Annotated in this window: 46 protein-coding genes, 1 tRNA gene and 1 riboswitch (2 of these 48 cut by a window edge); of the genes, 10 read left to right on the top strand and 37 right to left on the bottom strand. The window is 58.5% G+C overall.

All coding sequences use genetic code 11. From position 1 onward, the window contains the following. Both O9H32_RS21855 and O9H32_RS21850 read right to left on the bottom strand, forming a co-directional pair. Window positions 1–176: the 5' portion of a winged helix-turn-helix transcriptional regulator gene (locus tag O9H32_RS21855; RefSeq protein WP_269868249.1), read on the bottom strand. The gene continues 622 nt to the left of window position 1, outside the view; 176 of the gene's 798 nt are visible here — the first part of the coding sequence; it begins with the start codon at window positions 174–176; its stop codon lies beyond the left edge, outside the window. After that, the gene (locus tag O9H32_RS21850; protein ID WP_269868248.1) at window positions 155–547 is read right to left on the bottom strand and encodes a Fur family transcriptional regulator; all 393 of its coding nucleotides are present in this window, start codon (window positions 545–547) and stop codon (window positions 155–157) included. The genes O9H32_RS21855 and O9H32_RS21850 overlap by 22 nt, the downstream gene beginning before the upstream one ends. Window positions 548–807: 260 nt before the next feature. Here O9H32_RS21850 and O9H32_RS21845 point away from each other — a divergent pair, with 260 nt between their 5' ends. After that, window positions 808–1,404, top strand: a complete 597-nt coding sequence (locus O9H32_RS21845; protein ID WP_269868247.1) for a YdeI/OmpD-associated family protein — start codon at window positions 808–810, stop codon at window positions 1,402–1,404. Window positions 1,405–1,636: 232 nt separating this feature from the next. Here the strand turns inward: O9H32_RS21845 and O9H32_RS21840 are convergent, their stop codons facing one another. From O9H32_RS21840 to O9H32_RS21805, 8 genes are all read right to left on the bottom strand, one after another. Continuing rightward, complete coding sequence (locus O9H32_RS21840) at window positions 1,637–2,659, bottom strand: dienelactone hydrolase family protein (RefSeq protein WP_269868246.1); 1,023 nt, start codon at window positions 2,657–2,659, stop codon at window positions 1,637–1,639. A 68-nt stretch (window positions 2,660–2,727) separates the two neighbouring features. After that, a complete protein-coding gene (locus O9H32_RS21835; RefSeq protein ID WP_269868300.1) occupies window positions 2,728–4,212 on the bottom strand; it encodes a glycoside hydrolase family 28 protein in 1,485 nt (494 codons plus the stop codon). Beyond that, window positions 4,107–4,661, bottom strand: a complete 555-nt coding sequence (locus O9H32_RS21830) for a glycoside hydrolase family 88 protein (RefSeq protein ID WP_269868245.1) — start codon at window positions 4,659–4,661, stop codon at window positions 4,107–4,109. The genes O9H32_RS21835 and O9H32_RS21830 overlap by 106 nt, the downstream gene beginning before the upstream one ends. 100 nt (window positions 4,662–4,761) lie before the next feature. Further along, window positions 4,762–5,880 (bottom strand): hypothetical protein, encoded by a 1,119-nt coding sequence (locus tag O9H32_RS21825; protein ID WP_269868244.1) that lies wholly within the window; start codon window positions 5,878–5,880, stop codon window positions 4,762–4,764. 97 nt (window positions 5,881–5,977) lie between these two features. Next, the gene (locus tag O9H32_RS21820; protein ID WP_269868243.1) at window positions 5,978–7,423 is read right to left on the bottom strand and encodes a family 43 glycosylhydrolase; all 1,446 of its coding nucleotides are present in this window, start codon (window positions 7,421–7,423) and stop codon (window positions 5,978–5,980) included. A 22-nt stretch (window positions 7,424–7,445) separates the two neighbouring features. Beyond that, the gene (locus tag O9H32_RS21815; protein WP_269868242.1) at window positions 7,446–8,327 is read right to left on the bottom strand and encodes a carbohydrate ABC transporter permease; all 882 of its coding nucleotides are present in this window, start codon (window positions 8,325–8,327) and stop codon (window positions 7,446–7,448) included. Window positions 8,328–8,357: 30 nt separating this feature from the next. Then, window positions 8,358–9,314, bottom strand: coding sequence for an ABC transporter permease (locus O9H32_RS21810; protein ID WP_406627364.1), 957 nt, complete (start codon window positions 9,312–9,314; stop codon window positions 8,358–8,360). Window positions 9,315–9,405: 91 nt separating this feature from the next. Next, window positions 9,406–10,932 carry an extracellular solute-binding protein gene (locus O9H32_RS21805; RefSeq protein WP_269868241.1) on the bottom strand — a complete coding sequence of 509 codons (1,527 nt, stop codon included), beginning with the start codon at window positions 10,930–10,932 and terminating at the stop codon, window positions 9,406–9,408. A gap of 321 nt (window positions 10,933–11,253) precedes the next feature. Between O9H32_RS21805 and O9H32_RS21800 the strand changes: the two genes are divergently transcribed. Next, window positions 11,254–13,566 (top strand): helix-turn-helix domain-containing protein, encoded by a 2,313-nt coding sequence (locus O9H32_RS21800; protein WP_269868240.1) that lies wholly within the window; start codon window positions 11,254–11,256, stop codon window positions 13,564–13,566. Window positions 13,567–13,751: 185 nt separating this feature from the next. Here O9H32_RS21800 and O9H32_RS21795 read toward each other — a convergent pair whose 3' ends face one another. From O9H32_RS21795 to O9H32_RS21785, 3 genes are all read right to left on the bottom strand, one after another. Beyond that, window positions 13,752–14,585, bottom strand: coding sequence for a hypothetical protein (locus O9H32_RS21795; RefSeq protein ID WP_269868239.1), 834 nt, complete (start codon window positions 14,583–14,585; stop codon window positions 13,752–13,754). A gap of 289 nt (window positions 14,586–14,874) precedes the next feature. Continuing rightward, window positions 14,875–16,485 carry a sensor histidine kinase gene (locus tag O9H32_RS21790; protein ID WP_269868238.1) on the bottom strand — a complete coding sequence of 537 codons (1,611 nt, stop codon included), beginning with the start codon at window positions 16,483–16,485 and terminating at the stop codon, window positions 14,875–14,877. Next, the gene (locus tag O9H32_RS21785) at window positions 16,482–17,165 is read right to left on the bottom strand and encodes a response regulator transcription factor (protein WP_269868237.1); all 684 of its coding nucleotides are present in this window, start codon (window positions 17,163–17,165) and stop codon (window positions 16,482–16,484) included. Before O9H32_RS21785 ends, O9H32_RS21790 begins: the two co-directional genes overlap by 4 nt. A gap of 343 nt (window positions 17,166–17,508) precedes the next feature. Between O9H32_RS21785 and O9H32_RS21780 the strand changes: the two genes are divergently transcribed. Together O9H32_RS21780 and O9H32_RS21775 are read left to right on the top strand one after the other, a co-directional pair. Next, complete coding sequence (locus O9H32_RS21780; RefSeq protein WP_269868236.1) at window positions 17,509–18,231, top strand: helix-turn-helix domain-containing protein; 723 nt, start codon at window positions 17,509–17,511, stop codon at window positions 18,229–18,231. A gap of 259 nt (window positions 18,232–18,490) precedes the next feature. Further along, entirely contained in the window at window positions 18,491–19,342 is an 852-nt protein-coding gene (locus O9H32_RS21775) for an ABC transporter ATP-binding protein (protein ID WP_269868235.1), read from the top strand. Window positions 19,343–19,478: 136 nt separating this feature from the next. Here O9H32_RS21775 and O9H32_RS21770 read toward each other — a convergent pair whose 3' ends face one another. From O9H32_RS21770 to O9H32_RS21760, 3 genes are all read right to left on the bottom strand, one after another. After that, window positions 19,479–21,878 carry an EAL domain-containing protein gene (locus O9H32_RS21770; protein WP_269868234.1) on the bottom strand — a complete coding sequence of 800 codons (2,400 nt, stop codon included), beginning with the start codon at window positions 21,876–21,878 and terminating at the stop codon, window positions 19,479–19,481. Between the two features lie 125 nt (window positions 21,879–22,003). Beyond that, the gene (locus O9H32_RS21765) at window positions 22,004–24,055 is read right to left on the bottom strand and encodes a methyl-accepting chemotaxis protein (RefSeq protein ID WP_269868233.1); all 2,052 of its coding nucleotides are present in this window, start codon (window positions 24,053–24,055) and stop codon (window positions 22,004–22,006) included. Between the two features lie 183 nt (window positions 24,056–24,238). Then, window positions 24,239–29,548, bottom strand: a complete 5,310-nt coding sequence (locus O9H32_RS21760) for an OmpL47-type beta-barrel domain-containing protein (RefSeq protein ID WP_269868232.1) — start codon at window positions 29,546–29,548, stop codon at window positions 24,239–24,241. 94 nt (window positions 29,549–29,642) lie between these two features. Next, window positions 29,643–29,739, bottom strand: a riboswitch (cyclic di-GMP riboswitch). A gap of 283 nt (window positions 29,740–30,022) precedes the next feature. Between O9H32_RS21760 and O9H32_RS21755 the strand changes: the two genes are divergently transcribed. After that, entirely contained in the window at window positions 30,023–31,030 is a 1,008-nt protein-coding gene (locus O9H32_RS21755; protein ID WP_269868231.1) for an NADP-dependent oxidoreductase, read from the top strand. Window positions 31,031–31,190: 160 nt separating this feature from the next. Beyond that, window positions 31,191–31,448, top strand: a complete 258-nt coding sequence (locus O9H32_RS21750) for a GlsB/YeaQ/YmgE family stress response membrane protein (RefSeq protein ID WP_269868230.1) — start codon at window positions 31,191–31,193, stop codon at window positions 31,446–31,448. Window positions 31,449–31,853: 405 nt separating this feature from the next. On the opposite strand, the gene O9H32_RS21745 is transcribed toward O9H32_RS21750, so the two are convergent. The 10 genes from O9H32_RS21745 to O9H32_RS21700 all read right to left on the bottom strand — a co-directional run bounded on the left by O9H32_RS21745 (window position 31,854) and on the right by O9H32_RS21700 (window position 43,073). Continuing rightward, a complete protein-coding gene (locus O9H32_RS21745) occupies window positions 31,854–32,081 on the bottom strand; it encodes a cold-shock protein (protein WP_269868229.1) in 228 nt (75 codons plus the stop codon). 145 nt (window positions 32,082–32,226) lie between these two features. Further along, window positions 32,227–32,427 carry a cold-shock protein gene (locus O9H32_RS21740; RefSeq protein WP_014372710.1) on the bottom strand — a complete coding sequence of 67 codons (201 nt, stop codon included), beginning with the start codon at window positions 32,425–32,427 and terminating at the stop codon, window positions 32,227–32,229. A gap of 264 nt (window positions 32,428–32,691) precedes the next feature. After that, complete coding sequence (locus tag O9H32_RS21735) at window positions 32,692–34,404, bottom strand: methyl-accepting chemotaxis protein (RefSeq protein ID WP_269868228.1); 1,713 nt, start codon at window positions 34,402–34,404, stop codon at window positions 32,692–32,694. Window positions 34,405–34,524: 120 nt separating this feature from the next. Continuing rightward, window positions 34,525–36,165 (bottom strand): glycerol-3-phosphate dehydrogenase/oxidase, encoded by a 1,641-nt coding sequence (locus tag O9H32_RS21730; RefSeq protein WP_269868298.1) that lies wholly within the window; start codon window positions 36,163–36,165, stop codon window positions 34,525–34,527. Between the two features lie 205 nt (window positions 36,166–36,370). After that, window positions 36,371–37,864, bottom strand: coding sequence for a glycerol kinase GlpK (gene glpK / locus O9H32_RS21725; protein ID WP_269868227.1), 1,494 nt, complete (start codon window positions 37,862–37,864; stop codon window positions 36,371–36,373). A 69-nt stretch (window positions 37,865–37,933) separates the two neighbouring features. Further along, the gene (locus O9H32_RS21720; protein WP_269868226.1) at window positions 37,934–38,755 is read right to left on the bottom strand and encodes an MIP/aquaporin family protein; all 822 of its coding nucleotides are present in this window, start codon (window positions 38,753–38,755) and stop codon (window positions 37,934–37,936) included. Between the two features lie 195 nt (window positions 38,756–38,950). Then, window positions 38,951–39,517: a glycerol-3-phosphate responsive antiterminator gene (locus O9H32_RS21715; RefSeq protein WP_269868225.1), complete on the bottom strand. Its 567-nt coding sequence runs from the start codon at window positions 39,515–39,517 to the stop codon at window positions 38,951–38,953. Window positions 39,518–39,583: 66 nt separating this feature from the next. Then, window positions 39,584–41,050 carry an HD-GYP domain-containing protein gene (locus O9H32_RS21710; protein WP_269868224.1) on the bottom strand — a complete coding sequence of 489 codons (1,467 nt, stop codon included), beginning with the start codon at window positions 41,048–41,050 and terminating at the stop codon, window positions 39,584–39,586. A 366-nt stretch (window positions 41,051–41,416) separates the two neighbouring features. Further along, on the bottom strand, window positions 41,417–42,595 hold the full coding sequence (locus tag O9H32_RS21705; RefSeq protein WP_269868223.1) for an NAD(P)/FAD-dependent oxidoreductase: 1,179 nt from the start codon (window positions 42,593–42,595) through the stop codon (window positions 41,417–41,419). A 31-nt stretch (window positions 42,596–42,626) separates the two neighbouring features. Beyond that, on the bottom strand, window positions 42,627–43,073 hold the full coding sequence (locus tag O9H32_RS21700; protein WP_269868222.1) for a DUF1641 domain-containing protein: 447 nt from the start codon (window positions 43,071–43,073) through the stop codon (window positions 42,627–42,629). Window positions 43,074–43,497: 424 nt separating this feature from the next. Here O9H32_RS21700 and O9H32_RS21695 point away from each other — a divergent pair. Then, a tRNA-Asp gene (locus tag O9H32_RS21695) sits at window positions 43,498–43,574 on the top strand. 143 nt (window positions 43,575–43,717) lie between these two features. Next, window positions 43,718–44,683 carry a tRNA glutamyl-Q(34) synthetase GluQRS gene (gene gluQRS, locus O9H32_RS21690; protein ID WP_269868221.1) on the top strand — a complete coding sequence of 322 codons (966 nt, stop codon included), beginning with the start codon at window positions 43,718–43,720 and terminating at the stop codon, window positions 44,681–44,683. A gap of 200 nt (window positions 44,684–44,883) precedes the next feature. Here gluQRS and O9H32_RS21685 read toward each other — a convergent pair whose 3' ends face one another. From O9H32_RS21685 to O9H32_RS21670, 4 genes are all read right to left on the bottom strand, one after another. Then, window positions 44,884–46,404: an extracellular solute-binding protein gene (locus tag O9H32_RS21685; RefSeq protein ID WP_269868220.1), complete on the bottom strand. Its 1,521-nt coding sequence runs from the start codon at window positions 46,402–46,404 to the stop codon at window positions 44,884–44,886. A gap of 336 nt (window positions 46,405–46,740) precedes the next feature. Then, on the bottom strand, window positions 46,741–47,421 hold the full coding sequence (locus tag O9H32_RS21680; RefSeq protein ID WP_269868219.1) for a YceI family protein: 681 nt from the start codon (window positions 47,419–47,421) through the stop codon (window positions 46,741–46,743). Window positions 47,422–47,510: 89 nt separating this feature from the next. Then, complete coding sequence (locus O9H32_RS21675; protein ID WP_269868218.1) at window positions 47,511–48,365, bottom strand: M56 family metallopeptidase; 855 nt, start codon at window positions 48,363–48,365, stop codon at window positions 47,511–47,513. A 3-nt stretch (window positions 48,366–48,368) separates the two neighbouring features. After that, window positions 48,369–48,782, bottom strand: a complete 414-nt coding sequence (locus O9H32_RS21670; protein WP_269868217.1) for a BlaI/MecI/CopY family transcriptional regulator — start codon at window positions 48,780–48,782, stop codon at window positions 48,369–48,371. Window positions 48,783–49,007: 225 nt separating this feature from the next. Between O9H32_RS21670 and O9H32_RS21665 the strand changes: the two genes are divergently transcribed. After that, window positions 49,008–49,913, top strand: a complete 906-nt coding sequence (locus O9H32_RS21665; protein WP_269868216.1) for an SDR family oxidoreductase — start codon at window positions 49,008–49,010, stop codon at window positions 49,911–49,913. Window positions 49,914–50,052: 139 nt separating this feature from the next. On the opposite strand, the gene O9H32_RS21660 is transcribed toward O9H32_RS21665, so the two are convergent. Further along, window positions 50,053–51,408, bottom strand: coding sequence for a dicarboxylate/amino acid:cation symporter (locus tag O9H32_RS21660; protein ID WP_269868215.1), 1,356 nt, complete (start codon window positions 51,406–51,408; stop codon window positions 50,053–50,055). 336 nt (window positions 51,409–51,744) lie between these two features. Continuing rightward, window positions 51,745–52,521 carry an AAC(3) family N-acetyltransferase gene (locus tag O9H32_RS21655; RefSeq protein ID WP_269868214.1) on the bottom strand — a complete coding sequence of 259 codons (777 nt, stop codon included), beginning with the start codon at window positions 52,519–52,521 and terminating at the stop codon, window positions 51,745–51,747. A gap of 204 nt (window positions 52,522–52,725) precedes the next feature. Here O9H32_RS21655 and O9H32_RS21650 point away from each other — a divergent pair, with 204 nt between their 5' ends. Continuing rightward, window positions 52,726–53,016, top strand: coding sequence for a hypothetical protein (locus O9H32_RS21650; protein WP_269868213.1), 291 nt, complete (start codon window positions 52,726–52,728; stop codon window positions 53,014–53,016). A 19-nt stretch (window positions 53,017–53,035) separates the two neighbouring features. Here the strand turns inward: O9H32_RS21650 and O9H32_RS21645 are convergent, their stop codons facing one another. From O9H32_RS21645 to O9H32_RS21625, 5 genes are all read right to left on the bottom strand, one after another. Further along, on the bottom strand, window positions 53,036–53,788 hold the full coding sequence (locus tag O9H32_RS21645) for a hypothetical protein (RefSeq protein WP_269868212.1): 753 nt from the start codon (window positions 53,786–53,788) through the stop codon (window positions 53,036–53,038). A 14-nt stretch (window positions 53,789–53,802) separates the two neighbouring features. Continuing rightward, window positions 53,803–54,783, bottom strand: coding sequence for an ABC transporter permease (locus O9H32_RS21640; protein WP_269868211.1), 981 nt, complete (start codon window positions 54,781–54,783; stop codon window positions 53,803–53,805). Continuing rightward, entirely contained in the window at window positions 54,776–55,687 is a 912-nt protein-coding gene (locus tag O9H32_RS21635) for an ABC transporter ATP-binding protein (protein ID WP_269868210.1), read from the bottom strand. Before O9H32_RS21635 ends, O9H32_RS21640 begins: the two co-directional genes overlap by 8 nt. A 13-nt stretch (window positions 55,688–55,700) precedes the next feature. Then, the gene (locus O9H32_RS21630; RefSeq protein WP_269868209.1) at window positions 55,701–56,495 is read right to left on the bottom strand and encodes an SGNH/GDSL hydrolase family protein; all 795 of its coding nucleotides are present in this window, start codon (window positions 56,493–56,495) and stop codon (window positions 55,701–55,703) included. Between the two features lie 565 nt (window positions 56,496–57,060). Next, window positions 57,061–57,671: the 3' portion of a helix-turn-helix domain-containing protein gene (locus O9H32_RS21625; RefSeq protein ID WP_269868208.1), read on the bottom strand. 199 nt of this gene lie beyond the right edge of the window; only the last 611 of its 810 coding nucleotides appear in the window; the start codon falls outside the window, past its right edge; its stop codon occupies window positions 57,061–57,063.

Genomic DNA, 57,671 nt, shown 5'->3' with positions numbered 1-57,671 from the left:
ATCATCAGCGGATACAGCCGGTCCGGCGACGGACTCAACAGTCCTACCCGCCGGGGAGCCGTGCAGCGGTCTCCGGCGGCCGGTTGGCCGCCCTGGGACCCTGGCACACCGCTGCCCGTCCAGCTTTCGTAAGCGCCGATTCCGGCAGGCGCCGTCATGACTTCGCTGTCAAACATGCTGCACACACTCCTTCCAATACCGCATGGGCGTGGCTCACGGCATAGCCGGTGACCTGCTCCACTTCCTTCACCCATACCGCGGGAATTTCATTCATCACTTCGTCCACCCGCCCGCAGCGCTGGCATATAATATGGTGGTGGTCCTCAGTCCGTGCATCGTAGCGGGAAGCCGTCTCGCCGAGCTTCAGCTCGCGGATCAGCCCCATCTCCGTCAAATAACGGAGTGAATTGTATACCGTACCGTAGGCGAATTGATCCCCATTGGCCCGCAGCCGCTCAATCACTTCGGAAGCCGTCGGATGATCCTCCGATGCCTGCAGCACTTCATACACGGCCTTGCGTTGTGTCGTCCAGTTGAGTTTGACCATGGCTTGCCATCCTTCGTCTATTTCATATTTAGACTTAGTATAATTTTAATGAGCGCAAAAGTCAATCTCTTCATGCCGCGGCAAGGTAAAGATTAAGAGTTATGGATGGGGTCGAAGAGTGGACCGGAAATTGAATGGGGTCGGAGCCCGGATTGGGGCCCGCCCACTTACATGCTATACTGGGAAAATCTAGACACCCCATCCGCGCTGTTCAAGTAAGAGAACGTTCATCCTACCCTCAAAAGGAGGAGCCGCACCCTATGAACCCGACTTTCTTCGCGACGCCGGCCGAATTCCGGACTTGGCTCCAGGACCATCATGAGAGTTCGTCTGAACTGTATGTAGGTTATTACAAAAAAGGGACCGGCCAGCCCAGCATGACCTGGCCCGAATCCGTAGACGAGGCGCTGTGCTTCGGATGGATCGACGGTGTCCGCAAACGTATCGACGACCTCAGCTATATGATCCGGTTCACGCCGCGCAAGCCCCGGAGCATCTGGAGCTCCGTCAACATCGCCCGTGTCGCGGAATTGACAGCGCTCGGCCGGATGCAGCCCGCCGGACTCCGGGCCTTCGGGAACCGCTCGGAAGCGAAGTCCTCGGTCTACTCCTACGAGCAGAAGGGGGAAGCGGCGCTGGCCCCGGAGGACGAGGCGGCTTTCCGCGCCCGGCCTGACGCGTGGGCTTTCTTCACCGCCCTGCCGGCCGGCTACCGGAAGACGGCCATCTGGTGGATCCTCTCCGCCAAGAAGGAAGAGACCCGGCGCAAACGTCTCGCCGAACTCATCGAAGATTCTGCAGCCGGGCGGAAGATCGGCAAGCTCTCCTGGGACAGTCCCAAAAAGAAGGAGTCCTGACAGGCGGCTGCTTGACAGATAGAACATTGCCTACCAGCCGCCCGGACACAAACAAAAGAAGCGCCAGAGCACCCGCATAGGGCGTCCTGCCGCTTCTTTGCCTCGCTTCCACTTCCTAATCCAAGGGTACCGCTCTGTCCTTTTGAACGCACCTCACCGGCCTGGTCCAGGCCAGCCGGGTTACAGCTCGCCGCCGCCCGGCCCTTTAGAGAACCTTACCCCGGCTTCCTCCCTATGCCTTCAGCCGGGAAGCCAGCCAGTCGAAGGAACGGCGGCCGCAGATTTCGTGCTTGCCTTCGAAGATATCCAGACCGATCCGGTCGCCGGCTCCCATCGAATTGTAGACGTCCGACAGCATCGCATGCACCTCTCTAACCTGCTCTGCAGGGAACAAGGGATCCTCCGTCCCCGCCTCCAGATACAGATCCCGCGGAGAGATCAGGGCGAGCAGATCGGGCATCTCCGCCTCCTTCAGGATGCCTGGGATGTAGTTGTCGAGGCAGTGGCGGCGGTCTAGAATGCTGGCCCGATAGGTACTGCTGTATCCCGTGATCACGGTCGCCCTCATCCGCTCATCGAGTGCCGCGGAGAGCGAAGCGACCATCCCGCCGCCCGAGAAGCCGAAGCATCCGATCCGCTGCGGGTCCACATCGTCCCGGGTGAGCAGATAATCCGCCGCCCGGCCCGCTTCCCATGCCCGCAGGCCGGCGATGCTGCGGCCGGCCATCAGGAGCATGGCGCCGATCGGGAAGCAGGAGTTCGACCCCGGCTCGCCGTCCGCCTCGCTGCGGATGCGGCGGTCGCCGAAGCCGACGATCTCCGGCACGAGCACGATGAGCCCGCGGCGGGCCAGCTCCACCGCAAAGTTGCGGTGAATGCCCGGCGCTCCCGGGTTCGGCGTGCCGTCCGGCAGCAGGCCGACCGCTTCGCGGCTGCCGTATCCGTGTCCATGCCAGGCCAAGACGGCCGGACGGCGCCCTGTGCGTGATTCCTTCGGCAGCAGCAAATAAGCGGGCACACGCAATCCTTCCGCAGTGGAGTATTCGATGCGCTGCCTCGTGATCCCGTCCGCATCCTTGGTGCTTTCGAGCACTCTCGGCTGCAGAGGAACCTCGTCCTCGTCGAAGCGGCCTAGTGCCTCCTGCAGGCGGCCCCGCAGCCGAAGCCGGTCACCCGCGGAATCGCCGCCCGCAGCTGCCCTCTTCTCTTCGAGCCTGGTGTAGAGTTTCTCCATATACTCATCCGGATACCACATCAGCCTTATTCCTCCCCTGTATGCGAAAGAGGCCCGCTGCCCAGTAAGCGAGCCGGCCTCCCCCTCCTTTATTCCACCGCAACCGGTACGCTCCGTACCAGATAAGGAAGCCCTTTTTCTTCCCGGAAGCCCGATACTTCCACGTCATCCGTGTTCTGCATCGTAATGACGGCCGTCTGAGGGTGACGCTTCTTCATCCGCAGACCGTCGATCTCGATCTCCCGGCTGTCTTCGAGCATCAGAGCCGGCCCCTGCCGGGTCTCTACGCGCACATGATGCAGCTCGAGGCCTCTCACATGCCGGCACAGGATCCCGTCCCCGGCCATGATCCGCTCTTCGCGCACCATATCGGGCTCGCCGCCCTGCTCGGCAGGGTCCAGCGTCATCTCGAAGGTCACATGTCGCAGCGCCACGTCTTCGATCGGCATCTCGGGCAGGCCGTAGATGAAGCCGGCCGCTGCCCGCGCCCTCTTGGCCGTCACATCGCTGATGTGGATATGCCGGATCACTGGAGTTCCCTCCGTAACCGGAACGGCCTCAGGGCTGGTCAACAGCGGATTGCTCTCATCGATGCCGTGCTTGTAGAAGGCGTTGATGGCGAGCGGACACAGCACATCCTCCATATAGATGTTGCTGATGCGCACATTCTCCACGCCGCCGCCCCGCGCGCGGTTCGTCTTGATCCGGATACCGCGGTCCGTGCCGATGAAGATGCAGTTCGAGATCGTTACGTTGCGGATCCCGCCTGCCGTCTCGCTGCCGAGCACGACGCCGCCATGTCCGTGAAGCATCGTACAGTTCGTCACCGTTACGTTCTCCGTCGGCCGGCCGACCCGGCGTCCGTCCTCGTCGATGCCGGACTTCAGGCAGAGGCAGTCATCCCCTACGTCGAAGTGGCAGTCGGAGATCCGCACATTAGAGCACGAGTCGACGTCGAGCCCGTCCCCGTTCGGCGTGGTCGACGGGTTCTTGAATTTGACACCGCGCAGGGACACATCGTCGCAGTAGACGAGATGCGTGTTCCAGAACGGCGAGTTCTGCAGGGTCACCCCTTCGAGGACGACTTCCTCGCAGTGCATGAGCTGCAGAAGCGGCGGCCGCAGGAACTGCGTCTGCCACTCAACGATATTGCTTTTCACGGTATCCGTCAACACCCGGTTGAGCTCCACCAGCCTCGGCAGATGCTCCGACTCCGGTGCTGCCCCGCCGCCGCGGATCACGCGGTAGGCGTCCCACCAAGCCTCGCCCTGCCCTTCGATCACGCCTTCTCCCTTGATCGCCACCTGCTTCAGCCCGCTGCCGAAGATCAGCGGCGAATAGCCCCACATCTCATATCCCGACCAGCGGGTCTGCACCGGAGGGTAGGCATCGAAGTGCGGGGTGAACCGCAGCACCGAGCCGGCTTCCAGCTGCAGCGTGATATGGCTCCTCAGCACAATCGGCCCCGTCACATAGTCGCCGGCCGGCACATAGACCGTGCCGCCGCCCCCCGCTGCACAGGCCCGGATGGCCGCCGCGATGGCGGCGGTGTTATCCTGCCGCCCGTCGCCCAGGGCGCCATAGTTTGTAATATCGTGAATGGCCATCGTGTTCTCCCGCTCCTCTCTATTCCTTGCGGTCCAGCAGCGTCTGCATCTCGGCGCAGGCCAGGATGAAAGCGCCGACCGTGCAGATCCTTCTCGCTGACCGGCCGCGTCACAAAATTGGTGTATTCGCCGGCTGAAGTCCCAATGCAGATCTCCGGTACGACGAGCCCGAAGGCATCGGAGCGTGTCCGGCGGACCAAGCCTTCATACCCGTGCAGGGCTGCCCTCCGGCATTCTTCGCCTACGGCTCCGCAGCGGATCGCCTTGGCGATGGTGTAGACGAACAGCGACGTGCAGGACGTCTCGAGCCAGTTATCCGCCTCGCTGCCCTTGTCCACGACCTGGTACCAGAGGCCGCTCTCTTCATCCTGATAACGGATGAGCGCCTCCACGAAGGGCTTCAGCGCCCCCTTCACTACTTCTCGCCCTGGATGTCCCTGCGGTTCCCTAGGAGATTTTGCGAGGCATCCAGTCCATCCTCTATACCATCTATGTCCAGCTTCCGTTATATTGCCCTTACCGGACCGCGCCGTACTTAGCGAAGAGTCCCTCCGGCAGCGCCAGCGGCGGTACCGCGAGCCCGGCCAGCTCGTAGCAGAGCCAGCGGATGAGGATCGCCTGCGTTCCCGCATTCATGTCCCCTTCCGCCAGGCCGAGGCCCAGACGAACGGCCACCGGCATCTCGGGGTAGAATTCGTTCGCCTTGACCTGGGCCACATTCGGCGCGGTCGGCGAATGGCCGAGCTCGCGGGAGAAGCCTCCGTCCGCCTGCTTCAGCCGCAGCATATTGGCGAGCGTAATCTCGGTAATCTCCCGCAGTTCCTCCTTCGGAATCGCCAGCTTCATGGAATGCAGCAGGTTAACCGGGTTGCGGATGTAGCACATATCGAAGGCCTCTTCGGTCCGAAGGCAGTGCAGAATGCTATCGTACATCTCTCTCACTCTCGGCATCGGGACGCCGAAGCGGTTGTAGAAGGTGTGCAGCTTGAACGTACCGGAGATCCGCACGTAGAGCGACCCTTCGCCCCACAGTCCCGTCGAGCGGTCCTGGATCCGCTCGAAGAACCCGAACGCCTCCTGCAGATACGGCGCGCGTTCGGCCTCGCCCATCTGGAATACATAGGGCGCCGAGTTGCAGAGCCGGTCACAGCCGCGCCAGGAGTTGACGAGCTCGATGCTCTCGAGCCAGCGGGCATACGACTGCGGCGTCGCCATGTAGCCGGGTGCGGCATTCGAGCGGCCCGGCAGCGGATACAGCGGTGCAGCGCCCAGCTTCGCGAGCGCGTACGAACTGTACCCTATCGCCCGGCCGACCATCACTTCGTCTTCCTTCATGTGCGGGTCCGCATCATAGAAGTAGCCTGTCGGCTCCTGCTTGCTCTGATAGAAGCGGATGGCTGCCGCTTTCAGCGCCGGATCCCAGTTCTCCAGCAGACCGACGCGCTCCATGATATTGATAGCCTGGGAGGTCGACTCGATATCCGGCGTGAAGGCTCCGCTTTCCTTGGAGCTTCGGGCATAGAAGAAGCCTCCGGTCGCCGGATCGTACTGCTCTTGCAGCCATTCGAAGAATCCCCCGAAGATGCCGTCCATGTCTTGCAAAAGCGCTGCCGTTGCCTCATGTGCCGATCTCATGTCTCGTTTGTTCCCCTTCCCGTAGCGGTTCCATGATGTAAAGGCTTGTATATTCTATACACGAAAAAATGTTACAACCTGCGAAGCAGCCAGGGCATCACATCGGCCGGTATTCGTAGTCCGTGAAGGTAACCGTACCTGCGCCCGCCGCATCCAACCCGATCCGCAGGCTGAGGAAGCCGCCGAGCGTATTGTGGTGCAGCCCCGAGGCCTCGACCACTTTGTCGTATTTGCTCCACGAGATGCCGTCCGTGCCGTAGAAGAAGGATACCGTGTTCTCGCGGTTACGGATCTTGAGATACACGGAAGGCCCGCCGCTGGGCACTGCCCCGTAGTTCTTGAAGGAACGAAAATGCCTTACCCCGCGGGAGGAGACCCCGATCCCAAGATAGTGGGCGTCGTTGTAATAGAGCGTGAGCCGTCCCTCGGCCTCTCCCTCAGCCGTGACTCTCACCTGGACCTCGTAGCTCTCGTGGCCGGCCATGTAGAGCAGCGGCGAGCCTTCGGTCGCACCGTCCGCCACCAGGCCTTCGCTGCCCAGCCGGAACCGCTCCCCGGGCAGATGCCCGCTGCACTGCCAGTGCAGGCCGAGCGTCCCGCCGCGCAGCGCATCCTTAATCGGCCAGCCATGCGGTCCTGCCGGACCGGACGGCTTCTCGATGGAGAGGTGGGAAGCGGTCCCCGGCTGGATCGTGAACCAGCCGTCCGGCGTCCACTCTACCGGCTCGAGCATCGTCACCCGGCCCAAGGTGTGCAGCCCCTTCTCGTAGGCATGGTACACCATCCACCAATCCCCTTCTGGTGTGTCCACCAGGGTGCCATGGCCCTTCGACCACCAGCGCTCCTTCTTGGAGAGCGCCCGCACGACCGGGTTATGGGGCGAATGCTCCCACGGCCCGAAGGGCGATCTCGCCCGGGACGAGACGACCATATGGCCCGTGGCCGGGCCGGCTGTGCCTCCTACGGCGACCGTCAGGTAGTAATAACCGTTCCGGTGCGTAATCTTGGGTCCTTCGAGCGAGTAGGCTTCGACCTCCCAGTCTTCCGGGTACTTCCATCCGTCGTACACGTGCTGCGGCTCCACGGCGACGGAGAGCCCGTCATCCGCCAGGCGGACCAGTTCGCCGCCCGACATGACAAGATACCGTTCTCCTTCGGGAGTCGCCAGATGCCCGGGGTCGATCCCCTTGACCTTCAAGTCGATGGGGCGGCTCCACGGCCCTTCCGGAGAAGAGGCCGTCATGACCCAGTTCGTACGGTTCGCCGGAAAATAGATATAGAAGATGCCCTTGTAATGAATGAATTCCGGCGCCCACACATCGCCTACATTCTCATGAAGCGCCGCACCGATCGGATTCCAGTGGATCAGGTCCTTCGAATGCCAGATCACAAGGCCCGGCAGGGCGTGATACGACGTATGCGTCATATAATAATCGGTGCCGACCCGTACGATCGACGGGTCGGCATAGTTGCCGCGGAGCACGGGGTTGAGATAGGTCCCATTCCCGAGATCCGCGGAGAGTGATTTGGTTGTTACGAGCATGCTTCTAGCAGCCTCCCAGCCATTATCCTTTGATCGAGCCGAGCAGGGCTCCTTTGGCGAAGTGCTTCTGGAGGAACGGGTAGACGAGCAGGATCGGCAGCGTCGCTACGACGATAACCGCCATCTTAACCGTCTGCTCCGGAGGAGCGGTGAAGCCGTCGCCCAGGTCCGACGTATCGGCGCTGATGCCGCTGGCCAGGATGACGATCTGGCGCAGAATAACCTGTACCGGCCATTTGGCGGAATCATTGAGATACAGAATCGCCTGCTGGTACGTGTTCCAGTACGTTACCGCGTAGAACAGGGAGATCGTGGCGATGGCCGCCATGGAGAGCGGAATCACGATCCGGAACAGAATGCCCCAGTCGCTGCAGCCGTCAATCTTCGCGGACTCTTCCAGGCCGTCAGGCAGGTTCTGGAAGAAGTTGCGCATAATGATCAGGTTGAAGGCGTTGATGGCGCCCGGGATGATCAGCGAGCCATAAGAATCGATAAGTCCCATTTCCTTCACCACGAGGAACGTCGGGATCATCCCGCCGCTGAAGAGCATCGTGAAGACGACGAGGAACATGATCGGTCCGCGGCCGTCGAGATCGCGGCGGGCCAGTCCGTAAGCCATCAGGGAAGTGAGGAACATACTGACGAAGGTTCCGATTGCGGTGACCATGATCGAGACGCCCATCGCCTTGAACAGCGTATTGGTCGATAGAATGTAGCGGTAAGCATCGAGCGAGAAGACCGTCGGGATGAGTACGAACTGCTTCTCCGCCAGCTCCTGCACCGTGGTGAACGAGCCTGCAATCACGTGGATGAAAGGCAGCACCGTCACGAGACCCACAATAGCCAGCAGGATGTAGTTGACGGTATCGAATACGCGGCTGCCGAGCGATTTATCTTGATTCATAGAGGTGTCTCCTCCGTTTCTCTCGTTGAATTAGTAGATGCCGTCTTCGCCGGCTTTCTTCGCCATCCAGTTCGCCGCCATGACGAGCATGAGGCCGACCACCGATTTGAAGAAGCCGATTGCGGTCGAGAAGCTGTATTGCCCCTGCTTGAGGCCTGCGGTGTATACATACGTATCGAAGATCTCCGCCACTTCGCGGTTCATCGAGTTGAGGAGCAGGTAGATATGCTCGAAGCCCAGCTCCAGCACGTCGCCGATCTTCAGAATGAGAAGGGTCATGATGACGCTGCGTACGGATGGAAGCGTAATATGCCAGATTTGGCGGAACCGTCCTGCCCCGTCCATGCGGGCGGCTTCGTACAGTCCCGGGTCGATGGCCGACATCGCTGCCAGATAAATGATCGTGCCCCATCCGGCTTCGCGCCAGATCACCTGCAGAATGTACATCGGGCGGAACCATTCGTTGCTGAGCAGGAAGTTGATCTTCTCAAAGCCCATCATCACCAGAATTTCATTGATGAGGCCGCGGTCCATCGAGAGCATCACGAACGTGATCGAGACGATGATAACCCAAGACATGAAGTGCGGCACATAGACCAACGTCTGCACCCATTTCTTGAACATCGCATGGCGCACTTCGTTGAGCATCAGCGCCAGAAGGATCGGTACCGGGAAGTAGAACGCGAGGTTCATCCCGAAGAGCAGCAGCGTATTACGCAGGATCGTGAAGAACATATCGTCGGCGAAGAGCCGCTCGAAGTGCTGGAAGCCTACGAAGGGACTGCCTGAAATGCCGAGATAAGGCTTGTAATCCTGGAATGCGATGATCAGCCCCCACATCGGGACATACTTGAAGATAAGGAAGAACAGAAGCCCGGGCAAAATCATGAGGTAAATGGCGCGGTTCTTGAGCATTCTTTTGAACAGACCGGATTCCTTGCCCCGCTTCTTGGCGATGGCGGCGGACTTGGCTGCAACTTGATTCATGACTCGCACTCCTCTCCTGGAAGTAGGGGAGCGTCCCTTGGGAATCTTCCGGACCGCTCCGCAGCTCTACTGTCTCTATAGGTGATTTGGATTATTTCTTTTGGGATTGCTGGAATGAAGCGTTGTACTCCTCGATAATCTTGTCGCCGCCATCCTTGCGCCATTTGTCCACGGCACTCTGGAAACCGGCTTCGTCGATCGCACCGAGTATGAATTTGTATGTCGCGTCCTTGATGCCTTCCTGCAGTCTAGGACCCTTCTCCGTGAACGTCATGGAGTCCAGCGGCGCGGTCGGATCGTGGATGAGAATCGCATTGTTGTCCTTGACGAGCTTCTCGGCTTTGTCCTTCACCGGAAGCGGATAGTAGCTTTCCTTGAAGCCCTTGATCGTACTCTCGCCGCCGACCTGCAGGGCTTGATACGGCTTGATCTCCCGGTCCGTCAGCTTGATGTCGTCCACCTGGGCAACCTTGCCCTCCATCAGACTGTAATGCTTGCCTTCGATCCCGTGATAGATCAGGTTGCCGAGCTCGGGGCTCATCAGCTGGTCATAGAACGAGAGCACGCGCTTTAGCTCGGCTTCGGTTTTGATCGCCGATTTGGGGAAGAGCACCGCCGAGCCGTAGCCCGGGATCGCCCAGATTCCCGCTTTGCCTTGCGGCCCCGTAATCCGGTTGGCCACGTCGAGCTTCATATTCGGGTTCACGGCGATCAGCTTCTGGTACAGGGACTGCGCATCGGGAAGCGATCCGATATACATACCCGCCTTGCCGGTAATGAAGAGGTTCTGCTGGTCCGTCTTGCTCGTCACCGGGAAGTCCTGATTGATCAGCCCTTCCTGGTGCAGCTTCCGGAAGAACTTCATCGTCTCCAGATACTGCGGGGATGTGAACTCGGGCGCCAGCTTGCCGTCCGTCTCGCCCCAGCCGTTCGGCGTGCCGTAGTAGGAAGCGACTGTCTTGAATGCCCCGTAGACCAGATCGTTGCGGTCGGTCAGGCCGATCGTGTCGTTCTTCCCGTTCTTGTCCGGGTCCTTCTCCTTGAACGCTTTCATCATGGTGTAAAGGTCTTCGGTCGTCTTCGGCTCGGGAAGCCCCAGTGCGTCCGCCCAGTCTTTGCGGTAGATGACGCCTTGTCGGGACAGCGGGCGCTCCTGGTAGAGCGAGTAGATCTTGCCGTCGACCGATGTATTGCGCAGTACGTTCGGATCCAGGTTCTTCAGGTTCGGATATGCCCCGAGCAGCGGGCCGATCTCCCAGAACTGGCCGCCGCGGATGGCATCGCGGAACATGAGCAGGGAGGTCTGGTTCTTCAAATACGTAGCCTGCGGCAGTGTGCCTGTTGCGAAGGAAGCGTTCAGCTTCTCGTCATAGCTTCCGTCCGGCACCCATTGGATCGTAAGTTCGGTATTCGTCTTCTCTTCCACCATCTTCTCGATGGCATCGGACGGTACCTCGGCTGTATGCAAATTCGCCATGATGGTGATTTTGGCCGGACCTGCTGATGCTCCTTCACTGCCTGCTTGGTCTGCGGGAGACGAAGAATTCGAAGCGCAGGCCGTCACCATGGATGCCGTAATCGAAGCGATAAGAAGCAGGCTGCCGTGTGTCTTGTTCATAAGTGAAGTTCGACCTCCCGGATAGGTTCGCAATCGTTGTACCTGGATGCTCTGGCTGTTGTTCCGCGTTACTGCAGGATTGCCGTTTGTCTTGCACTCAGCATATAATGGAGTTCGGCGGTACGTACATAATCCTGCGATTGGGAGCTGCCGCTCTCCTGAAGCAACAAGCCCTGCTGGCGGGGATAAGCCCCGGATTGCAGGCAGAGCCAATGTAATGATTATTTTGACGCAAATGATTATTGCCAGCGTTTCGCGGCTATCCCTACAATGGTTACTTGAGAACTGTCTTGTACCGGATGGAGAAGGAGGGCAACACCTTTGAGCAAGTACAGTTGGTATACCAAGATGATTCTGTTCGGCTGCATGCTCAGCATCTTGCCGGTGCTCGCGCTTGGCCTATTCTCCTATCTGAAATCGTCCGAATCGATTCAGAGCCAGGTGAACCTCGGCAATATTCAGATCATGAAGCAGACCAACGGGAACGTGGAACAGGTGCTGAAGCGTCTGGACCAGAACCTGACGAACCTCAGCAACTCGACGCTGATGCAGGATGCACTCTACAGCCCGCTGGATTATTACAACTTCCAGATCTATAACAACCTGCGGCGTGAGATGAGTCTCATGCAATCGATCGACACGCTGGTATCCGATATCGTATTGATGAACGAGGCCAACGGCTGGGTGGTCAACAACTCCGGGTTGTTCGCGCTCGAGAGCTATCCGGCCAAGGTCAAGCTGCAGGAATACCAGAAGCTCCCGCTGAACTCCACATGGGTGCTGCATAAGAGCGGCACGCTCGGGGAGACCATGCCGGGCAGCTGTGCCTATACTCTGACGCAGGTGCGCAAGCTGCCGCTCCTGAGCTCCGAGAAGCGCGGCGTCGTCTATGCCTCCATTCCAGCCTGTTCGCTCGCCTCCATGATCAAGGACGACACGAAGAAGCAGGATGTGATGATCTTCGATAAAGACTTCCGCATCATGGTGCATCCCGACGAATCGTTAATCGGCAAGCGCTTACCGGAAATCGGTTACATGAACGAAGAAGACCTGCCCCGGTTCCGTGCGGAGAAGGTCGGGCAATTCGAAGTCAACCTGCCTTCGGGACCGACATCCGTTACTTACGTGCACTCGGAGTTTAACGGCTGGATCTATGCTTCGTTCACGGAGATCGGCGCCATTACGGAGGAGGCCCGTTCGATCGGCTGGTTCACGCTGTATGTCTGTCTTGTGCTCGCCGGCATGTCGGTAGGCGCCGTATGGCTCGGGTCGCGCCGGATGTATACGCCGATTCGCGGTATCGTCCGGGCCATATCGGACAAGCTCCCGGACCCGGCGGACAAGAAGCAGAACGAATTCCAGCTCATTCATGAGCATATTCAGGATATGTTCCGCTCCAATACAAGCCTGAAGCACGAGCTTCACCAGAATACCCAGCAGGTCCGCACCTTCTTCCTGACCCGCTGGTACCAAGGCAACGTGAAGCAGGGCGAGCTCGAAGACAAGATGGCGCTGTACGGTTATGCGGCTTCCATCGCCTCCTGGGAGCACCTTGCCGTTCTCACCCTGCAGATCGACCGCCTGGAGCAGACCCGCTATGATGCCAAGGATCTGGACCTGCTGCTCTTTGCGGCCAACAATATTATCGAGGACCTGATCTCTGCCCAGAACCGGCTGACGCCCGTCATTGTGGATCAGACCCAGGTTACGCTGCTCGGCCAAGGGAACATGACGCCGGAGGAGTTCAATGCTTACTTGTATCAGGTGACGGAGTCCATTCAGTCGCATATCCGGTCCTTCCTGGATCTCGTGGTATCGATCGGGATCTCCCTGCCCTTCCGTACCCTCGCCAAGGCGCCGCGCGCCTACCATGAAGGCATGGAAGCGCTGAAGCACCGGCTGAAGCTCGGCGAAGGCGTCATTATCCACTACGCCAACGTGAACTCCGGCAAGCACACGCTGATTTCTCCTTTCCCCCAGCAGGTGGAGAACGAGCTTGTCGATTCCATCAAGCTTGCGGACGAAGAGCGGGCGAACGAGCTGCTCACACAGTGGATGGGCGAGGTGTTCCGGAAGGAACGCACACCGCAGGAATACCAGACGTCCCTGGTCCGGCTGCTCAACCACCTCATGACCGTCATGCAGGAATCGGGCATAGCGCTTAACGTCATTCAGCCCGAAGACGGTTCCCTCTACGAAGAGCTGCTCGAGCTCTATGTGCCCGCGGATATCGAGAAGTGGTTCCGCAGGCGGATCATCGGGCCAATGACCGGTGTGTTCCGCGACCGCAGCGATTCGCAGTACCGGAGCTTGTCGGAAGAGATCATCGATCTCATTCATCAGCATTTCGATACGGACCTGACCTTGGAGGAGTGCGCGGCCAAGCTGCATTACAATGCATCGTACCTCAGCAGCGTCTTCAAGAAAGAGACCAACCTATCGTTTAGCGACTACCTGACGACGTACCGGTTCCAGATGGCGAAGCAGTGGCTGATCGAGACCGATATGCCGATCAAGGATATCGCCCAGAAGCTCGGCTATAACAATCCGCAGAACTTTATCCGCTCCTTCCGCAAGCTCGAGGATATGACGCCCGGCCAATACCGGACCAAGTATGCGGGCAAGGAAGGGTAGCGTGAGTCCTCACACCGTCAGGGGTAGTCGCCCACTACCGAGTTCATTGGACAGCAGCTGCGTCGTATTATGCGGGAAATGTGTTACCGTATCCATTTATGGGCATATACCCCAATGGAAATTTCGCCGATAAACAAAAAAGAGCGGATGTCCCAGACGGGAATCCGCTCTTTCGCAGTTGATTCTTACTCGCTTGCTTTCGTTTCACGGGCAGCGCGTTCCTGCTCCATCTGCGCTTTCAACTCATCGACCGTGATGCCTTTCTCGGCTGCACGCTTCTCCAGCTTCGCTTCACGCTCCTGCTCCATCTGCGCCTTCAGCTCGTCGACCGTGATGCCCTTTTCGGCTGCGAGAGCTTCAAAGTCCGGGCCGCCGTGGCCGCCCTTAGGACTGCCATGCCCGCCGCGCTCCTGCTCCATCTGCGCTTTGAGCTCATCTACCGTGATTCCCTTCTCCGCGGCCATCTCCGTCAGCTTCGCTTCACGCTCCTGCTCCATCTGCGCCTTCAGCTCGTCGACCGTGATGCCCTTTTCGGCTGCGAGAGCTTCAAAGTCCGGGCCGCCGTGGCCGCCCTTAGGACCGCCATGCCCGCCGCGCTCCTGCTCCATCTGCGCTTTCAGCTCATCTACCGTGATGCCCTTCTCCGCGGCCATCTCCGTCAGCTTCGCCTCACGCTCCTGCTCCATCTGCGCCTTCAGCTCGTCTACCGTGATGCCCTTCTCGGCTGCCAGAGCTTCGAAGTCCGGGCCGCCGTGGCCGCCCTTAGGACCGCCATGCCCGCCGCGCTCCTGCTCCATCTGCGCCTTCAGCTCGTCGACCGTGATGCCCTTCTCGGCTGCGAGAGCTTCCAGGTTCTTGCCTCCGCGGTCTTTCTTGAAGGTCATCGACTTTACTACCGATGTGCTTCCTGTATCGGATGTTGTTGTCGAGGCTTCCGCAGCAAACACCGAGCCCATAGCTCCGATCGCGAATACGGCACCCAGTGTTGTTGCGATGACTTTCTTATTGAAGTTTTTCATGTGTAATTCCTCCTGTTAGTTTAAGTTTGGGGTTATCTGCTTGTTTCTGCTTGTTGTTGTCCTTGCCTTTCTTACAAGACCTATCTTACCTCCCTTAACTGAATGCTTCCTGAGTGCCCGCTTTGAGTTTGCTGAAACGAAACACGTGCTGCTCTCCCAGACCATCCCCGGCAGCACCTTCCTGCCATCTTCCTGCCGCGGCAGCATCCATAACAACAAACGGCACCCTGCCGCGCAAGTGGCTGCGCGGCAGGGTGCCGTTGTCTAACCTATGGAAATATAGTTCCTTTCAGGGCTTCGGGAGGGTGACCTTAAAGGTACTGCCTTCGCCTTCCACGCTGAAGACGGCGATGGTTCCGCCGTGCGCATCCACAATGGACTTTGTGATCGCCAGGCCCAGTCCGGCTCCGCCGTACTTGCGCGTACGGGACGAGTCGCTCCGGTAGAACCGGTCAAACAGAAGGGGCAGATGCTCTGCCGCAATGCCCGGACCGTTGTCTTCTACGGACAAGTGTACGCCCTCCTGCGACGATTCGGCAATGATCCGGATCCGGCCCTGTTCCTCAACCGTATGCTGCACCGCATTGTGGAACAAATTCAAGATCACCTGCTTCATCTTGTCGGCATCGTAAGCGCTCCGGAGTTCCGGCTCCAGCACGAGCTCGAGCTGCCGGGCGCCGGCCAGCAGCCGGAGCTGAGGCTCCATCTCCCGGACGACGCGGTCCAGACTGCCTTCCTTCAGCTCGATATGAGGCGTGCGGTCGAGCTTAGCGAGCTGGAGCAGATCGTTCACCAGCTTGTTCATGCGCGCAGACTCGCCATGCATGCTGCGCAGCGCCTTATCCAGCTGTTCGGGCTGTTGGGCCGCACCGCGCAGCAGCACTTCGAGAAAGCCGTGAATCGAGGTCAGCGGCGTCCTCAGCTCATGGGACGCATCGGCGACGAAGCGGCGCATGCCTTCTTGGAGCTCTTTCTCCGCCTCGAAGGACGTCTCGAGCCGCTCCAGCATCCCATTGAACGATTCGGCCAGCCTGTCAATCTCATGCTGCCCTTGGTAGGCAGGGAACCTTGTAGCCAAGTTCCCTGCGTCGATCTGCTCCACCGTGCCGACCATATTGTTCAAAGGCACCAGCGTCCGGCGGAGCACCGGCAGGAAGCCGAGCAGACCGAAGGCCATCGCGAGCACCGACAGCAGCAGGAAGGTCAGGAGCTGCCGGATCAACACCTCCTTCATCGGTCCGGTTGGCGTACTGATCTGCATCAGCCCTTCCGTTCGTCCCGGTCCCGACGGAACGGACTGCAGCACCACGAGCTGCTCGACTCCCGCACTGTCCGCCGCTACCCGGTAGTTCGTACCGAGCCCTTTGCGCTTCATCGCGTCCGTATAGATGGCCGCGTCCAGCTGGGGGGGCTCCCCGCTGCCGGGCCACTTCGACAGCACCGTGAACTGGCCCTCAGCCCCAACATGAACAATCGCCGAGTCGGGGAATACCCACGGCTGGCGTCTGCCCCCCTGCGGGTTGCCGCCGGTCCCGGGGCTCGTCTGTCCGCTGATCTGCCCGGCGTTGTCCTGCTGGCCGTCGGCCTGACCCGCCTCGCCAGACTGGCCGACGCCGACGCCGGCCTCCCCGGGCATGCCGCTGCCTTGCCCCGTGCCGCCCTGCGGCATACGATCCTGCTGCGCATCCCCTTGCAGCAGGTCGCGTGGGATCGACATCACCTGCCGCTGCATCGTCTCGGCCTTGTTCTTGTAGATGAAATTTTTCATCACGACATACTGGAACAACCCGATGAGGATCAGCAGCACCGCCAGAATCAGCAGGGAACGCGAGAGGAGCTGAATGCGGAGGGAACCGCGCTCGGGAAGCAGGCCCTTTCTCCTATTCCCCGCCCTCTTCATGACAAGTCCAGCCTGTATCCGGCCCCGCGGAGCGTCCGGATCAGCGTGTGCTCTTTATCCTGCAGCTTCTCCCGCAAGGAGCGGATATACACCTCGACGATATTCTCTTCCCCGCCAAAATCATAGCCCCAGACTTTATCCAAAATCATGGATTTGCTGAGTACCAGCCCGTGATTGGTCACCAGAAACTTCAGCAGCTCGTACTCTGTCGGCGACAGCTCCAGCAGCCGGTCGTGGAGATGAATTTCTTTGCGCCGGTCGTCCATCCGGAAGGGCCCCTTCACCACTTCCCCGAACAGATGCGGGAACTGATTGCGGACTCTTGCCTGAATGCGCGCGAGCAGCTCTTCAAAACTGAACGGCTTCACCATGTAATCGTCGGCCCCGAGGTTCAGGCCCTTCACCCGGTCGTCCACCTCGTCTTTGGCTGTCAGCATAATGACGGCGAGCTGCTCCGTTTTCTTCAGCATCCGGCATACTTCAAAGCCGTCCATCCCCGGCATCATCACATCAAGAATGGCGATATGCGGCTGGAATTCTTTTGCTATCGTAATGGCGGTCATCCCGTCCGGTGCCGTCCGTACCTCGAACCCTTCATTTTGCAGCCCGAGCTCCAGAAACTGCAGAATGTTCGGCTCATCGTCCACCAGCATGATGCGAATGCCTTTCACTTGTGCCATGGCTGTCGCCCCCTCTTCCTATCTGCTATAGGATAGTATCCCATCTCTTCCTGAATCCTTGCTGAAGGCGTGCTGAGAATACCATGAAGCAATGAAAGCAAACCAATGAAAGCAAACCAAGGAATACGCCCTTATGCCATGCAGCGTGAAGCTTGCCGGCCCGTCTTCATTGTACCTTAGACAGTGGAGCTGTAACAAAAGAGGGAGCTGCACGCCCGAAACCCAGCCGCCGGCCCGCACGACACCAGCACCATTGCAATCACAATCGCGGGAATAAAATCATGCCGGCAGACGTATCCTTTGGGTAACAAAAACCAATGAACCCGGAACCAGTGAGGACCCTATGCTGTTATATAACCTGTTAACGCCGGAAGAAATCCAAGCCCTTGTCCAACCGCCCATCGAAGGGTCGCAGCCGCTTGCGGCTCCCCCGCCCGGCTTCTATGGCTGCGGCCAGAGCATCCGTGCCATTCGCGAGCGCAAAGGGTGGAGCAGTGCGGAAGCGGCTTCCCGTACGGCCCTGCCTCCCGATCTGCTCCGGGCGTGGGAGCAAGGCGAAGCGGCGCCGAACCTCACCCAGTTGCTGCAACTCTCCGAAGGCTTCCGTGTATCCGTCGATGAACTGCTGCTGAGCAGCCGTTTCCCTGCCGCTTCGGAAGGCCGGCCGCCGGCCCGGATTCCCGAAGGCACGGCCTCTCTAGCCGACCGGCTGACGTATCTGCGCACTTCCCGGCGGCTGACCCGTTCCGAAGCAGCCGCGGAGATGGGCTTTTCTTATTCGGAGCTTACTTCTTACGAGAGAGGATACCGTCTTCCCGAGCTTCAGGCCTTCCTGGCCCTCGTTCACTATTACCATACATCCGCTCACCTGCTCCTGACGGGCTCCGCCTCTGCGCCGGACCGCCCGGAAGCCGCGACATCCATGAATATGCTAGAGCTTCTGGAGGGGCCTCTGTTTTATAAGGATGTTCCACTGGGACCGGCCATAAAGCAAAGGATATCCGACCTTCTCCAAGGGTATGAGCTTGCGATGAAACAAGCGCCTCCGCCCCCGCCTGACAAGTGAGGCTGAGCCGGAGGGAAGCCTTGTGCCCGGAAGGAACAGACACCCCAGCTCTCCCGTAGAGGCTCAGCCCCGCAGGAGAGTCTGCGGTGTTTTATTCATTTCCCGCACGAACACGCTCTTCCTATGTTCCAAAAATGCCCTTGAATTCCCACCCCATCATGCTATAATCTTCTTAAATGATAATGATTATCGTTCTTACATAGTCTTATATTCTGCTCAGCTGCAGTATGCCGCTGTATTCCGCTAGGAGGACATACGTTTGGAACGTTTATATACGGAAGGACTTTCCATCGCTTATGGGGAGCAGCCGATCGTGGATAATTTGAATCTGCCGGTTCCCCACGGACGGATCACCGCTTTGGTCGGAGCCAACGGCTCCGGCAAATCTACCATTCTGAAGACCATGGCCCGGATCATGAAGCCCCAGAAGGGCGGCGTCTTCCTGGACGGCAAGTCGATCCATGGGCAATCTACCAAGGAGGTCGCCAAGCAGCTCGCCATCCTGCCGCAGAATCCAGTAGCCCCCGAAGGGCTTACGGTATCCGAGCTCGTGACCTATGGCCGTTTCCCGCACCAAAAGGGCTTTGGCTCGCTTACGGCCGAAGACCGCGAGATGGTGCGCCGGGCCATCGAACGCACCGGAATGGCCGAATTCCATGACCGGCCCGTCGACCAGCTCTCCGGCGGGCAGCGCCAGCGTGCCTGGATCGCCATGGCGCTGGCTCAAGGCACCGAGATCCTGTTCCTCGACGAGCCGACCACCTTCCTCGACATGGCCCACCAGCTTGAAGTGCTGAAGCTGCTCGAGACCTTGAACCGGGAAGAACAGCGTACCGTGGTCATGGTCGTGCATGATCTCAACCATGCTTCCCGCTATGCGCATCACATGGTAGCGATCAAGCGCGGCCGTGTGGTGAGCAGCGGCTCCCCTGCCGAAGTCATGACGCAGGATGTGCTCAGGGAAGTATTCGGCATCGAAGCTGACTTGATTCCGGACCCCCGCACCGGGGTGCCGCTCTGCCTCCCCTTCGAACTGGCCCATGCCGCTGCCCCCTCGGGCTCTGACCCCGCGATTCCGACCCTACAGCACGCTGCGGCATCCGCCCGCTGAACCATCCCGCGCCCCCCCAAGCCTGACCTCCCAGCTTGCTCTTCGGGAAGCCAGGCTTGGTTCCCCTAGACCAAGCCTACCTGCAGGCCGAACAGCCTTCAGGCTGCTGCCTCAAGGCTCCTCCGCCGCACTCCGGTTACCCTTCTTTTAACTCAGGCGTGCCGTATGCTGCTGTATTCCTGCGCGCCTTCAACCAGGCGAGCAGCTCCGCCTCCGGCAGCGGCTTGCTGTAGAAGTAGCCCTGGACCGCATCGCAGCCCAGCTCCCGCAGCACCTCCACCTGCTCGGCGGTCTCCACGCCTTCCGCCACGACCCGCTGGCTCAGGCTGTGCGCCATAATGATCATCGCCTTCACGATATGACGCGTTTGCGCAGCCGTCACGATATCATCGATCATCGATTTATCCAGCTTGAATATGTGGAACGGCAGCATCTGAATGACCGAGAAGGTGGAGTACCCCGTTCCGAAGTCATCCATGGCAAGGCGTATGCCCCGGCCGGCAATCTCGGTGAACAGATGAAGCTGATGATGCTCTTCCGAGATCGTCGTGCTCTCCGTCATCTCCAGCTGAAGATATCCTGGCGGGAACCCGGTCTTCTCCAGAATAGAGTCGACATGCTGTAGGTAATCGCGGCCCGCGAGTTCCCGGTTGGAGACGTTGATCGAGATCGACCACTCGCCTCCCCCCTCATCCAGCCAAGCCCGGCCCGTCCGGCAGGCTTCCTCCAGCACCCAGCGTCCGAGCTCCACGATCGAGCCGTTCTCCTCGGCAAGCGGGATGAACTCCCCGGGCGGACGGACGGTGCCGTCCTGCTCCACCCAGCGGATCAGCGCCTCTACGCCGCATACCTCTTCGGTCTGCAAGTCCACTTGGGGTTGGTAATACAGGACGAAGCGTTCTTCCTTCAGGGCTTCAGCCATCTGAAGCTCCATGGTGCGCGTGCTCTCCTGGGCCTGCTTCAGTTCGCCCGTAAACCAGGCATAACGCCCGCGCCCGCTGCGTTTGGCCTCATACATGGCCATATCGGCGTACTGCAGCAGCTGCTCGGGGTTCGTTCCGTAGGCCGGGGATAGACAGACCCCGATACTGGCCGATACGGCGAGCCCCTCCCCTCCATGCTCGAACGGCTCCCGCAGTCCTTCCAGGATGGCCTCGCAGACCCGCTCCGTTTCTTCCTCCGTGCCTTGGAAGAGCAGGGCGAACTCATCGCCGCCCAAGCGGCAGATGAGCTCGGCATCCCCCGCCCTCGTCTGCAGGACGCCAGCCACATGCCGCAGGAGCAGATCGCCTACGTGGTGTCCCCTCGTATCGTTGACGTGCTTGAAGTGGTCCAGGTCCATCATCAGGAGGGCCACCGCCGCGTTCTCCTGCCCCTCCTGTCCAAGCAGAAGCTCGGGCAGCGTCTCTTGCAGCCGCCGCCGGTTGCCTAAGCCTGTCAGGGGATCATGGTAGGCCATGAACATGATTCGCTCCTCGGCCTTGACGCTCTCCGTGATATCGCGGATAAGCAGGTACTCATACGGCTCCCCTCCGGAGAGAATCTGCTCTCTCTCCACTGTTACGATCCGCTGCGTGTGGCCTGCTTCCAAAGGCATGGTGACATGAGTTTCTTCGTTCTCCGAAGCTTCTTGTCTCCGCCGGGGTCCCTGGTAGGGGGCAAGCAGGTCCTTATAATTCACCTTTAAGAGAAAAGCCTTCGGGCGCCCGAACAGCTCTTGGGCCGCCGGGTTCGCTTCGATGACCCTCTCGTGCCTGTCCGCCAGTAGGATTGCCACCGGGGAACGCTCATACAAGATTTTGTACCTGCGCTCAATGGACGGCAGAAACTCATACCTTGTCATCGCATACCGGATCATGAAAGCGAACAGAATAAGTCCCATCATACTGGGCTCCGGATAACTGAAAGCATCGGTGAAGAAAAGATAGTGATTGAAATAAGAAAGGCCTATGCAGATGGAGCCTCCCAGAAGGAAGGCCCACAGGATGAACCGGACCTGTTTCCTCTTGTGCGGCATACCGCCTGCACGGCTGACGAATTTCATGCCTTGATACAAAAACCGGGAACAAGCAGCAATCGTATATACCGCCGCAATCATAATCACCGCGAAAAGAGCGAGACTGGGCTGGGCATCCTTCCATACCCCCCGCTCCATGAGGTGTACCGATACGTACCGAGAAGGAATGAGAAGCAGCAGGGAGCAGGCCGCTGGCCAATAGCTTACCACGACTACCCTGAGCCGGGACCAATGATCATACCGGCCCGTAATCCGGATCGTCAGATGCAACGCGAAGGACATAATAAAGAAAGAAGGAATCAGCTTGAACCAGAGAACCATGGCCGCTGCGTAATCCGCCGGGAAGACACTGGTGAGGAAGCCTGAGGTAAACAGAATCATGATGGAATAAAACAACCATGATGACAACCTGTTGAGCAGCGTGCGGGCACGAAGCTGGACCTCCACCGCTATGTAGAAGAAAAATCCGATGGGCAGCATATAGCTGAAAAGAGAGAGAAGAAACAACCAGGCAGACATCTTGAACATCTCCTCAAACGCGTTATCGCTTATACCCGTTCAACCCACGCCCCGCCCTGCGCATGGCGCAGGGAAGGCATGGGTTGGTCAAACGGACATATTTCATTTTTTACCTCTTCGGCTTCCTACATCCGGAAAGCTCCCACCACTTCTTGAAGCTCGTCGGCCATCTTCGAGAGCGTCTGGGCGGCTGCACCGACTTCTTCCATCGAAGCCAGCTGCTGCTCGACCGCTGCGGCGATGCTCTGCGTACTGTCCATGGCCGTATTCGAGATATCGGAAATTTGCTCTACGGCTTCCACCATGGTGCGGGCATCCTTACGGATCACCGCCGCGGAGCCGGAGACGGCCTGCACGCGCCGGAACGTATCTTCCACCGCGGCCAGAATACCGCCGAAAGCCGTCGTCACCTTCTCGGCCGTAGCCGTGCCTTCATTCACGGCTTGGTTGCCTTCGTTCATCGACTGCACAGCCCGGCTGATCTCATTCTGGACTTCGCTGATCAACCTCCGGATATGGTCGGCGGCCTGTGCGGACTGCTCGGCCAGCTTGCGAACTTCGCTGGCAACCACCGCAAATCCCCTTCCCTGCTCTCCCGCACGGGATGCCTCGATAGAAGCATTCAACGCGAGCAGGTTCGTCTGGCTGGAGATCGTCGTGATCAGGGAGATCATCTCACCAATCTCTTGGGACTTCGTGCTGAGCTCATTCACGATCCCCGTAGACTGATGCATGTTAGCTTGAATGCGTCTCATCTGCTGCGTAACTTCCTCGACGGATTGGCTGCCGTTCTTCGCCTGATCGGAGGTGCGGGAAGCTCCCTCGTTGACTCCGTCGATCCCCTCGGCGATCGAGTGAATCTGATGGGAGATTTCCGTAATCACCTGCTTCGATGAAGAAACAAGGAGCGCCTGCTTGTCCGAACCGCTGGCCACATGGCCTACGGAATCCGCAATCTGCTCCGTTGCCTTTGCCGTCTCTTCGGCACTTGCCGACAACTGCTCCGAGGTCGATGCGACCATGTGGGTATGCAGGGATACCGAGCTGATCATCTCTCTGAGCTTCTGTGTCATGTCGTTCAGATTTTGGCCCATTTGGCCGAATTCGTCGACCGTCTGGACTTTGATGCTGTGCGTCAGATCCCCGGAAGCAATATGTCCGGCCATCTCATTCGTCTTGCGGATTTGCCCCTTCAGATACCGGCTGAACAACACGATAATCGCCGCCATCAGGAGGATCGCTGCGATCCCGCCGACGGCCAGAGACAGCACCAGCTTATGCAGCGGCTCCTGAAGCTCCTTCTCCGGCATGACCAGAGCCAGCACCCATCCGGTCTCCGGAACCTTCCGGTAATAGATACGGTTCGTACCTTGCTCATCCTCGTAAGAAGCTTCTCCGCCCTCTCCCGCTAACATCCCTGTTCCCAGAGCAGCCAGAGAAGCATTCGGATCTTGGGTGATGCCGAGCTTCATGATCTTATCGGCTGCCGGATCGGATAGATAGGTCCCCTGTCCGTCGAGCAGGAAGGCCCAACCGGTCTTCCCCACGGCGGTCTTCTGGATAAGTTCCTGCAGACTGGACAAATTGATATCTCCGGTAGTGACTCCGAGCAGTTTACCCGATTCCGTATAGAATGGAACGGCTGTCGTTACCATAGTTACCTTCGTCAATTCATCATAATACGGAGCCGTATAGGCAAACTTGGCCTGAGATTTCGAGACGATTTTGTACCAAGGCTGATTCGGATAGTCGTAAGCATCCGTATTATATTCTTCCGTGTGGGCGAAGCCGTTACCCTCTCTGTGGCTGTAGGTCGAGAAATACTTAAGATCCGGCTTATAGCTGTAAGGTTCGAAAAAGACCCCCAGTCCGAAGGTATCCGTACTGCTTCCAAGCCCTTTGGCGGTAGCGGCTACGTAGTGATCGAGAGTCCAAAGGGATGGAGCGGTCTCTGTAGTTCTTGCGATCATCTCCGCTACTTTCCGGTGGGTCAGAAGCTTCGCATCAATCTGTCCGGCCACGCTGCCGAGCTGCCCCTGCATCTTGTCCTGGATCTCTCGGTTGATGAGATTCTCACTGCTGTTATAAGCGTAGGCTATCATGGATAAGAGCGTAATGGTTATCAAAGGCACGACGGCCAGCATCGTTTTGGTTTGAATGCTCTTGAGTTGAAACATGTTGGGGTGATCCTCCTTCTAAATCTTGTTTTAGCTGCGATACATTATATATCGGCTGATCCAAGCTTTTTATTTGCCTTATAGAGCATGCAACTTTTGTCACCGGGGCCAGTGACTCTCCCTTGCCGTTATGACAAAAAAATCCCTCCGCCAAAAGACGGAGGGACGATGCATGCAGCTGAATTACTTCTGAACCTTCACGGTAGTCTGGCCGGTGACCAGTACTCCGTTCACATTGCCTTGGAAGACCAGCGTCACTTCGGATCCGTTCCAAGTGAAGTCGGAACGTTCGAACTTGAACTGTCCGTTCTTCGCCTGGTTGTAGTAGCCGTTGTTGCTCGTCAGCGCCTTAACGCCGTTGACGCGGGCTGTGTTCAGATCAAAACCCTGTGTGCTGTATCCTGCAGGCAGGCTTACACGTACGGTGAACACGCCGTTGTTGCCTTTGATCACGCCAGGTGTCACTTCAATCGTTGCCGGAACAGCTACCGCTATCGTCTTGCGGATCGTCGTCACGTGTCCCGCCTGATCCGCGGCTGTCACAGTAATGGTGTAAGTGCCCGGCTTGTCGAACTTGAGCGCTGTGCCGTTCGCCGCAGCGGATGCTGCTGCGTTCGGTGCAGCCACCGTCATCGACTCAGAGGCAATGCCCGACTGGCTATCCTTCGCCGTATAGGCGAGCTTCACGGATTCGCCCAGGTTGTACGTTTCTTGCAGATCCATAGCCACCACTGGGGCGGTACGGTCGATGCTTACCTTTACTTGCTTGGATTCTTCCTTATTGCCTGCAGCATCCACGGCGTAGAAGTTAACCGTGCTTGTGCCTTCAGCCGTAATCTTAACGGATGTACCCTCGGCATAAGCAGCGCCGTTCACGGAGTAGAAGGTCTTCGCCACGCCGCTTGCCGCATCCGATGCTTTGAAGCTTACCGTCACATCTTCTTTCGTCCAGCCGGCAGGTGCGGAAGCTTCGGTTACCGGTGCCGTGCGGTCGATCTGCACGGACACTTGATGCGCCTCTTCCTTGTTGCCTGCTGCGTCTACGGAGTAGAAGGCAATGGCATGGGTACCGTCCGTGCCAATTACGGCAGCAGTACCTTCTGCGTAAGGAGCACCATCTATGGAGTAGTAAGTCGCGGCGATCCCGCTGAGTGCATCGGCAGCCGCCAGTTTCACGGTTACTTCTCCTGCGGACCAGCCGCTTGGAGCCGCCGCTTCTGTTACAGGAGCGGTGCGGTCGATCACGACTTCCGTTGTTTGTGCCTTCTCTTCATTACCCGCTGCGTCTACGGAGTAGAAGGATACGCTGGTCTTGCCTTCTTCCGTTACCTGAACGGAAGAGCCTTCCGCGTACGGAGCGCCGTTCACGGAGTAGAATGTCTTCGCTGCACCGCTCGCCGCATCCTCCGCGGCGAAGCTTACTTTGCCTTCGGCGGACACATCCGCCTTCGTTACAGGTGCCGTGCGGTCCATACGGACTTGTACGCTGCGGACCTGCTCCTTATTGCCGGCTTGGTCTACCGAGTAGAAGGAGACTGTCGCAACCCCTTCGCTGCTCACTACAACCGAGCTGCCTTCGGCATACGTGCCGCCGTTGATCGAGTAGAAGGTATGCGCCACGCCGCTGCCGGCGTCCGCTGCCTTCAGGCTCACCGTCACATCTTCCCGCGTCCAGCCTTCCGCCGCGGAAGCTTCCGTGACCGGTGCCGTACGGTCGATCACCACTTCCACGCTTTGGACTTTCTCTTCGTTGCCTGCCGCATCCACGGCGTAGAAAGACACTTGATTGACGCCGTCGCCGCTGACTTCTACCGAAGTACCTTCGGCATAAGGGGCACCGTTGACGGAGTAGAACGTCTTGGCCGTGCCGCTGGCCGTATCGGACGAGGTCAGCATCACCACTCCCTCAGGGGATACCACGGAGGAAGTTACCGGAGCCGTACGGTCGATATTCACGGTTACCGTATGCGGCTCTTCTTTATTGCCTGCTTTGTCGACCGAATAGAAACTGATCGTATGCGTGCCTTCTTCGGTCAGCGTTACCGCCGTACCCATCTGGTATTCTCCGCCGTTCACGGCAAAGTATGTTGTTTCTACGCCGCTCTCGCTGTCTGCAGCCGTCAGGGTAACGACACGATTGCCGCTCGTCCATGCTGTCGAGGCATCCGACGAAGTTACCGGTGCGGTCGTGTCCGTCACGAGACGGGCGGTTACCGTGTTCGAAGGAACCGACTCACCGAAGGAGTTGCTGAAAGAACTAACATAGAACTCATGGTTGGCATACGGCAGATTCGTTACCGTATATGACAGATTGTTCAAGTTATTCATGAGGGCGACCGGCTTGCCGTTCACGATCTGGTATACATTGTAACCATTGGCATAAGTAGCGAACGTCCAAGTAATCTGTGCCGTCTTGCCGTCGACCAGCTTGAGGCTGGCGGTAGGCGGCTGCATCTCCGGATAGATGATATTCTCGCTCCAGCGTACGGACGGAGCCGATTCGCCGAAGCGCGTGCTGACGGCTGTAACTTCATAGTGATGCGTCGTTTCCGTCAGGTTGTATACTTTGTAAGTGAGCGCGGCGCCTTTGTACAGAAGCTGTCTTGTATCGCCGGTTACTTCGTATAACCGGTACTCGTTAGCCCACGTCACCGCGTTCCAAGTGAAGGTCATATTGTTCGCATTGAATACCGAGCCCTTGAGTACCGGAGGCTGAACTACCGGCCACACGAGGGTGAACGTCAATTTGGCTGTCTCAGCCGATTCGCCGAAGCGGTCGCTGAAGGATGCGACTTCATACGTGTACGTGCCTTCCGGCAGACCCGTTTGTACATGAGAGAGAGAAGTTACGGTTTTCTTCAGCACACGCTGTCCGTTCTCGATGGCATAGACCCGATAGGCGGTCGCATAGCTTGCACTGTTCCAAGCAAGCGTGAGATCATTGCCGGTCGAAATCGTATAGCGGAAATTCGCCGGTGCCTGCATAGCCGGGAAGTCAAGGGTGAAGGCTACCGTGCTGCCTTCGGCCGATTCGCCGAACCGGTCGCTGACCGAGTGAACCACATAGGTGTAATCACCCTCTGGCTGGTTCGTAAAATCAGCAGAAGTAGTGGTAACGGTTTTCACCAAGATCTTGTCGGCGCCTTTGACCTGGTACACCTTATAGGATGTGGCATACGTCGCCGCCGTCCATCTCAAGGTCACATTGTTCCCGCTCGAGATGCTCTGTGTCAGGTTCGCTGGAGCCAGTACGGTTTGTTGGTCTACCGTAATCGACACTTCACTGCCGACCGGGGACTCGCCAAAGCGGGTGCTGACCGAGTGAACTACATACTTGTGTTCGCCATTGGCGACTTTGCTGTTGGTGACGGTTAGGGACGTTGCCGTCTTCAGCAGCACCTTCTCCCCGTTCACCACTTCATAGATTTTGTAGCTGTTCGCGTAAGTGGCAGCGCTCCAGGTCAGAACCACATCGTTCCCGTTCTGCACCTTCGCGGCAAGTCCTCCCGGAGCGGCCATAACCGGATAGACGATAGGCACGGACAATTCTGCGCCAACCGGAGATTCGCCCAGTGTAGCAGAAACGGAATGTACGGCGTACTTATAATCGCCGGCCGGCATGCCCGAGTAGACGGTCGTAGTACCCGTAACCGTGCTCTTCAGTACTTTCTCTTCGCCGTTCACCGTATAAATCTTATAGCTTGTCGCATAGGGAGCAGCCGTCCATTTGAGTGTAAGGTCGTTCCCGTTCGAGACCGTGTAAGTCAGATTCGTTGGAGCTTCCATCGTCTGTCCGGCCATTGTGAAGGTTACCTGTGTACCTTCGGCAGACTCACCGAAGCGGCTGTTATAAGCCTTCACTACATAGAGGTAATCGCCAGGCTGGATGTTCGAGAATGTAACGGTAAGAGCGGACACGGTGCTCTTCAGCGTAGGGGTCCCATTCACAATCTGGTATACTTTATAACCCGTTGCATTAGCCGCCGCCTCCCAGCTAAGCGAGAAGCTGGTTGCACTCTTGACAGCTTGGACAACATTCGCCGGAGGAAGCATAACCGGCACTTCCACCGCCTGGGTAACTTCACTGCCTTCGGCTGAATCTCCAAAACGTGTGGAGTAGGAATATACTTTATACGTATAATTGCCGCTTGGCTGGTTCGAATACGTAACGGTCAACCCGCTTACCGTGCTCTTCAATACCGGTTGTCCGTCCACGATCTGGTACACCTTGTAGCCGGTCGCGTTCGCAGCGGCCGTCCACGTCAGGACGATGTCGTTCACATTCTGCAGCTTGGAAGTCAGGCCGCCCGGAGCGCTCATCGTAATCGAGCCTACGGATACAGCTACTGCAGCCGCATCGGCGGAATCGCCGTAGCGCGTACTCGTGGAGCGGATCTCAAAGCTGTAATCCCCGGCTGGCTGGTTCGTGTAAGTCACGGTTGTGCCGGTTACCGTACCTTTCAGTACAGGCTGCCCATCTACGATCTGATAGACCTTATATCCCGTAGCGTTAGCGGCGGCCGTCCACGTCAGGACGATGTCGCTGCCGTTTTGAATTTTGGCTGCCGGACTGCCGGGAGCTGCCAAGGCAACAGCGGCAACCGTCAGGGAGAGGCGGCTTCCCTCAGCGGACTCGCCGAAGCGGTCGCTGTAGGAACGGATTTCATAAGTGTAATCCCCCGCCGGTACATTGGTGAATGCGGCTGTGGCGGTAGTAACCGTCTTTTGCAGGACAGACTGTCCGTCCACGATCTGATACACTTTATAAGAAGTAGCATAAGGGACCGTATTCCAGCGGATCGTCACATCACTGCCGTTCGACAGCGTGTATGTAGGATTGCCAGGAGCCGCCATGATCGGCTTGCCCACTGTAACCTGCAGCGGAGCACCGGGCTGCGATTCGCCGTACAGCGAGTTCACGGCCGCTACCGCATACGTATATACCCCTTCTTGGGCGTTCGTTATAGTGAACGTCCGGGCAGAAGTGCTCGTGATCAGCGAGGTTGCGCCATCCGCAGCGAGGCTGTATACGTTATAGGTCTGGGCGTTCAGGGAAGCCCCCCAGTTCAGTACGATATCATTACCGTTCTGAACCGTATACGTCAGCGTAGCCGGAGCGGACATCTCAGGGTAGACTACATCCACTTGGATCGGAGCTCCGGGACCCGACTCTCCTTCCGCGCTCAGCGTAGCTACCACGTAGGTGTAAGAACCTTCCGCCAGGTTGTTCAGCGTATAGGTAGTTGTTGTTGACTTGGCAAGCGGCTTCAACTGCCCGTCGCCGATTTCGTAGATCTGATATCCCGTGGCTCCAAACACAGAAGACCACGTAAGCTTAACATCATCCGGCGTCACATACTGCGAGGCCAGATTGCTCGGCGGCAGAATGGATGAATTGGTCTCCGCGAATGCGGCAGCCCCCGGAAGAACCAACTGAAGCGTCAGCAGTAAAGAAACTAAGAATGAAAAATGTGCGCGAAACGGTTTGCCCATGAGTTTAGTCCTACCTTTCTTGGTGTGTGAGGGGCATAGGTCCAATAAAAAAAGAACCTTGGACAAGGTTCATAGGCAATGAGCTATGATTCCTTGTGGCAACCGGCTGCCTTCCATATGGAGATGTCTCCTATGGTTCAGGCCCTGTGGCTTTGCGTCACGCAGTTTCCTGCGTTTTGCCCTTTTCACTTGAATATGATAACTACAAATCTATCATATTCTTTTTGGGCCCAATTGTCTATAGTAAACCATGCCATTCATAGGTACATATACCTCATAAAAATCATTTTATGTCGAAAATATTGCGATAATCCCTCACTCTTCCTCTATTGGAAACCCTTCCCTACTTACAGTACAATGGATTCACGAGCAGCTAACGAAAGCTTGTTTGTTCATAGCCCCAATGGCTTGGAGCTACCTTATTGTCATCTCCCCCCTTATCCTAATGGTCATCTATAAAGGAGGACTTCTATCATGCCTGTTAACCAGCAAATCCTGCTCGCCAGCCGTCCGGAAGGGATGCCTTCCGAAAAACATTTCCTCTACCGGGAATCGTCCCTGCCTGTACCTGGAGATGGTGAAGCTTTGATCCGCACGCTATACCTCTCCGTCGATCCTTATATGCGGGGCCGCATGAGCGGTAGAAAGTCCTATATCCCTCCCTTCGCTGTGGGAGAAATGATCTCTGGCGGGATCGTAGCCAGGGTCGAATCCTCACGTACGACGGAACTCCAAGAAGGAGATCTCGTGCTGGGAAACCTGGGCTGGCAGCGTTATGGAGTCGTGAAGCCCAGCCAGGTGAACAAGCTGGATCCTTCCCTCGCGCCGGTCACCACCGCTCTCGGCATCTTGGGCATGCCAGGTCTTACGGCCTACTTCGGCCTGCTCGATATCGGCAGGCCGAAGAGCGGTGAGACAGTCGTCGTCTCCGGGGCCGCCGGTGCGGTCGGCATGATCGTCGGCCAGATCGCCAAGCTGCACGGCGCACGGGTGATAGGCATCGCAGGCTCCGATGAGAAGAACCGCTATCTGGTGGAGGAGCTTGGCTTCGACGCCGCGCTCAACTACAGAACGCAGCCGGATCTTCGTGCTGCCTTGGAAGAAGCCTGCCCCCAAGGCGTCGATGTCTACTTCGATAATGTCGGCGGCTCCGTGTCCGACGCGGTGTTGTCTCTGCTGAACCACGGAGCCCGGGTTCCGTTATGCGGTCAAATCTCCCTCTACAATCTCGAGCAGCCGGATGTCGGCCCGCGGATGCAGACGGCGCTGCTGATCAGCAGTGCGCTGATGAAGGGTTTTATTGTAACGGACTATGCTTCCCGTTTCCCGGAAGGTATCAAAGCTCTTGCCGGGTGGCTGAAGGAAGGCAGGCTGAAGTATGCCGAGAATATCATCGTGGGATTCGAGAACGTACCGGCCGCTTTCCTTGGCCTGTTCTCCGGTGACAATCTGGGCAAGCAGCTTGTGAAAGTATCGGATTGAACGTTGTTCTGCAAAACCTCCTTCCCCATGTTCTACCAAGCCTTTGGCAGCAGCTCTTCCGTGCGGAGGAGCTGCTTCTTTTATCGGCGTGATTCTATCCAGAGTTGATAGGTTAATAGTAAGCATCTCAGCAATTCAACAAAAAAAGGAGGCAGTTCAAATGGGTTTCTTATGGTCCTTGATTATCGGCGGTATCATCGGTTGGTTGGCTGGCATGATTATGGGAAAAGACCTTCCCGGCGGTATCATCGGTAACATCATCGCAGGTTTTGTAGGTGCTTGGCTCGGTGGACTGCTCTTGGGCGACTGGGGTCCGGCAGTGGGCGGCTTCTTCATCGTCCCTGCGTTGATCGGTTCCATCGCGCTCGTCTTCATCGTGAGCCTGATTCTGCGCTCCATGGGACGCAACAGGGCTTAACGAAGATTCACCATCGTTACCTTAACTATGTATTACCGCATCGGCCGGGAATACACATTACCCTATCCAAAGAACGCGGGGGCACGAGCCCCGGCGTTCTTTGGTGTACAGTTCCGCCCTGTACACTGGCTTTGAAATGGGGCAAATTCCCTTCGCTTCCTGACGGGTTGGTCAGAAGGAATATCCGCCGATCCGATGCCGGAAGAGAAAGCTTGATTGTCAGCCCCACACCAAGCAGCATCGGACGCCGTGTGTCTGTTTGCCAGGCGATCTATCGGCTTCCACGCGCATCTTCCCTTCCGTAGTATAAAGCAAAGCAGCGCAAAAAAGCGGTAGGCCTCTATCTCCAAAGGGAGAGCAGGGCATACCGCTTACCGGGTCATGCTGTAGGAACAGACGGGAGCGTCAGGACATCGCGGCGCTTTTCTTCGCCTTTGTTTCGCGCTCGGGTACGATCAGCTGCGGGACCATCTTCATGCTTCGAACCATAGGGACATTGCACAGCGGGCAAGCCGGCACGTGCTCCATCGCATAATGGTCCCGCATCCAGCTTCGGCAGCCTTCCTGCTCGCAGGACCAAACCGCCGTGTTCTCGAGCGGGGCTGCGGGAGCAGGTTTTCTTCGAAAATACATGATTATCCTCCTTTTCCTCTTCCCTCAGGAAAAAGGCACAGCCGTCTTCTTGCCGCACAAGAATAGGCCGTACCCCCTTTATTTGACCATAAAAAACTGCCCCTAACACCGGTTAAGGGCAGTTTTTATTATTACGCTTGGGGTATTACAGTTTTACAACGTTCTCAGCTTGTGGACCACGGTTGCCTTGAACTACGTTGAACTCAACGCGTTGGCCTTCGTCGAGGGTTTTGAAACCGTCGCCTTGGATTGCGGAGAAGTGTACGAATACGTCGCTTCCGCCTTCAACTTCGATAAAACCGAAACCTTTTTCTGCGTTGAACCATTTCACTGTACCTGTTTGCATGTGAGAAAACCTCCAAAGTTTTATTTGTAACATGTTGTTTTTACTTCATTTGAAATAAAAAATTCACACATTACAAAAGGTTCCATCTTACAAATGATAACCCTTTATAATATGTGAATCCAGGTTACAAATATATGATATGTTTACATCTTACCACAGCCCAAAAGGGAATGCAAGCGCAACCGGGAGAAAAATGAAAAAATGTTAAACGACGCAAGAGACCGCCTCCCCACCAGGAAACGGTCTCCTTTATCCTACTGTTCTCTATACTTTGAACCGGCTGATGATCGTCTGCAGTTCCAGCGCCATATGAGCCAAATGCTGCGATGAGGCCGACATTTCCTCCATCGTCGCAAGCTGCTCCTCCGTCGCCGCGGAGACATGCTGGGTCCCGGCGGAGGCCTCTTCCGCGATCTTCAGAATCTCCCGGATCGTCCCCGTCATATTCTGGGTACCTTCCGCCATCGCACGTACACCCGCGGATACCCCGTCAATGCGCTGCACCAGCTCTCCAACCGCTCCTTCAATGTCCCGAAACGACCGCCCGGCCTCCTCCATACTGCCTATTCCTTCTTGCACTTGGTCCGTGGTCTGCTCCGTCGAATGAACGGCAGCCTGGGTCTGCTCCTGAATGCCCGATACGAGAAGATGGACCTGCTGCGCCGCCTGAATCGATTGATCAGCAAGCTTGCGCACCTCGCTCGCCACAACCGCGAAGCCCTGGCCGTGCTCACCGGCACGGGCCGCTTCAATGGAAGCGTTGAGCGCCAGGAGATTCGTCTGGCTCGCGATATCGGTCATGAGGCCGACGATCCCGCTGATTTGATGCGACTGCTCGCCAAGCTTCCGCATGACGCCAGCCAGTCCTTCCACCGTCCGGTGTATATCTTCCATGCGCGCGGCGGCTCCCCGTACGCTCAGGCCGCCTGCCCGTGCCGCATCCGCTGTCTGGGCAGCCGTTCCCGCCGCTTCCTGCGTCTGTGCCGACACTTGAGCCGAACTATCCGCCATCCGGCTTGCAATATCGAGCCCTTCTCCCACCTGCCGCGTCTGATGTGCCGCTCCTTCGGCGACTTCCTGGGAGGAGAGGGTAATGGATTCGCTTGCTTTGCCCGTCTGCTCCGCACTGGCCATCAGCTCCTGGGAAGAAGCCGCTACCTGCTCGGAGGTCAGATGCACCTGGCGGATCACCTGGCGCGTATCCTCCAGCATCGCATTGAAGGAAGCAGCCAGCAGACCCAGCTCGTCCTTCGATTCATAGCCCGACCGTACCAGGAGGTCTCCTGCAGCAGCTTGAGCCGTCAGCTTCTGCAGTTCCCGGGCCGGACGGACGATCGAACGCGTGATATAGAGACCGAGACCGGCCGAGAGGAGCGCCGCGCAAGCAATCAGGATCGCATTGATAAGGACTGCACGGTGGAAGCCGGCTTGCTGCTCGGCAAGCAGAAGTTCCGCCGCGTGCGCGTTGTAATCCGCCAGATCGATCAAGAGCTTGTTCATTTCCTCCAAGGACTGGCTGGCCTTGCCCTGGAATTGGGCGAACGCCGCTTGGCCTTGGCCCTTGAGCGTCATCTCGATGGTCAGCGCCCGCTCGGCACGGTAAGCTGCCCCGCTTTCCTTAAGCTTGGTTACCCGTTCCTTCTGGTATTCATCCAAAGGAACGGAGGTATAATCCTCGATCGCCTGATCGTAATCGGCCACGCGGATCGAAATCTCGTTAATGAGCTCCTGCCGCTTCGCAGGGTCCTCGATCTGGAAGAGCTCGTACGTGTTCGCTTCGATGGCACGCGAGTGCGCCCGGGCGGCATTAATCCATTTTACGGTGAGCAGTCTTTCGTAGTACATATTCTTGGAAGTCTGATTCATGGCACTCATGAAGTGATAGCCGCCGTATCCGACCGCCGCCAGAAATACGGTGGACATGGCAATGAAGAAGAGAAGCTTTTGCTGCACTTTCATATTGCGAAAAAAGTTCATACGCTCTGCCCCTTGTTCTAGGAATGTGTCCTATACGGCCCCGCCGTATATGGATGCTATTTCCTATATCGGACACGGGGCAGGGGAAGTTTAGTAAAATATGGAGATGGGCGGATAGGTTCAGATCGCAAACTTCCGCCGGTTCTCCTCATCCTCCGGGATGACCGCATCGTGCAGATGCTTCTCCAGTTCCGCAGCACACCTCTCCTTCTGATCGGCCGACCACTGCAGCCGGCGTGCCATGACGTCAGTGACCGGCCCCTTCCACTTCGTCACCCACCCGATATTGAAGAACAAGGCGCCCGTGCGGCGGATGAAGAAATCGACAGGCCGCAAGGCCATCTCTTCCTCCATGGCGTAGAGCAGCGGCACATACACGTCCAGCGGGAGCCCGCTCGACTCGGCCTCGGCGCGGTGCGCCTTCGCCATCTCGAAGAGACGGCCGGCATTGGAGCCGTACATGCGGGCCCAGGCGGACGCCGTCTCCCGCGGCAGGCCAAGTCCTGCGCCGAACTCCGCTTGGCTCTGCACGAACCCCGGGAATCCGGCGGAACCGCCTACGGCGCCGCCGGATATCGGCATGTGCTTCGTAATGCTCGTCCCGAAGCTCCCCCGGCCCTCCGCAGACAACCGGTCCGCCACGAGATCGACGACCATCTCCGCCATTTTGCGGTAGCCTGTCAGTTTGCCGCCGGCAATCGTGATCAGACCCGAGTCGGATTCCCAGACCTCGTCCTTGCGGGAGATCTCGGAGGGGTCCTTGCCCTCTTCGTGGATCAGCGGGCGGACACCGGCCCAGCTCGATTCCACATCGCGTACCGTAATGCCGACGCCCGGGAACATGTAGTTGATAGCCTCAATGATATAAGTGCGGTCCGCTGCAGTCATCCGCGGGTGGGCAATGTCGGCTTGGAAGACGGTATCCGTCGTTCCCACATACGTCTTGCCGTCCCGCGGAATGGCGAACACCATACGGCCGTCCGGCGTATCGAAGTAGACCGCCTGCTGCAAAGGGAAGCGCTTCTGGTCGATCACCAGGTGTACGCCCTTCGTAAGCTGCAGGGTCTTGCCTTTCTTCGAGCCGTCTTTCTCCCGCAGCGTATCGACCCAAGGCCCTGCGGCATTGACGATCCGTCTCGCGTACACATCATAGCCCTGTCCGCTCTCGCCGTCGACGATATGCGCGCCTACCGCCCGGCCCCCTTCGTACAGGAACCGCTCCACCTTGGCATAGTTCACCGCCTGTGCGCCGCGGCTTACCGCTTCCTTCAGCACCTCGATCGTCAGCCGGGCATCATCGGTCCGGTACTCGACGTAATAGCCGCCCCCCCTCAGCCCCTGGTTCTTCAGGAGCGGCTCTTTGCGGAGCGTCTCCAGGGCCGTCAGCATCTTGCGGCGCTCGCCGCGCTTGACACCGGCCAGATAGTCGTACATCCGCAGCGCGATCGACGTGGTGAACTTCCCGAAGGTACCTCCCTTGTGCATAGGCAGCAGCATCCACTCCGGCGTAGTGACATGCGGACCATTCTCATATACGATAGCCCGTTCCTTGCCGACCTCCGCCACCATCTTCACCTCCAGCTGCTTCAGGTACCTCAGTCCCCCGTGCACCAGCTTGGTCGACCGGGAAGACGTGCCCGCGGCAAAGTCCTGCATCTCCACCAAGGCGGTCTTCATCCCGCGCGATACGGCATCCAGCGCAATCCCCGATCCGGTGATGCCTCCCCCGACAACCAGCACATCCAGCGGCTCTGATGCCATCTCCCGTAATCGATCCCCTCTGCTTTTGCTCGAAAAGAAATGTTCCACGCGAAAACCTCCCAAGGTCTTGTTCCGGAGAAAAGGGTACAAAAAAAGAGACTACGAAACATGCATGGGGCTGAAATCATTCAGCCATGCTGTAACGTAGTCTCTCCGATTCTCCTGACAGAGTATTAACTTGCTTTCATCTTACCACACTTACGGATTATTTAAAAGCCATGGCTGCAGAAACGGCTTTTTTCCAGCCTCCGTACAGCTTCTCCCTGCGTTCTTCCTCCATGGAAGGCTCGAAGCGGGAATCCACCTGCCACTTCTCGCAGATCTCGTCCTGGCTGGTCCAGTACCCTACGGCAAGGCCGGCCAAGTAAGCGGCACCGAGCGCCGTCGTCTCATTAATCACCGGCCGCTCCACTTCAATGCCCACGATATCGCTCTGGAACTGCATCAGGAAGTTGTTGGTGACGGCGCCGCCGTCCACCCGGAGCGTCTGCAGCCGAATCCCGGAGTCCTCCTCCATCGCCGTCAGCACATCTCTCGTCTGGTAAGCCAGCGACTCCAGGGTCGCACGGATGAAGTGCTCCTTCGAGGTGCCGCGGGTGAGTCCGAACACCGCGCCGCGCACCTCGCTGTCCCAATACGGGCTGCCGAGCCCGACGAACGCCGGCACGACATAAACACCGTCTGTGCTCTCCACCCGGGACGCATAACTCTCGCTGTCCTTGGCGCTGCGGAACATCCGCAGGCCGTCGCGCAGCCACTGGATGGCCGACCCTGCCACGAAGATGCTGCCCTCCAGCGCGTATTCCACTTTGCCGTTCAAGCCCCAGGCTATCGTCGTCAGCAGGCCGTGGGACGAGTTCACGAGCTTCTCGCCGGTGTTCATCAGCATGAAGCAGCCTGTGCCGTACGTGTTCTTGACCATGCCCTGCGTATAGCATGCCTGCCCGAAGAGAGCGGCCTGCTGGTCGCCCGCCGCACCTGCAATTGGAACTTCGCAGCCGAAGAAATGGTAATCGACCGTAGTGCCGTACACCTCGGACGAGGGACGCACCTCGGGAAGCATCGTCTTCGGTACGGCTAGAATCTCGAGCAGCTCGTCGTCCCACTTCAGTTCGTGAATGTTATACATAAGGGTACGGGAGGCGTTGGAGTAGTCCGTCACATGCACCCGGCCGCCCGAGAGCTTCCAGATCAGCCAGGTATCGATCGTGCCGAACAGCAGCTCGCCGCGCTCCGCCTTCTCCCTGGCGCCCTCTACGTGATCGAGAATCCACTTCACTTTGGTGCCAGAGAAATAAGCGTCGATGAGCAGGCCGGTTTTGTCATGGAACAGGTCGTTCAGCCCCTTGGCCTTGAGCTCGTCGCAGATGCCTGCCGTCTGGCGGGACTGCCATACGATCGCATTGTAGACCGGTCTGCCCGTCTCACGCTCCCAGACCACAGCGGTCTCCCGCTGGTTCGTGATCCCGATGCCTGCGATCTGCTGGGGCTTCACCCCCGATTCCGACAAGCAGGAGGCGATGACAGCCAGAATCGAGCTCCAGATCTCCTGCGGATTGTGCTCAACCCAGCCCGGCTGCGGGAAGTACTGCGGGAATTCATGCTGCGCCGTGTGGACGATATCTCCGTTCTTATTGAACAGAATGGCTCGCGAGCTCGTCGTGCCCTGATCTAATGAAAGAATATATTGTTGTTCCATCGTTGGTTCCTCCCAAGGGTTCTTAATTTAAGTATATGGAATGATGGCGAGAAGCGTCTGCCGGGCCTGTTAGGCGGCGGCCTTATTCGGCATGCGGCCGATGCGCTTCAGTCCCATGCGGTATGTAACGAGAAGAACGAGGAGGCAGGCCCCCACAATATACCAGAAGAGCGGCGGCATGCTTCCTTCGAAGAACGCCTGGTAGAACACCGCACCGAGCATTCCGCCGAGCAGCGGCCCTGCCACGGGGATCCAGGCATACCTCCAGTTCGACGGACCTTTGCCGGCGATCGGCAGCAGGAAGTGCGCAAGACGCGGCCCGAGGTCTCTTGCCGGGTTGATCGCGTAGCCTGTCGTTCCGCCCAGCGACAACCCGATACTCACCACCAGGAAACCGACGAGCAGCGGATTCAGTCCTTCGGTGAACTTATTGGCCCCGAGAGCCAGGAGCGCTACGATAAAAATAAATGTGCCGATCATCTCGCTGAGCAGATTGGAGAACGGATGATCCACCGCAGGGCCTGTAGCGAATACACCGAGCTTCGTCCCCGCATCTTCCGTCTCTTTCCAGTGCGGCAGGTACTGCAGATAGACCATTGCCGCCCCCAGCATGGCGCCTGCCATCTGGGCGAGCAGGTAAGCCGGCACGAGCGCCCAGTCAAAGTCCCCCTTGACGGCCAGCGCCAGCGTTACCGCCGGATTCAAATGCGCCCCGCTGACCGATCCGACAGCATACACGGCGAAGGCTACCCCCATCCCCCACCCCATGGTAATAACCATCCATCCTCCGTTATTCGCGAACGACTTCTTCAGTGACACCCCTGCGCAGACACCGGCACCCAGCGTAATCAGAATCATCGTGCCGATCAGTTCTCCAAGCCATGGTACCATGAACTCATCCTCCTCTAATATAAGTCCATCATCCGCTGCCAAAGAAAAAGAGAGCCCCAACAAAGATCCTCCTGCAAGCAGAGGATGCGATGTTGTGGCTCTCTAAGTCTCCGTCACGGTTATTAACTTAGTGACATCATAATACGGGATGTAAGCGATGTCAATATGAAGTTTTCATGAAGAAGACTTTCTTCTTCATGAGGATCGGCCATTATAATATTTGAACAACGCTTCGTTCGAAGTGGTCACTGCCGTGGCCCCGGCTTCCAGGGCCCGCTCCACATCATCGACGGTACGGATCAGCCCGCCCGCGAAGATCGGAATGCCGCTGCGCTGCTGGACTTCAGCGATAATCGAAGGCATGCCGCCCGGCAGCACCTCGATATAATCCGGCTTCGTCTTCTCCAGGAGCGTGAAGCTCTTCTCGAGGGCTATCGTATCGAGCAGGAAGATCCGCTGAATCGCTTGGATCCCTTTTTGCTTCGCTTTCAGGATGACACTGGTTTTGGTCGAAATCAAGCCGTACGGCTTAATATCCTGGCACAGATACTCCGCCGCGTATTCATCGCTCTTCAGCCCCTGGATCAGGTCCGCATGCAGGAACATCTTCTTGCCATGGCTCCGCGCTAAGGCGTAGATGCTCTTCAGCTGCCCCACATGCGTGTCAAGGAACACGCCGTATTCGTAAGAGCTGTCCAGCATTCGCTCGAACTGCTTCATCGTCTTGGCCGCCGGCAGAATCTTCTGCCCGTGAAACGCCATAAGGATCTCCCTCCGCCCTTCTGCAGGTCTTCCTACCATACCCAAAGAAGGGCGTTCTGGCAATATTCATCTTGCGGCAGGCGTATATTCATTATAACGAACAACCGGAGCCGGCTTACCGGACGGTACCTCCGCCGTATAAGGATATCTCTCGGGATGGCGGGAACACAGGCTCTCCCAAGCCGCAATGCACTGCGGGTCAAAATGGCTTCCGCTGTTCTGCCGGAGGAAGCACAGCGCTTCCGCATGGCTCATCGCCTGCCGGTAGGCGCGTTGGGAGGTCAGCGCATCGTACACATCCGCTACCGCCACAATCCGGGCGAGCAGCGGAATCTCCTCGCGCTGCAGCCGGTCCGGATAACCGCTGCCGTCCCACTTCTCATGGTGGGAACGGATGACCTGAAGCTCCTCCAGACGAAAGCCGAGGCTGCGGCACATGTCGTATCCCTTGACGGGGTGGGTTTCGATGACCAGCCGCTCCTCGGGCGTCAGACGGCCCGGCTTACCGAGAATGTCATCGGGCACGTGGATTTTGCCCACGTCATGGATGATGGTGCCCTGTGCTACCGCCCGCAGCAGATCGGGACCGAGCTTCAGTTCCTGTGCAAGCTGGATAGCATAGAGCGTCACGCGGAAGTTATGGCCGGCCGTATAGCTGTCCTTCTTCTCCGTCGCCACCATCAGTGCCTTGACGCTCGGAGACAGCGCACTGGTGATCCGCTCGACAGGATCGTTCGTGAAGAGGGAGCGTACCGCTCCCACCAGCGACTGGCTGCTCGCCGTATACTGCTTCAAGAGCCCGCAGACCATAGCGAACATCGATGCGAGCAGCAGGAAGTGGTACATCCACCAACTGAGACGCCAGGGCTCGCCGAGCACCATAATCCACTGCGAGCCAACCAGCCATCCGCAGCTGTATACGATTGCAAGCTGCAGCGGGAAGCGCGAATAAAGATACGAGCGGTAATACCGGAACATCGTAATCCCATTGAATAGGGTCACGAGGACGGCCGCCAGGATATTAAACGGGTGTACGTTGAGCGGCAGCACATCAATCAGATGGGGGTGCATCATACCGAAGGTCCCGCAAACGAGCAGGAAGGCGGTCCAAAGTGGCAGCAGTATCCCCTGGAATCTGGAGAGGAGCCTTACCGAGGCATGGTCCCCCGGCAGGGAAGACATCCACAACCAGCCGGTGGCCAAAGCGACGCTGAGGGGAGCCGTCACGCCGGGCAGGTGGGTTATTCCTAGAAGGAGATTCGGGGTGGAGAGTCCATGCACCGAGAATACGCCGGCCAGGGACAAGAACGACAACGCCAGGAAATTCACCTGTATGTTGCGCATTCGCAGCCCAGCGGCCCAGACGGCTACAGCAATCAGTGCTGCCAGCAGAGAGACGGAAGAAACAATATAGAAATGCCCATGCGGCATGGGCAGCTCGGTATCGAGATCAGGGCTTCGGCGGACGGCTTCGAAGAGCAGATAAGGAAGAAGCATCGCTGCAGCAGGACCAAACCATGGGCGGTATATCATAGAAGTCTCCGCACTCCCATCATTATGACTTATGACCTAATTCTTCTCTTTATCATAAGTCACAAAGACCTAAAAGGGAACAACAAACGAGATAAACGGCTTCGCCGTACTTTAAAGGACGACGCGCGTTTATAAGAAATACAAGATTACAGGATCGAGCTAGCTCTGGTGAGATATAAGTTCTAGTATTTAGAAAAATACCCGTTCCCCACTAACTGGGAAACAGATACGCTGTCCTCTGAGTTATTAAAAAACGCCACCGGCTCTCTGAGAGAGGCGGCAGCGTTTGGTTCCGGGAGAAAAAGAGGCACCCTTATCGAGTACCTCTTTGGACTAACGAATGATGAATAAGGACGCTGCCCGCTCTTAGTAAGCGAGGGTAAAGAGGCCTTTGATGTGCGACAGGTAGCGCATGTTGCTCGCTTCCTTCATCATCGAGGCAGGGAGCCCCTTCAGGCGGGTCTGGTTCGCACCGATCGTACCGATCGCATCTTTGCGGCCCAGGCTTGCCAGCGTACCGGAGAATACCGGTGTGAACGGATCCATCGGAGCGCCGTTCAGGTAAGCGAAGATGTTGTAGCCAATCGTCTCGCCCATCTGCCAAGCAAGTTGTGCCGTCGGAGGATACGGGCGGCCTTCGCTGCCGAACACGACAGCGGAGTCACCGGCGAGGAACACATCCGGGTGGGAAGTGGACTGCAGTCCTTCCGTCACCGTTGCACGGCCGCGGTTCACTTCGATGCCGCAGCCCGCGACAACGGAATTACCCTGCACGCCGCCGGTCCATACCAGCGTATTCGTATCGATCGCGCTGCCGTCCTTGAGGTGAACGGTCGTAGCCGTCATCTCGGTGATGGCTACACCGGTCAGGAACTGTACGCCGCGCTTCGCCAGGGAAGTCTGCGCACGCTCCACAAGCTCTGGAGCAAAGCCGGCCAGAATCGACGGACCTGCTTCGACACAGTAAATGGAGATGTCGTTAAAGTCTACGCCCTTCTTGCGGCACAGCTCAGGCAGCATGTCGGCGAATTCGCCCACAAGCTCGATGCCCGTCAGACCGCCGCCGCCCACGACGAAGGTCGCGTCCGCTTTGTCCTTCGACTTGGCATAAGCATCGATGCGCGCTTCCACATGGGTGCGCAGACGGTTCGCGTCCGCAACCGACTTCAGCGTGAAGCTGTGCTCCTGCAGACCCGGGATACCGAAGTAAGCCGTCTCGCTGCCGAGCGCAATCACCAGAATATCGTAGGAGAGCGTCTTGCCGCTCGCGAGAAGCACCTGCTTCTGCTCGAGCTCGATCTTCTCTACCGCGTCGATCCGCAGATCGACTTCCTGCCCGCGCAGCAGCTTCTCCAGCGGCAGAGCGACATTCTTCTCTACCACATTGCCTGCCGCGAGGCGGTGCAGTTCAGTAATGATTTGGTGCGCAGGTGTCTTGTTGATCACCGTAATGGTTGCTTCTTCCGCCGACATGTACTTACGCAGCGTCGTGGCGCTGAGCAGGCCGCCATAACCGCCGCCCAGGATCAAAATTTGCTTCGACATACGTATCCTCCCGTCCTCGTTTCAAACGATATTAGCGCTGCTGATTCTTCTCGCCAACAACTTCAAGAAATGCCTGTGCAAAGCGCAGGGTCTTCTGTACCTGAGGATCCTTGAGCATCTTCAGGATGCCGAAGAGGCCTACCGTGGATGCTTCAACCTGGGTACGGTCGTTGGCTTCAATCGCCGCTGCCGCCAGGCCTTTCGCTTTCTCGCCGATCGGCTTCACGAATTCTTCCACGCCGCCCTTGATATCTTCGATCAGAACCTTGTCTGTCACCACATTCTGTACAATATCATACGTTTTGGTGAGCAGCGTAACCATCTCTGCGAGCTTCGGCAGATTCTCGACCAGGACGGTCAAGGACTCTTGAACCTCGGGCTTCATCAGTTGATCAAGCACGTCGAGCTGCTCGCGTACAGCCGGCTGAACTTCAGCGCCTGGGTTATCCAGCAGCGCTTGTTTGGATGTCTCTGACATAGTAACGTCCTCCTATGCTTGGAAATAGTAGCCCCCGGTATCGCGTTACCTGTTCTCTTCCTAATACCCGTTAGAATTGTTACATTTTTCACAAGGATGGGACTGCTTCGCCATTCCATCTTGTTCGTCTGTATTCGCCTAAGGGATCCTCTCTTCATCCCGTAGATGATGGAGGTGGAGGAGCAGGCCGGTACGGAACCCTATGTACCTCCTATTATACTCCCGGAAAGTTTAGGAGAGAAACGCCATGGTTCGACGAATGTGAACATTTCATGAACATGTGAGGTATAGCAGCAGACCAGCCTGGAAGAAAGAATAGGTATTCGTGCTCATAAAAGGAGGCCGGGCTATTGGCTATTGCCAGAATTCCCATGTTATGCTATGATACTCCTTGTCCAAAAGAAACACGGACATTTCTAAACGCGGAGCCGTGGTGTAGAGGCCTAACATGCCTGCCTGTCACGCAGGAGACCGCGGGTTCGAATCCCGTCGGCTCCGCCATTTTATTTTCCGGTTCACTCCGGCATGCTTCATTTCACAGTATAACGAACCGGGCAGGAATTTATTCCTGCCTTTTTGCTATACCTAGGCCTCCTTCTCCAGCTTCTTCTCCCTGCCCTTACTTCTGCCCGAGGTGATGATAGATGAGACGCGGACGTTTCGCCCCGACGCCTTCGGGGCTTCTTCATATCGGCAATGCCTTCACCGCCCTGCTGGCCTGGCTCCAGATCCGGAAGGCCGGGGGCTCTTTCGTGCTGCGCATCGAAGACATCGACACGCCCCGCTGCCGTCCGGAGTACAAAGCGCAGCTGGTGCAGGACCTGATCTGGCTCGGCCTCGATTGGGACGAAGGTCCCGGCTCATCCGGTCCCTCGGCGCCGTACGAGCAGAGCGGACGTCTCGCTGCCTATGCGGAGGCTGCACGCAGCCTCGCCGGCGGCGGCTGGCTGTACCCCTGCTACTGCAGCCGCGCCGAGCTGTCGGCCGTGGCCCGGGCCCCGCATGGGCTGGCCTCCGAAGGAGCCGCCTATCCCGGACGCTGCCGGCACCTCACGGAAGCGGAGCGGCAGCGGCGGACCGCCCGCAAGGCGCCCTCCCTCCGCTTCGCGGTGCCGGCGCGCGACTCGGCCTTCACCGACGGCCTGGCGGGGGAGCAGCGGATTCCCGCCGGGAGCCTCGGCGATTTCGTCGTGCAGCGGGCGGACGGCCTGTACAGCTACCAGCTGGCCGTGACCGTGGACGATGCCGCGATGGGCATCACCGATGTGCTCCGCGGCGCCGATCTGCTCGACTCCACGCCAAGGCAGCTGCTCCTCTGCGAGGCGCTTGGCCTGCAGCCGCCCGCGTACCATCACGTGCCGCTGCTCTGCGCACCGGACGGCAGCCGGCTGTCGAAGCGCGACCGCAGCCTGTCGCTGGCGGCCCTGCGCTCTGCCGGTCTGCCGCCCCAGCGGCTGCTCGGATCGCTCGCGCACCTCGCGGGGCTGCTGGACCGCCCCGAGCCTGCCTCGGCGCAGGAGCTCGTCGCCTGCTTCGAACCGTCGCGGCTGCCGAAGGAGCCGGTCCGCATCCCGCCCGGGCTCTGGACGCGGCTGTCCGCGGGCGCCTGAGGGGATTCGCGCAGACCGCAGCTTATCCTGTTCCCCCCTGCAGCGCTGGCGGCATGGTGCCGGGCTGCCCATCCTTACTCTGCACATAGTGGAACTTCGGACCGAGGGCCGAACCTAACCGCCATCCCTTTGCACAGCAGACGAAGAGCAGCAGGGAGAAGGTCCCTGCTGCTCTTCGCTCTGCTGGCTGACGCCGCGGCCTACTTCTTGTTCACAGCTTTATACGAAGCGGTGAATTCCTCGATGATCTTCGCTCCGCCTTCCTTCTTCCACCGCTCCACTTCCTTCTTGAAGCCGGCTTCGTCGATGCTGCCCAGCATGAACTTGTAGCTGGCATCCTTGATGATCTCCTGCAGGCGCGATCCCTTCTCCGTGTAAGTCTTGGAGTCGAGCGGCAGCGTCGGATCGTGGATCAGGAATTTCTCGTTCTCCTTCACGAGCTCCTCGGCCTTCGTCCGCACCGGCAGCGTGAAGCCGGAGGTCAGCATCTTGACCGTGCTCTCGCCGCCGATCTGCATCGCCTGGTACGGCTTCACATCGCGCTCCCACAGCTTCAGGTCGTTTGTGATCATCGCTTTGCCGTCCTGGATCGTATAGTGCTTGCCTTCCTGGCCGAAGAAGAGCAGATTCGCCGTCTCCGGAACCATGAGCTTGTCGAAGTAAGCCAGGATGTCCTTCAGCTCCGCTTCCGTCTTCACGGCCGATTTGGGGAAGATGACGCCGGAGACGAACCCCGGGAGCGCCCAGATGCCGGGACCCTTCGGTCCTTCGATGCGGTTCGCCACTTCAAGCACCGCGTTCGGATTCACTGCAGCGAGCTTCTGATGCAGCGTCAGCACATCCGGCAGCGATCCGATATAGATGCCGGCCTTGCCTGTGGTGAACAGGTTCTGCTGGTCCGTCTTGCTTGTCACCGGGAAATCCTTGTTGATCGCTCCGTCCTTGAACAGCCCCTGGAACCACTTCATCGTCTCCAGGTAAGCCGGATCTTCGAATTCCGGATAGATCGCATCATCCTTCACGCCCCAATTGTTCGGCGTGCCGAAGTATGACGATACCGTCTTGAATGCGCCGTAGATGAGGTCATTGCGGTCGGTGATGCCGATCGTATCTTTCTTGCCGTTCTTGTCCGGATCGTTCTCCGTAAACGCTTTCGCCATCTTGTACAAATCATCAATCGTTTTGGGAGCGGCGAGACCGAGGGCGTCCGCCCAATCTTTACGATAGATGACCCCTTGACGGGACCAAGGCCTTTCCTGATAAAGCGTATACACTTTTCCGTCTACGGAGGTATTGTTCAAAATCTTAGGATCCAGGTTCTTCAGGTTCGGATAATCCTTCAAGTACGGCCCGATCTCCCAAAATTGATTATTCCGGAAAGCATCCCTCAGCGTAACGAGCGAGGTCTGATTGCGCAGGAAGACCGCCTGCGGAAGCGTACCGGTTGCAAATGCGGCATTGAGCTTCTCGTCATAGCTGCCGTCCGGCACCCACTGGATCGTCAGGTCGGTGCCTGTCTTCTCTTCGATCATCTTCTCGATCTCGGGATTGGGCACCTCCGGCGTATGCAGGTTAGCCATCATCGTAATCGGCGTAGGGCCTTTCTTCGCTTCCGTTCCACCCGATGCGGCCGGCTGCTGCGTTCCGGCCGAGTTCGAACAGCCGGCTGCAAGCGACACGGCCAGAGACGATAATACAAGCGCTTTCAAACGGTGGTTCATGGATACTCCCCCTGATCTCTGGTAGGCTATTGAATTTACATGCCCTAACTATAGTGCCAAGGGGGGAATTACGTAAATAATCAGGAGATTGGATACTGAAAGAACCAGATGCGGCGCGGGTTCCCGGCGCTTGGGGGGGATGCGGCGCCGACGGGGAATAGGGGCACAAGAGGCCAGTCCTGCTGCAATCCAATCCAATGATACTCGCCGCACAACCCGTACAACAGAAAAGAGCGCCGGGAGGCCCGGCGCCTGCGTTAGGCGTCTGTGCTTGGAGACAGCTTGCATTGTGCAGCGTTCTCTCTGCTTGATGGCTGTGGCTTCGCTCCGGTGCGCTTACTTCTGCGCAAGCACCAGCCGCAGCTGCAGCTTGATGTTATTCTCCGTATCAACCACTACGGCGTGCGGGTTCTTCAGCCCGAAATCATCGAAGGTTACAACCGAGCTGCCCTCCATTTTAATCGTACCGTCGCTGTAGAGGGCGTCGCTTTTGAACGTCACGTCCTTCGCAATTCCCTTGACCGTCAATGTTCCCGGAAGCTCGAAGCTGACCTTCTCGCCTTCCTTCCACTCCTTCGGCAGGCCGCTGAACGACTTTGCCTTGAATTCGGCCTTAGGGAAGGCAGCGGCGTTCAGGAACTTCTCTCCGGCCACATGGCTGTCCCTTGTCGCATTGCCCGACTGGACCTTGGCAATATCCAGCGCCGCGCTCGCCGCATTCTTCGACGGATCGGCAATATTGAGTGTCCACTGCCCTTCCACGTTCCCGCTCTCAAAGTTAACCGTCTCCTTCGAGGTCGTAACGGAGAAATAAACCTTGGACTCCGGCTGGATGTTCCACTGCCCATTGAGCTTGCCCGCCTCCACGGCCTTGCCTCCCGGCCCCTGTACCGAAGCGCTGGCCGGTATGACTTCCTGAACGGTTACATGATTCCCGGCAAAGTAATCATAAGCGGCATACGCCCCGACTAGAACAACGATAACACCGGCGGATAAAGCGATCATTTTTTGTTTCATGATAGAAACCTCCTTAGGGTATGGATGGAACGGATAGAATGTATGAGTCAATTTACACTACGTTGCGTAGTGTAACAGGTTAAAAAAAATTATAGATAAAGAAACTCTGTAAGAAACATAGCCGACAGCACCGCTGCCATGGGGAGGGAGACCATGATCCGTTTCAGCGGAAGCTGCAGGGCTTGTACGGCCTGCGGGTCGATCAGCTGTTGGATTCTATAGTTAATGGATGTCTCCGCGAACGAGGCATAGGCAAAAGCATAGGATCTTACCTGGTTTCTCTTCAGCAGCTTGAGCAGCGCACTGCCGAGATTCCCCGGTTCCCCCGTCGTCCGGATCGCCGAAGCGTCGGCCAGCACTTCCCTCGCCGCGACATACTGCTTCGAGCTCCAGTTCAAAATGGGAATATACCAGAGGATATTGGCGCACCCGCTCATCAACAGCGTCTTCAGCGGATCCCGGTGCTTTAGGTGGAACCGTTCATGATGAACGATCGCTTCAAGCTCTCCCAGCTCCAGCATCTGCATAAGGCCGGTGGAGAGGACGATCTTCGGGCGGAAGAGGCCCATCGTCAGCGCAATGGCGTCCGGGTGGTCTACTACCTGAATCTCCCGCGGTTCGAGGCCGTATCGCTCCGCGAGCCGTCTGCTGAGCTCCTCTTCGTACAGATGGTCCAGCTTGCGGTTCGCCCGGTACGAAAAGAACAGCTGCCTGCATAAGCCCCACAACACCAGCAGCAGAGTGAACACAACAACGGCGTCGAGCACATAGACTACCCAGGCCAGACCCAGCGATTCGGCTAGGGCCGTACAGTGCAGGAAAAGATTATAACCGATCGGCTGGCCGGTGAATCCCTGCACGATATAGAGCGCCATCTGGGCAAGCAGGCATATCGAGGTGCTCAAACTCAACAGGAATAGAACCTTCGATCTCCGTTCCCACATCGTTTATTTCCCCTCTTTGAGTTCTTTGATTTTCTGCTCCAGCTTAGCGAGCAGCTGCGGATCCGCATCATCCAGCGCGTCCAGCATATGGTTCACTACAAGGGGCCCAAAATCCTCTACGAGGTTGTGCGAAATTTCCTTCGACTGGTTCTCCAGGAACCCGGCTTTCGATTCCACTGGAGAATACATGGATGTGCGCCCGGCCATCGTCTTGGTCAGAACGCCCTTCTCCAGCAGCCGGTTCATGACGGTCATGACCGTGTTGTAATTGAGATCCTTCTCCTTCTCGAGGCGAATCTGCACATCCTTGATAGACTGGTGGGGATGCGCCCAGAGAATCTCCATGATTTTCGCTTCCAGCGGCCCGAAGAAACGCTCCAGTCCGCGCTGATGATAACCCGGCTTGCCTATACGCATAGGACACACACCTTTCACTACACATTGTAGTGATAAATGGCAGGAAAAGTCAACTCTTTCTTTCCTTTCCCGCATTGTAAGACGGCAACCTGAAGATGAGGTGAGGATAACCTTAAAATAACATTAAAATACCGAGATTCCCCGCACATGTCCCCCTCGCACCCTTGCGCCCAGAGGGGAATACCTTGAGCCATAGGCAGTTATCCATTCACCCGGAGGTATCCCATGAGCGCTTATCCCAAGTACCCTTATTACGGCACCCGAACCGAGTGCAAAGAGCAGCCCGTCGCTTTCCCGCCGCAGCACCAGAAGCAGCAGCCCGGCCTCGAGTATGCGATGACCCCAAGGCCGATCTACGAGAATCCCGCCTATCACGGCAGCCGCAAGCTCGAGAACCGGGCGGCACTCATTACGGGAGGGGATAGCGGCATCGGCCGGGCCGCGGCGATCGCCTTCGCTAAGGAGGGCGCCGACGTCGCCATCGCCTACCTCTACGAGCATCCCGACGCCATGGAGACGAAAGCCCGGATCGAACAGCTCGGACGGCGCTGTCTGGCCATCCCCGCAGACCTTCGGACCAAGGCCGCCTGCACCGGGATCGTGGAGCAGACGGTGGGGGCGTTCGGCCGGCTGGATGTGCTCGTGAACAATCTGGCGGTCCAATACCCGCAGGAGAAGCTGACCGACATTACGGAAGAACAGCTCGAGCAGACGTTCCGCACCAACATCTATTCGTACTTCTTCACGACCCAGGCCGCCCTCTCCCACTTGAAGGAAGGCGGCTCCATCATTAATACCGCATCCATCACCGCCTACCGCGGGGAGAAGACGCTGCTGGATTACTCCGCCACCAAAGCGGCCATCGTAGGCTTCACGCGCTCCCTCTCCCAGAATCTTGTAGACCAGGGCATCCGCGTCAACGCAGTAGCGCCCGGCCCGATCTGGACGCCGCTCATCCCCTCGAGCTTCCCGGCGGACCGGGTCGCGGTATTCGGCACCGATACGCCGATGAAGCGGGCAGGCCAGCCGTTCGAGCTTGCCCCGGCCTATGTCTATCTCGCAAGCGACGACTCCCGTTATGTGACGGGGGAGACGATGCATGTCAACGGCGGAGATTTTATCTCCGGGTGACTTTCGGAGCCGTACAGCCCAGCTGCTGCCGGTACAGCCAAAAGAGCAGGGCAACCGCCTCTGCTCTTTTGCGTATGCTCCTTAAAGCAGGAGCCTCCCCTATGAATGCCCGCTTGGCTAACATACCGGCCCCGCTTGCTTAGGCCGTTACGGTCTCCAGCGGATCCTCTTCGTCCCGCTGGAACGCTTCCCGGTCGAACTCCCCTTCGGAGCTGGCCACCAGCAGTGAGGTGACCGTCGTTCCTGTCGCGTTCACGGCGGTACGGCCCATGTCGATCACGGATTCGACGGCAATGACGAGGCCCATGCCTTCGAGCGGCAGCCCGAGCGCCGTCAGTACAACGGTGGTGGAGATCGTCGCCGGTCCCGGCACCCCGGCTACCCCGATCGACGAGATGACGGCCACGAGCACGAGCACGATATACTCGGATGGGCCCAGCGGTATGTTGTATACCTTGGCGACGAACACGGCGACCACAGCCGGCCACACCCCGCCGCAGCCGTTGAAGTTCATCGTGGCTCCCAGCGGAGCTACGAAGGAAGCGATGCGGTCCGAGACGCGCAGGCGCTTCGTGATGACTTCGAGATTCACCGGCAGCGTCGCGTAGCTGCTCCGTGTCGTGAAGGCAACGGCCGCCGTAGGATAAGCCTTGCGGAAAAACTTCAGCGGATTGACCTTCGCCACGAGACCGACCAGCCCTCCGAACACGAAGACGAAGTGCAGGATCAGGGCGATATAGGAAGCGACGATGATCTTCGCCAGCGGAGCCAGCGTATCGAGTCCATAGCGTGCGGCCATGGCGCCGACTAGCGCGTAGACCCCGTAAGGCGTCAGCCGGATGACGTACTTCACGACCTGGTGGAGAATATCGGCAAGCGAAGCGATGACGTTCTTCACCGGCTGCACGGCTTCCGGCTTCTTCGAGCCGACATGGATGATCGCGACAGCAACGAAGATGGCGAAGATGAGCACCGGTACTACCTTGCCCGTCGCCATATCATTGATCGGGTTGGACGGTACGAGATCGATGATGACCTGGGAGAAGGTCGGGATTTCGCGGGCCTTGAAGTCTTTGGGCACCGCCTGCTGGATGCCGGCACCCGGGTCGACCGCCAAAGCGACGACCAGTCCGATGATCGCGGCGATCCCCGTGGTGAGCAGGAACCAGGAGATCGTCTTCACCCCGATCTTGCGCAGCTGGCCGAGGCTCGAGAGGGAAGTGATGCTGCGAATGACGAGCACGATGACCAGCGGCATGACCAGCATCTTGATCAGATTTACGTAGATGGTACCGATGGTAGAGACGCTCTTGTAGTCGAGCTTCAGCGTATTGAACGCGATGCCTGCAACCAGGCCCAAGCCCAGTGCCAGCATGACGCGGGTACCGAAGCCGACGCGTTTCCTGGCGAGGAAATAGAGAAATCCGATAATGACGATCGAAACCAGAAGCGAGATCCAGTTCGTCTGGAACGCGGTGAACAGATTGTTTTGCATGAACGATGACCCCTTCTTTTCCGACTTAACTTGTAGGTTTTATATGCATAAGGTACTCCTCTTATTCCGGTTTTGTCAAGACAGAACTACACAATACCTTTAATTACCATGAATCTATATAAGAAAACCGCCTGTCGGCGGCCTTTAAGGACGATGCATATTTATAAAAAATACAAGGTTAGAAGAGGATCGAACCCTCGCAGATATAAATTGTTATCTATACAAAAAGACCCTATCTGCCGATAGGATCTTCCCCACACCATAATCTTCACGAACCGTATGTATGCCGCAGACACAGCAAGCCCATCAAAGACACTTTCTCTATTCCCGTCCTGCTCACTCCCAGGCTCCCGGCGCCAGCGGTTCATTGTCCGAGAACAAGTGCGGATCCTGCTCCAGCATGGCCGTCACCTCTTGGTAGAGCCGGACGGCGCTGCATACATACACCGGCGCATCGCCCAGCTGCCCCCGGTACCAGGCTCCCCTGCGTTCCAGGATCTCTTCCACCTTCCAAAAATGCTGCGACCAGCTCAGCCCGCAGTGGCGGCGCGAAGGCACAGGAATCTCCGTACCGTCCGGCAGCACGGTGAACAGAGCCTCATGCCCATCCGTCATCCGCCCCGGAATATCTGCCCATTCTTCCACGCCGTGGATGAAGGTATTGCGCCGGAAATCCACGCCCGCGAGCAGGATAACCGCCTCCCGGTCAAGCAGTCTGCCCCAAGCGGAGCCCCGGGCGCAGGGCGTATCGAACCGCTCATCTCCCGCGGTGAACGCCGCGGCATCCCGGCCGAGCGCCGCTACGGAGTGGGTGGGGTGCCATGAGCGGACCACGCCCGGCCTCCGGCGGAACAGCTCCGTCAGGATACCAACGCAGCTCGGCGACGAAGCGACGTGGAACCGCGGATTATCGGCCTTGATATAGGACCACGTATGGGTAGGCAAGACAAGCAGCCCGTCGGTCATATAACCCGACAGGGCATCCAGCACCGTATCCGCCCCGCCTTCCACCTCGCCGATCCTCTTCATAGAGGAGTGCATGAGCACGGTGCCTCCCGGATCGATCCCCATTTCTTTGAGCTGCTCTATCAGATCATTCTCTGTGTACCGCATCCCCATTCTCCTCTCCCGCCTGCTTGCTCTGTGGATGGCCTCGGCGCTCTTGCCATCCGCGGCCTTACCGGTCTCCCGTCCGGGTTGCCTTCACTCTCTCCCATGGGATACAATGCAAGCATATCGTTAATCATCGGATCTCCTGCCTCTAGCCCCATGCCAATTCCACCAAGATATGACTATCACGGAAAGTAGGTACTCCCTTTGAATTCATTCTCTTCCGGCGATGCGATGGGTCTGCTCGTCGTCGCCGTCGTCCTGCTGCTGCTCGGCTTCATGCTCATCCGCGCCATCGGCCGGTCCAGCGCCGATCTGGAGACCCTTCGCAAGCGCTGCCTGATGTGGACCCAGATCGGCTTCGGACTCACCCTGCTGCAGATCGTCCTGCGGGGCGACTGGCGCTTCGGCTCCGTGCTCCTGCTCATTACGCTGTTCACGGGAAGCCTATGGTATGCCGCACGGCATTACGAGAACCGGCGTCCGCCGTCTCCATAAGCACGAGTCTCCGGGGGGCTCAGCCCCCTCCGAAGAACGCCTCGGCCGCTGCCTGCATGCCTTCGCGGGCCTCCGCGAACTGCGCATGCCGGTGGCCGTTCGCCCCCGACGGGTGCGGGAAGCCCCACAAGACCTGCCCGCTGTCCAAGAAGCCGTCCTCTGCCATGTGCCGGAGGACGGCTTCTACCGTTCGGCCGAGCGGCACGATCAGCGGACGGCCGATCAGCGGCAGCTCCCGGGCCAGCGATGTCCGGGCCGACGCCAAGAGGTACGGCGCGGCAAGCAGCACCGGACTGTGGCCGGTATAGTTGCGGCCCCCCACGAAGACGGGATCGCGCAGCATCGAGGTCGTGTGGAGCAGCTCCCCCGGCTGCCCTTCGCCGAACAGCGCCTCGCTGGCCGGCACGCCGAGCAGCCGGGGCAGCCCCAGCCGGTCGAGCATGCCGGCCAGGTTCCTGCGCATCCCGCCGGCGAAGCGGGCCGCCTCCTTGACCCGGCGGGCCGTCTCGTCCAGGGGGACGCCTTCCGACAGCAGCCTCCGGGCTGTCCGGAAGGCAAGCTCCGTCTGCGTCCAGCCGGGCGTAATGCCGATGACGGCGAGCCGGGCGGCGGGGTTCAGATACTCGCCGTGCGGCGCGTAGTAGACTTCCACCCGGCCTTCCCGGCAGAGCCGGAAGTCGTCTGTCAGCAGATCCTCCCGCATCAGCGGCCGGTCCCCGGGAAGCGCGAGAATCCGCGCTCTATACTCTTCCAACCGGTTCGACAGCAGCACGGTTAATCCCTCCTCTAGTACACATCTCTGCGGGTGAACGAGATGAAGGAGACCAGCAGTCCTGCAGCCCCCCACCCCAGCAGCACCAGCAGCGAGAAACCAAGCGACATGCCTTCGATCGGCGGTGCCGCATCCTCCAAATAATCGATCAGCTCGAGATTGACCATGAACAGATACTTCGCCGACTCCCACGAAGACACCATTTCCTTCAGGATGACCCCGGAGATCAGGCAGGCCAGCATGATGCCCATGCCTGCGGCGGTACTGCGGATGAGCACGGAGAGCATGAACGAGAGCGTCGCCACGACCAGCGACACGAACCAGGCCAGCCCCATCTCCATCGCAATATACTGCCACTGCGGCAGCGTGTGCACCCGCGACGCATCGAGCTCAGCCCCGCTGGCCGAGAAGCCGGTGAGCACCGGGGCGCCCCAGCCCTGGAAGCCGAAGACGATCCCGGAGATCAGCGCCGAGAGCAATCCGAACATAAGGACGATGAAGGAGACGGACAGCGTCAGCGCAAGATATTTGCTGAGCAGAATCTTCCAGCGGCGCACCGGACGGGTCAAGAGCACCTTCACCGTGCCGGCGCTGTGCTCCGAGGACACCATGTCCGAAGCAATGACCATCATCATCAGCGGCAGGAGCAGGGTCGTACCGTTCTCCACGAAGTTGCGGACGAAGGTAGGCGCACCCGGGAGTGCCGGATTCACATCCGCATCCAGGTAGTACTGCTGCTGCGCGATACGGATCTGCAGCTCCGCCCGGGCCGCTTCCGGCACCCGGCCGGAGTTCAGCCGGCTCTCCCAGTTCGAGATCTGCTGTTGGACGGCAGTCCTCCAGTCGAGATCCCCGAACCGCTTCAGGTTCTCCATCCCCTGCCGGTACTGGGCATAGGTGAAGAGCGAGATGAGCACCGCGACGATCAGCGTGACCACGAGCAGCTTCCTTTTGCCGGTGAGCTTCAGCATTTCGTTATATACCAGATTAATCAATGCTCTGCCCTCCCGTCAGTTCCAGGAACAAGTCTTCGAGCGACGGAAGCTTCCGGTTCATCTCGAGCACATCCACGCCCGCTTCCACGAGCGCCCGGTTCCACCGTCCGACCTCCCCTTCCGTATAGGGGGTAATGAGGTCATCGCCCTGCTGCTCGACGCCCGCCGTCAGCCCCTCCAGCACAGCCCGGCCCTTCGCGGGGGAGGAGAGCCTCCAGAGCACCCGCTCCTGCCGCGCAAGCAGCGTGTGGACGGCATCCACCCGCACCACTTCGCCCTTCGAGATGATAGCCACGCGGTCGCAGAGCTGCTGAATCTCGCCGAGCAGATGGCTCGACACGAATACGGTCAGGCCCTCCCGCTCCGCGAGATAACGGATGAACTCCCGCATCTCCCGGATCCCGGACGGATCCAGCCCGTTCGTCGGCTCGTCCAGGATCAGCACCTTGGGACGCCCCAGCAGCGCCTGCGCGATGCCGACCCGCTGGCGCATCCCGAGCGAATACGTCTTCACCTTGTCGTGAATCCGTGCGGTGAGGCCCACGAGCTCCACGACTTCGCGAATCCTCGCCTCGTCCACCCCGTCCATCATCCGGGCAAAATACTGCAGGTTGCTCCACCCGCTGAGGTACCCGTAGAGCTCGGGGTTCTCCACGATGCATCCGAGGTTCCTCATCGCCTCCGGGAACGACTTCTCCACATCGTATCCGCATACCTCGATCGTGCCAGCCGTAGGCCGGATCAGCCCGACGAGCATGCGGATCGTCGTCGTCTTGCCCGCTCCGTTCGGCCCCAGGAAGCCGAATACTTCACCGCGCCGCAGCTCCAGGTCGATGCCGCGGATAATCTCCCGGCCGCCAATGACTTTCCGCAGGCCGCGCACCGCCAGTGTAACCTCGCTCATCTCCGCCGCCCCCTTACCAAGTTACCAGTGCCGCGACCCGGTCCGCGATCAGCTTGTACCCCTGAACGTTCGGGTGGAACTGGTCCGTATACAGATAGTCGCTGACTTTGAGCTGGAACAGGTCGAAGGTCGGCACGAGCACCGTCTTCGGATACGCTGCCGCCGTCTCCGCCGCCTGGTAGTTCCAATCCCGTACAATCTTGCTCGTCACCTTCGCATCCTGGAGTTCGATGAACGGATTATAGAGCCCGATCAGGAAGAGGTTCGCGGAGGGATTCAGTTCCCTCAGCTTGCCGAGAATCCCCTGCAGCTGCTTCGCGTACTCCTCCTGGATCTTGGCCACCGCTCCAAGGTCCAGCGCCGCCAGCGTCTCGCCCCCGCGGAACAAGTCATTGCCCCCGATGCTGACGAGGATGATATCGGCCGCCTTCACCTGTCCCTGTACGGCCGCGCTTCCGATCATCTCCGCAAGCTGCGGGGACGTCTGTCCATTGACGCCGAGGTTCTCGAGCACGACTTCCTGCTTGGCCCTCCCCTTGAGAGCATCCGCCAGATAGCCGGCATACCCCTTGCCTTCCGGATCGCCGAATCCCCGAGTGAGGGAATCGCCCAGCGCCAGCACGCGGAACTTGCCGTCATCCGCTGACGGAGCCTCAGGCACCTTCTGCACCGCCGTCGGCGCCTTCGTCAGCGGAACCGCGGGTACTTCACGGAAATAATCGTATAGCGTCCAGGCCAGTCCCGCCAGCCAAGCCGCCGTAGCCAGCGCCGATACCGCCATCAGCCAAGGTAACGTTTTTTCTCTCAAGGGTGCGCCTCCTCCGTGATGAATCCGTGACTGCTCTTTCTTTAACTGTACCGCAAAAAGCCATGCAACTCCAAATCCTGCCGAAGCGGCCCGGACGTCCGGCTGCGGTAGCGCAGGCGCCAGCCGAGGGCATGCCAAATCCCCCCGGATGATCTCCGGAGGAGGTCTAGGTCGCAGACCCGCGCTCAAGGGTCGACCCGCCGGGGCCCTTCATTCGCCCTATAAAATGTAAATTCTGTGATATAGGTAACAGAATTGCGTCCGGCGATCCTGTAAGATGCTCATTAGATCATACATAGACACGAACCCCATCCCGGCCGGCTCCCTCCCCGGAGCTTCACTCTCTCCAGGCCGGGTTCTCCCCGAGCCCCACAGTCTGGGGATCCTCCTCCCGAAATCCTCACCCGCACCAAGAGCCGGTTCGAAGCCTTCTTCCCGAAGCTTCGAACCGGCCTTTTTTTGGATATATGATGCTTGACGCCTCCTGTCGGTATGCGGGACGGCCGGGCCTGCGCATAACGGCTGGCTGCATGCCCAGGCGGAAGCTCTCCTCCTGCGGCCGGACTTACCGGAGGGAGGCCGCATAAGCCATCGGGGTCACGCCGGTATAGCTCTTGAAGCTCCGCGTGAAGTGGCTCTGGTCGTAGAATCCGGCATCGGCAGCCACCTCGGCGATGCTCCCCCGCCGGCCGAGCTCCCGCTTCGCATGGTGGAGGCGCAGCATCAGCTGGTACGCGTGGGGAGGGATCCGGAAGGCGCCCGTGAAGCAGTGGACCAGACGGAACCGGCTGAGGCCCGAGACGGCTTCCAGCCGCTCCAGCGTCACACCCTCAAGCGCATGCTCGTGCAGGTACTCCTGCACCCGCGCGAGCTTCCGGCGCTCGCCCGCCTGCCCGGCGGCATACGCTTCCACAGCCGCTTCCGGGTTCAGCAGCCCGCCGACCAGCTGCAGCAGCCCGGTCTCGGTTTCGAGCGGCGGTCTCCGCGCGGCGAGGCTGTCCGCCAGTTGGTTCATGAGAAGGCGGGAGCCCCTCCCGCTCTTCCGGTCGATAAGCAGGGCAGGATCGCCGAGTCTGATCTCCTCTCCCAATCCCTTCACCCAATCCGCATGGATGAACAGCATTTTGTACTTCCACCCCGTCGATTCGAGCGGACGGCAGGCATGCGGCAGATAAG

The sequence above is a fragment of the Paenibacillus caseinilyticus genome (genome assembly GCF_027533645.1).
Classification (GTDB): domain Bacteria; phylum Bacillota; class Bacilli; order Paenibacillales; family NBRC-103111; genus Paenibacillus_G; species Paenibacillus_G caseinilyticus.
This window is presented reverse-complemented; position numbering and strand designations above follow the sequence as displayed.

Coding starts and splice junctions, on each gene's coding strand:
- O9H32_RS21850 (WP_269868248.1), bottom strand. CDS start 547: ATGGTCAAACTCAACTGGACGACACAACGCAAGGCCGTGTATGAAGTG.
- O9H32_RS21845 (WP_269868247.1), top strand. CDS start 808: ATGAACCCGACTTTCTTCGCGACGCCGGCCGAATTCCGGACTTGGCTC.
- O9H32_RS21840 (WP_269868246.1), bottom strand. CDS start 2,659: ATGTGGTATCCGGATGAGTATATGGAGAAACTCTACACCAGGCTCGAA.
- O9H32_RS21825 (WP_269868244.1), bottom strand. CDS start 5,880: ATGAGATCGGCACATGAGGCAACGGCAGCGCTTTTGCAAGACATGGAC.
- O9H32_RS21820 (WP_269868243.1), bottom strand. CDS start 7,423: ATGCTCGTAACAACCAAATCACTCTCCGCGGATCTCGGGAATGGGACC.
- O9H32_RS21815 (WP_269868242.1), bottom strand. CDS start 8,327: ATGAATCAAGATAAATCGCTCGGCAGCCGCGTATTCGATACCGTCAAC.
- O9H32_RS21810 (WP_406627364.1), bottom strand. CDS start 9,314: ATGAATCAAGTTGCAGCCAAGTCCGCCGCCATCGCCAAGAAGCGGGGC.
- O9H32_RS21805 (WP_269868241.1), bottom strand. CDS start 10,932: ATGAACAAGACACACGGCAGCCTGCTTCTTATCGCTTCGATTACGGCA.
- O9H32_RS21795 (WP_269868239.1), bottom strand. CDS start 14,585: ATGAAAAACTTCAATAAGAAAGTCATCGCAACAACACTGGGTGCCGTA.
- O9H32_RS21790 (WP_269868238.1), bottom strand. CDS start 16,485: ATGAAGAGGGCGGGGAATAGGAGAAAGGGCCTGCTTCCCGAGCGCGGT.
- O9H32_RS21785 (WP_269868237.1), bottom strand. CDS start 17,165: ATGGCACAAGTGAAAGGCATTCGCATCATGCTGGTGGACGATGAGCCG.
- O9H32_RS21780 (WP_269868236.1), top strand. CDS start 17,509: ATGCTGTTATATAACCTGTTAACGCCGGAAGAAATCCAAGCCCTTGTC.
- O9H32_RS21770 (WP_269868234.1), bottom strand. CDS start 21,878: ATGTCTGCCTGGTTGTTTCTTCTCTCTCTTTTCAGCTATATGCTGCCC.
- O9H32_RS21765 (WP_269868233.1), bottom strand. CDS start 24,055: ATGTTTCAACTCAAGAGCATTCAAACCAAAACGATGCTGGCCGTCGTG.
- O9H32_RS21760 (WP_269868232.1), bottom strand. CDS start 29,548: ATGGGCAAACCGTTTCGCGCACATTTTTCATTCTTAGTTTCTTTACTG.
- O9H32_RS21755 (WP_269868231.1), top strand. CDS start 30,023: ATGCCTGTTAACCAGCAAATCCTGCTCGCCAGCCGTCCGGAAGGGATG.
- O9H32_RS21750 (WP_269868230.1), top strand. CDS start 31,191: ATGGGTTTCTTATGGTCCTTGATTATCGGCGGTATCATCGGTTGGTTG.
- O9H32_RS21745 (WP_269868229.1), bottom strand. CDS start 32,081: ATGTATTTTCGAAGAAAACCTGCTCCCGCAGCCCCGCTCGAGAACACG.
- O9H32_RS21740 (WP_014372710.1), bottom strand. CDS start 32,427: ATGCAAACAGGTACAGTGAAATGGTTCAACGCAGAAAAAGGTTTCGGT.
- O9H32_RS21735 (WP_269868228.1), bottom strand. CDS start 34,404: ATGAACTTTTTTCGCAATATGAAAGTGCAGCAAAAGCTTCTCTTCTTC.
- O9H32_RS21730 (WP_269868298.1), bottom strand. CDS start 36,165: ATGGCATCAGAGCCGCTGGATGTGCTGGTTGTCGGGGGAGGCATCACC.
- glpK (WP_269868227.1), bottom strand. CDS start 37,864: ATGGAACAACAATATATTCTTTCATTAGATCAGGGCACGACGAGCTCG.
- O9H32_RS21720 (WP_269868226.1), bottom strand. CDS start 38,755: ATGGTACCATGGCTTGGAGAACTGATCGGCACGATGATTCTGATTACG.
- O9H32_RS21715 (WP_269868225.1), bottom strand. CDS start 39,517: ATGGCGTTTCACGGGCAGAAGATTCTGCCGGCGGCCAAGACGATGAAG.
- O9H32_RS21710 (WP_269868224.1), bottom strand. CDS start 41,050: ATGATATACCGCCCATGGTTTGGTCCTGCTGCAGCGATGCTTCTTCCT.
- O9H32_RS21705 (WP_269868223.1), bottom strand. CDS start 42,595: ATGTCGAAGCAAATTTTGATCCTGGGCGGCGGTTATGGCGGCCTGCTC.
- O9H32_RS21700 (WP_269868222.1), bottom strand. CDS start 43,073: ATGTCAGAGACATCCAAACAAGCGCTGCTGGATAACCCAGGCGCTGAA.
- gluQRS (WP_269868221.1), top strand. CDS start 43,718: ATGAGACGCGGACGTTTCGCCCCGACGCCTTCGGGGCTTCTTCATATC.
- O9H32_RS21685 (WP_269868220.1), bottom strand. CDS start 46,404: ATGAACCACCGTTTGAAAGCGCTTGTATTATCGTCTCTGGCCGTGTCG.
- O9H32_RS21680 (WP_269868219.1), bottom strand. CDS start 47,421: ATGAAACAAAAAATGATCGCTTTATCCGCCGGTGTTATCGTTGTTCTA.
- O9H32_RS21675 (WP_269868218.1), bottom strand. CDS start 48,365: ATGTGGGAACGGAGATCGAAGGTTCTATTCCTGTTGAGTTTGAGCACC.
- O9H32_RS21670 (WP_269868217.1), bottom strand. CDS start 48,782: ATGCGTATAGGCAAGCCGGGTTATCATCAGCGCGGACTGGAGCGTTTC.
- O9H32_RS21665 (WP_269868216.1), top strand. CDS start 49,008: ATGAGCGCTTATCCCAAGTACCCTTATTACGGCACCCGAACCGAGTGC.
- O9H32_RS21660 (WP_269868215.1), bottom strand. CDS start 51,408: ATGCAAAACAATCTGTTCACCGCGTTCCAGACGAACTGGATCTCGCTT.
- O9H32_RS21655 (WP_269868214.1), bottom strand. CDS start 52,521: ATGCGGTACACAGAGAATGATCTGATAGAGCAGCTCAAAGAAATGGGG.
- O9H32_RS21635 (WP_269868210.1), bottom strand. CDS start 55,687: ATGAGCGAGGTTACACTGGCGGTGCGCGGCCTGCGGAAAGTCATTGGC.